At 62.8% G+C, this 54,775-nt stretch carries 57 protein-coding genes and 1 tRNA gene (1 of these 58 only partly in view); 30 read left to right on the top strand and 28 right to left on the bottom strand.

All coding sequences use genetic code 11. The features are described from left to right. The first annotated feature begins 47 nt into the window (after positions 1-47). Positions 48-1,316 carry a GNAT family N-acetyltransferase gene (locus BMX61_RS17525; protein ID WP_075625910.1) on the top strand — a complete coding sequence of 423 codons (1,269 nt, stop codon included), beginning with the start codon at positions 48-50 and terminating at the stop codon, positions 1,314-1,316. A gap of 51 nt (positions 1,317-1,367) precedes the next feature. Here BMX61_RS17525 and BMX61_RS17520 read toward each other — a convergent pair whose 3' ends face one another. From BMX61_RS17520 to BMX61_RS17510, 3 genes are all read right to left on the bottom strand, one after another. Beyond that, positions 1,368-2,987: an AMP-binding protein gene (locus BMX61_RS17520; RefSeq protein WP_075625942.1), complete on the bottom strand. Its 1,620-nt coding sequence runs from the start codon at positions 2,985-2,987 to the stop codon at positions 1,368-1,370. 294 nt (positions 2,988-3,281) lie between these two features. Beyond that, positions 3,282-3,506, bottom strand: a complete 225-nt coding sequence (locus BMX61_RS17515) for a hypothetical protein (protein ID WP_075625909.1) — start codon at positions 3,504-3,506, stop codon at positions 3,282-3,284. Positions 3,507-3,827: 321 nt separating this feature from the next. Further along, positions 3,828-4,019 carry a hypothetical protein gene (locus BMX61_RS17510; protein WP_075625908.1) on the bottom strand — a complete coding sequence of 64 codons (192 nt, stop codon included), beginning with the start codon at positions 4,017-4,019 and terminating at the stop codon, positions 3,828-3,830. A 314-nt stretch (positions 4,020-4,333) separates the two neighbouring features. On the opposite strand from BMX61_RS17510, the gene BMX61_RS24775 reads away from it, so the two are divergent. Then, positions 4,334-4,471, top strand: a complete 138-nt coding sequence (locus BMX61_RS24775; protein ID WP_170854969.1) for a hypothetical protein — start codon at positions 4,334-4,336, stop codon at positions 4,469-4,471. Between the two features lie 172 nt (positions 4,472-4,643). Here BMX61_RS24775 and BMX61_RS17505 read toward each other — a convergent pair. Next, positions 4,644-4,728: transfer RNA gene (locus BMX61_RS17505), tRNA-Leu, on the bottom strand. Positions 4,729-5,075: 347 nt separating this feature from the next. Between BMX61_RS17505 and BMX61_RS17500 the strand changes: the two genes are divergently transcribed. Beyond that, positions 5,076-5,663 carry a YqaA family protein gene (locus BMX61_RS17500; RefSeq protein WP_075625907.1) on the top strand — a complete coding sequence of 196 codons (588 nt, stop codon included), beginning with the start codon at positions 5,076-5,078 and terminating at the stop codon, positions 5,661-5,663. Positions 5,664-5,835: 172 nt separating this feature from the next. Then, positions 5,836-6,366, top strand: coding sequence for a disulfide bond formation protein B (locus BMX61_RS17495; RefSeq protein WP_075625906.1), 531 nt, complete (start codon positions 5,836-5,838; stop codon positions 6,364-6,366). A gap of 187 nt (positions 6,367-6,553) precedes the next feature. Here the strand turns inward: BMX61_RS17495 and BMX61_RS17490 are convergent, their stop codons facing one another. The 3 genes from BMX61_RS17490 to BMX61_RS17480 form a co-directional block, all read right to left on the bottom strand. Further along, a complete protein-coding gene (locus BMX61_RS17490; RefSeq protein ID WP_075625905.1) occupies positions 6,554-7,111 on the bottom strand; it encodes an HNH endonuclease in 558 nt (185 codons plus the stop codon). A 365-nt stretch (positions 7,112-7,476) separates the two neighbouring features. After that, positions 7,477-8,685 carry a GGDEF domain-containing protein gene (locus BMX61_RS17485; RefSeq protein ID WP_075625904.1) on the bottom strand — a complete coding sequence of 403 codons (1,209 nt, stop codon included), beginning with the start codon at positions 8,683-8,685 and terminating at the stop codon, positions 7,477-7,479. A gap of 118 nt (positions 8,686-8,803) precedes the next feature. Then, on the bottom strand, positions 8,804-9,466 hold the full coding sequence (locus BMX61_RS17480) for a DNA-3-methyladenine glycosylase family protein (RefSeq protein WP_075625903.1): 663 nt from the start codon (positions 9,464-9,466) through the stop codon (positions 8,804-8,806). Between the two features lie 210 nt (positions 9,467-9,676). On the opposite strand from BMX61_RS17480, the gene gluQRS reads away from it, so the two are divergent. Further along, entirely contained in the window at positions 9,677-10,561 is an 885-nt protein-coding gene (gene gluQRS, locus BMX61_RS17475) for a tRNA glutamyl-Q(34) synthetase GluQRS (RefSeq protein ID WP_075625902.1), read from the top strand. Here the strand turns inward: gluQRS and BMX61_RS17470 are convergent. After that, entirely contained in the window at positions 10,529-11,506 is a 978-nt protein-coding gene (locus BMX61_RS17470) for a YihY/virulence factor BrkB family protein (RefSeq protein WP_075625901.1), read from the bottom strand. The genes gluQRS and BMX61_RS17470 overlap by 33 nt on opposite strands. Before the next feature lie 117 nt (positions 11,507-11,623). Between BMX61_RS17470 and BMX61_RS17465 the strand changes: the two genes are divergently transcribed. The 7 genes from BMX61_RS17465 (at position 11,624) to BMX61_RS17435 (ending at position 18,619) form a co-directional block, all read left to right on the top strand. Beyond that, a complete protein-coding gene (locus tag BMX61_RS17465) occupies positions 11,624-12,457 on the top strand; it encodes an SDR family oxidoreductase (protein ID WP_075625900.1) in 834 nt (277 codons plus the stop codon). A 75-nt stretch (positions 12,458-12,532) separates the two neighbouring features. Further along, positions 12,533-12,730, top strand: coding sequence for a twin transmembrane helix small protein (locus BMX61_RS17460; RefSeq protein WP_075625899.1), 198 nt, complete (start codon positions 12,533-12,535; stop codon positions 12,728-12,730). 101 nt (positions 12,731-12,831) lie between these two features. Next, positions 12,832-13,410, top strand: a complete 579-nt coding sequence (locus BMX61_RS17455) for a cob(I)yrinic acid a,c-diamide adenosyltransferase (RefSeq protein ID WP_075625898.1) — start codon at positions 12,832-12,834, stop codon at positions 13,408-13,410. Between the two features lie 198 nt (positions 13,411-13,608). Beyond that, positions 13,609-15,327 (top strand): B12-binding domain-containing radical SAM protein, encoded by a 1,719-nt coding sequence (locus BMX61_RS17450; RefSeq protein ID WP_075625897.1) that lies wholly within the window; start codon positions 13,609-13,611, stop codon positions 15,325-15,327. Positions 15,328-15,748: 421 nt separating this feature from the next. Then, entirely contained in the window at positions 15,749-16,498 is a 750-nt protein-coding gene (locus BMX61_RS17445) for an electron transfer flavoprotein subunit beta/FixA family protein (protein WP_075625896.1), read from the top strand. 28 nt (positions 16,499-16,526) lie between these two features. Continuing rightward, the gene (locus BMX61_RS17440; RefSeq protein ID WP_075625895.1) at positions 16,527-17,456 is read left to right on the top strand and encodes an electron transfer flavoprotein subunit alpha/FixB family protein; all 930 of its coding nucleotides are present in this window, start codon (positions 16,527-16,529) and stop codon (positions 17,454-17,456) included. A 290-nt stretch (positions 17,457-17,746) separates the two neighbouring features. Beyond that, positions 17,747-18,619 carry a 3-hydroxybutyryl-CoA dehydrogenase gene (locus tag BMX61_RS17435; protein ID WP_075625941.1) on the top strand — a complete coding sequence of 291 codons (873 nt, stop codon included), beginning with the start codon at positions 17,747-17,749 and terminating at the stop codon, positions 18,617-18,619. Here the strand turns inward: BMX61_RS17435 and BMX61_RS17430 are convergent. The 3 genes from BMX61_RS17430 to tlpA all read right to left on the bottom strand — a co-directional run bounded on the left by BMX61_RS17430 (position 18,586) and on the right by tlpA (position 19,990). Further along, on the bottom strand, positions 18,586-19,026 hold the full coding sequence (locus BMX61_RS17430; protein ID WP_234794722.1) for a type II toxin-antitoxin system VapC family toxin: 441 nt from the start codon (positions 19,024-19,026) through the stop codon (positions 18,586-18,588). The two genes, BMX61_RS17435 and BMX61_RS17430, sit on opposite strands and share 34 nt — an antisense overlap. Beyond that, positions 19,026-19,268: a type II toxin-antitoxin system VapB family antitoxin gene (locus BMX61_RS17425; RefSeq protein WP_075625894.1), complete on the bottom strand. Its 243-nt coding sequence runs from the start codon at positions 19,266-19,268 to the stop codon at positions 19,026-19,028. The genes BMX61_RS17430 and BMX61_RS17425 overlap by 1 nt, the downstream gene beginning before the upstream one ends. Before the next feature lie 62 nt (positions 19,269-19,330). Continuing rightward, positions 19,331-19,990: a thiol:disulfide interchange protein TlpA gene (gene tlpA, locus BMX61_RS17420; protein WP_075625893.1), complete on the bottom strand. Its 660-nt coding sequence runs from the start codon at positions 19,988-19,990 to the stop codon at positions 19,331-19,333. A gap of 43 nt (positions 19,991-20,033) precedes the next feature. Here tlpA and argH point away from each other — a divergent pair, with 43 nt between their 5' ends. From argH to BMX61_RS17400, 4 genes are all read left to right on the top strand, one after another. Further along, positions 20,034-21,467: an argininosuccinate lyase gene (argH, locus tag BMX61_RS17415; RefSeq protein ID WP_075625892.1), complete on the top strand. Its 1,434-nt coding sequence runs from the start codon at positions 20,034-20,036 to the stop codon at positions 21,465-21,467. A 100-nt stretch (positions 21,468-21,567) separates the two neighbouring features. After that, positions 21,568-21,768: an LPS translocon maturation chaperone LptM gene (gene lptM / locus BMX61_RS17410; protein ID WP_234794721.1), complete on the top strand. Its 201-nt coding sequence runs from the start codon at positions 21,568-21,570 to the stop codon at positions 21,766-21,768. A 192-nt stretch (positions 21,769-21,960) separates the two neighbouring features. Beyond that, positions 21,961-23,226 carry a diaminopimelate decarboxylase gene (gene lysA / locus BMX61_RS17405; protein WP_075625890.1) on the top strand — a complete coding sequence of 422 codons (1,266 nt, stop codon included), beginning with the start codon at positions 21,961-21,963 and terminating at the stop codon, positions 23,224-23,226. A 271-nt stretch (positions 23,227-23,497) separates the two neighbouring features. Further along, positions 23,498-26,137, top strand: a complete 2,640-nt coding sequence (locus BMX61_RS17400; RefSeq protein ID WP_234794725.1) for a TIGR02302 family protein — start codon at positions 23,498-23,500, stop codon at positions 26,135-26,137. A 113-nt stretch (positions 26,138-26,250) separates the two neighbouring features. Here the strand turns inward: BMX61_RS17400 and BMX61_RS17395 are convergent, their stop codons facing one another. Together BMX61_RS17395 and hpt are read right to left on the bottom strand one after the other, a co-directional pair. After that, complete coding sequence (locus tag BMX61_RS17395) at positions 26,251-26,610, bottom strand: response regulator (protein ID WP_075625939.1); 360 nt, start codon at positions 26,608-26,610, stop codon at positions 26,251-26,253. A gap of 239 nt (positions 26,611-26,849) precedes the next feature. After that, entirely contained in the window at positions 26,850-27,392 is a 543-nt protein-coding gene (gene hpt / locus BMX61_RS17390; RefSeq protein WP_075625889.1) for a hypoxanthine phosphoribosyltransferase, read from the bottom strand. 490 nt (positions 27,393-27,882) lie between these two features. Here hpt and ftsE point away from each other — a divergent pair, with 490 nt between their 5' ends. The 5 genes from ftsE (at position 27,883) to BMX61_RS24770 (ending at position 31,865) form a co-directional block, all read left to right on the top strand. Continuing rightward, entirely contained in the window at positions 27,883-28,542 is a 660-nt protein-coding gene (gene ftsE / locus BMX61_RS17385; protein ID WP_075625888.1) for a cell division ATP-binding protein FtsE, read from the top strand. Next, on the top strand, positions 28,535-29,560 hold the full coding sequence (locus BMX61_RS17380) for a cell division protein FtsX (protein WP_075625887.1): 1,026 nt from the start codon (positions 28,535-28,537) through the stop codon (positions 29,558-29,560). The genes ftsE and BMX61_RS17380 overlap by 8 nt, the downstream gene beginning before the upstream one ends. Before the next feature lie 37 nt (positions 29,561-29,597). Continuing rightward, entirely contained in the window at positions 29,598-30,299 is a 702-nt protein-coding gene (locus BMX61_RS17375; RefSeq protein WP_075625938.1) for a YdcF family protein, read from the top strand. A 351-nt stretch (positions 30,300-30,650) separates the two neighbouring features. Further along, positions 30,651-31,475 (top strand): lysophospholipid acyltransferase family protein, encoded by an 825-nt coding sequence (locus BMX61_RS17370; protein WP_075625886.1) that lies wholly within the window; start codon positions 30,651-30,653, stop codon positions 31,473-31,475. A gap of 213 nt (positions 31,476-31,688) precedes the next feature. Further along, positions 31,689-31,865, top strand: a complete 177-nt coding sequence (locus tag BMX61_RS24770; RefSeq protein ID WP_170854968.1) for a hypothetical protein — start codon at positions 31,689-31,691, stop codon at positions 31,863-31,865. Between the two features lie 173 nt (positions 31,866-32,038). Here BMX61_RS24770 and BMX61_RS17365 read toward each other — a convergent pair whose 3' ends face one another. Then, entirely contained in the window at positions 32,039-32,620 is a 582-nt protein-coding gene (locus tag BMX61_RS17365) for a gamma-glutamylcyclotransferase (protein WP_075625885.1), read from the bottom strand. A 187-nt stretch (positions 32,621-32,807) separates the two neighbouring features. Between BMX61_RS17365 and BMX61_RS17360 the strand changes: the two genes are divergently transcribed. After that, positions 32,808-33,809 carry a DUF2125 domain-containing protein gene (locus BMX61_RS17360; protein ID WP_075625884.1) on the top strand — a complete coding sequence of 334 codons (1,002 nt, stop codon included), beginning with the start codon at positions 32,808-32,810 and terminating at the stop codon, positions 33,807-33,809. A 124-nt stretch (positions 33,810-33,933) separates the two neighbouring features. Here the strand turns inward: BMX61_RS17360 and BMX61_RS17355 are convergent, their stop codons facing one another. From BMX61_RS17355 to BMX61_RS17345, 3 genes are all read right to left on the bottom strand, one after another. Then, positions 33,934-34,863: a prephenate/arogenate dehydrogenase family protein gene (locus tag BMX61_RS17355; RefSeq protein ID WP_075625883.1), complete on the bottom strand. Its 930-nt coding sequence runs from the start codon at positions 34,861-34,863 to the stop codon at positions 33,934-33,936. Between the two features lie 4 nt (positions 34,864-34,867). Beyond that, complete coding sequence (hisC, locus tag BMX61_RS17350) at positions 34,868-35,977, bottom strand: histidinol-phosphate transaminase (RefSeq protein ID WP_075625882.1); 1,110 nt, start codon at positions 35,975-35,977, stop codon at positions 34,868-34,870. A 217-nt stretch (positions 35,978-36,194) separates the two neighbouring features. Next, positions 36,195-36,956 (bottom strand): class I SAM-dependent methyltransferase, encoded by a 762-nt coding sequence (locus BMX61_RS17345; protein WP_075625881.1) that lies wholly within the window; start codon positions 36,954-36,956, stop codon positions 36,195-36,197. Between the two features lie 82 nt (positions 36,957-37,038). Between BMX61_RS17345 and gloB the strand changes: the two genes are divergently transcribed. Both gloB and BMX61_RS17335 read left to right on the top strand, forming a co-directional pair. Continuing rightward, positions 37,039-37,809, top strand: coding sequence for a hydroxyacylglutathione hydrolase (gene gloB, locus BMX61_RS17340; RefSeq protein ID WP_075625880.1), 771 nt, complete (start codon positions 37,039-37,041; stop codon positions 37,807-37,809). 2 nt (positions 37,810-37,811) lie between these two features. Further along, entirely contained in the window at positions 37,812-38,240 is a 429-nt protein-coding gene (locus BMX61_RS17335) for a cupin domain-containing protein (protein WP_075625879.1), read from the top strand. Positions 38,241-38,671: 431 nt separating this feature from the next. On the opposite strand, the gene yddG is transcribed toward BMX61_RS17335, so the two are convergent. The 3 genes from yddG to BMX61_RS17320 all read right to left on the bottom strand — a co-directional run bounded on the left by yddG (position 38,672) and on the right by BMX61_RS17320 (position 41,754). Beyond that, the gene (gene yddG, locus BMX61_RS17330; RefSeq protein ID WP_075625878.1) at positions 38,672-39,562 is read right to left on the bottom strand and encodes an aromatic amino acid exporter YddG; all 891 of its coding nucleotides are present in this window, start codon (positions 39,560-39,562) and stop codon (positions 38,672-38,674) included. 141 nt (positions 39,563-39,703) lie between these two features. Further along, positions 39,704-40,798: a polysaccharide pyruvyl transferase family protein gene (locus BMX61_RS17325; protein ID WP_075625877.1), complete on the bottom strand. Its 1,095-nt coding sequence runs from the start codon at positions 40,796-40,798 to the stop codon at positions 39,704-39,706. A 182-nt stretch (positions 40,799-40,980) separates the two neighbouring features. Beyond that, positions 40,981-41,754 carry a DUF3108 domain-containing protein gene (locus tag BMX61_RS17320; RefSeq protein WP_075625876.1) on the bottom strand — a complete coding sequence of 258 codons (774 nt, stop codon included), beginning with the start codon at positions 41,752-41,754 and terminating at the stop codon, positions 40,981-40,983. Positions 41,755-42,057: 303 nt separating this feature from the next. Here BMX61_RS17320 and rpmB point away from each other — a divergent pair, with 303 nt between their 5' ends. Together rpmB and BMX61_RS17310 are read left to right on the top strand one after the other, a co-directional pair. Then, positions 42,058-42,354 carry a 50S ribosomal protein L28 gene (gene rpmB, locus BMX61_RS17315; protein WP_075625875.1) on the top strand — a complete coding sequence of 99 codons (297 nt, stop codon included), beginning with the start codon at positions 42,058-42,060 and terminating at the stop codon, positions 42,352-42,354. Between the two features lie 119 nt (positions 42,355-42,473). Then, a complete protein-coding gene (locus BMX61_RS17310; RefSeq protein ID WP_075625874.1) occupies positions 42,474-43,118 on the top strand; it encodes a VUT family protein in 645 nt (214 codons plus the stop codon). A 72-nt stretch (positions 43,119-43,190) separates the two neighbouring features. Here the strand turns inward: BMX61_RS17310 and BMX61_RS17305 are convergent, their stop codons facing one another. From BMX61_RS17305 to BMX61_RS17290, 4 genes are all read right to left on the bottom strand, one after another. Beyond that, the gene (locus BMX61_RS17305) at positions 43,191-44,210 is read right to left on the bottom strand and encodes an esterase-like activity of phytase family protein (RefSeq protein WP_083639233.1); all 1,020 of its coding nucleotides are present in this window, start codon (positions 44,208-44,210) and stop codon (positions 43,191-43,193) included. A 336-nt stretch (positions 44,211-44,546) separates the two neighbouring features. After that, complete coding sequence (cobT, locus tag BMX61_RS17300; RefSeq protein ID WP_075625873.1) at positions 44,547-46,451, bottom strand: cobaltochelatase subunit CobT; 1,905 nt, start codon at positions 46,449-46,451, stop codon at positions 44,547-44,549. A gap of 2 nt (positions 46,452-46,453) precedes the next feature. Then, positions 46,454-47,449: a cobaltochelatase subunit CobS gene (gene cobS, locus BMX61_RS17295; RefSeq protein WP_075625872.1), complete on the bottom strand. Its 996-nt coding sequence runs from the start codon at positions 47,447-47,449 to the stop codon at positions 46,454-46,456. A gap of 216 nt (positions 47,450-47,665) precedes the next feature. Next, the gene (locus BMX61_RS17290; RefSeq protein ID WP_075625871.1) at positions 47,666-48,286 is read right to left on the bottom strand and encodes a J domain-containing protein; all 621 of its coding nucleotides are present in this window, start codon (positions 48,284-48,286) and stop codon (positions 47,666-47,668) included. Positions 48,287-48,427: 141 nt separating this feature from the next. On the opposite strand from BMX61_RS17290, the gene BMX61_RS17285 reads away from it, so the two are divergent. Then, positions 48,428-48,709, top strand: a complete 282-nt coding sequence (locus tag BMX61_RS17285; RefSeq protein ID WP_075625870.1) for a BolA family protein — start codon at positions 48,428-48,430, stop codon at positions 48,707-48,709. Between the two features lie 64 nt (positions 48,710-48,773). On the opposite strand, the gene BMX61_RS17280 is transcribed toward BMX61_RS17285, so the two are convergent. The 4 genes from BMX61_RS17280 to BMX61_RS17265 form a co-directional block, all read right to left on the bottom strand. After that, entirely contained in the window at positions 48,774-49,253 is a 480-nt protein-coding gene (locus BMX61_RS17280; RefSeq protein WP_075625936.1) for a DUF2938 domain-containing protein, read from the bottom strand. Between the two features lie 65 nt (positions 49,254-49,318). Then, entirely contained in the window at positions 49,319-50,704 is a 1,386-nt protein-coding gene (locus BMX61_RS17275) for an HlyC/CorC family transporter (protein WP_075625869.1), read from the bottom strand. Further along, the gene (gene aroB, locus BMX61_RS17270; protein WP_075625868.1) at positions 50,701-51,855 is read right to left on the bottom strand and encodes a 3-dehydroquinate synthase; all 1,155 of its coding nucleotides are present in this window, start codon (positions 51,853-51,855) and stop codon (positions 50,701-50,703) included. Before aroB ends, BMX61_RS17275 begins: the two co-directional genes overlap by 4 nt. A gap of 5 nt (positions 51,856-51,860) precedes the next feature. Then, complete coding sequence (locus tag BMX61_RS17265) at positions 51,861-52,436, bottom strand: shikimate kinase (RefSeq protein ID WP_075625867.1); 576 nt, start codon at positions 52,434-52,436, stop codon at positions 51,861-51,863. Between the two features lie 301 nt (positions 52,437-52,737). Between BMX61_RS17265 and BMX61_RS24765 the strand changes: the two genes are divergently transcribed. The 3 genes in view from BMX61_RS24765 to BMX61_RS17250 are tightly spaced (at most 41 nt apart) and all read left to right on the top strand, a layout consistent with a single transcriptional unit that may run on beyond the window. Beyond that, positions 52,738-52,887, top strand: a complete 150-nt coding sequence (locus BMX61_RS24765; protein ID WP_092742875.1) for a hypothetical protein — start codon at positions 52,738-52,740, stop codon at positions 52,885-52,887. Beyond that, positions 52,884-53,876 carry a site-specific tyrosine recombinase XerD gene (locus tag BMX61_RS17255; protein ID WP_075625866.1) on the top strand — a complete coding sequence of 331 codons (993 nt, stop codon included), beginning with the start codon at positions 52,884-52,886 and terminating at the stop codon, positions 53,874-53,876. Before BMX61_RS24765 ends, BMX61_RS17255 begins: the two co-directional genes overlap by 4 nt. Positions 53,877-53,917: 41 nt before the next feature. Continuing rightward, positions 53,918-54,775: the 5' portion of an acetyl-CoA carboxylase carboxyltransferase subunit alpha gene (locus BMX61_RS17250; RefSeq protein ID WP_075625865.1), read on the top strand. Its footprint extends 96 nt past the window's final position; only the first 858 of its 954 coding nucleotides appear in the window; the start codon lies at positions 53,918-53,920; the stop codon falls past the right edge of the window.

Here is a 54,775-nt window from a genome sequence, read left to right as displayed (position 1 = left end):
CGCATATCCGGCGAAGCCCCAACCCTTCCGTTCGAGGTGACGCGATCATGAATGCCTCTCATGTTCCCAGCGATGCCGACAGGCGGGCGCTTGGCGCGCTCGATCCGGCCGCGACATCGAGAGGCGTGGCACCCCGGACACTGCATCGCCCAGTCGGGCGGCCCGGCCGGGCGTTCAGTGTTTATACGGCGCAGGCAGGCTATGCGCTTCAGACCGAGCTCGATTTTCTCTCCAATCGGGCAATCGAGTCCAACATCTTCTTCAGCGCCCGGTTTCTCGCACCGGCCATGCCAAGGCTGGACGACCGGGACGTGCGGCTGGCCATTCTGCGCGACGAATCCGAGGGGCGCAGCCGCCTGCGATTCCTCATGCCGTTTCGTGTGGAAAGACCGGGCTTCGGCATCGGCCCGTCGATCCTGCGCTCCTGGGCCAATCCCTATGCGCCGCTTGGCGTGCCGCTGCTCGACCGGGAGGATGCCGGCGAAACCATCGACAATCTGCTGGAGGCACTGGCCGATCCGGCGACGGGCCTGCCCGGCATCCTGGTTATGCCCGAGATCCGGCTGACGGGTGCCTTCGGCCAGACGGCGCGCGCGGTCGCCCTGGCCCGTAACCTGCCCTTGACCGTTGCGGACGAAGCTATGCGGCCGATGCTGAACAGCCGGGAGGATGGCCAAACCTATCTTCGGCGCGTCGTCAGCGCTGGCCATCTGCGCGAACTCAAACGGCAGGGCGCGCGGCTGAAGGAAAAGGGACGGCTTGCCCATCACGTTGCGCGGCAGCCGGCCGAGGTGCGCCAGCGCATGGAGGAATTCCTCACGCTGGAAGCCTCCGGCTGGAAAGGCCAGTCCCGCTCCGCCTTGCTCAGCGACCGGCTTCGCGCAGCATTCGCACGCGAGGCGGTCAGCAATCTGGCCGAAGCCGATGCCGTGCGCATCCACACGCTGGATCTAAACGGCACGGCCATCGCTTCGATGATCGTCTTCCTGATGGGCGGCGACGCCTATACTTGGAAGACCGCTTATAACGAGGCCTATGCCCGCTTTTCCCCCGGCAAGCTCCTGGTTGCCGCGCTCACCGGCTGGCATCTCGACGATCCGAACATCGAGCGCACTGACAGCTGCGCCGTGCCCGATCATCCGATCATGAGCCGCTTCTGGGCCGAGCGGGAGCCGATGGGCACGCTGATCATCGGCCTTTCGCCCAACCGCGACCGCGACGTGCGCCAGGTCGCGACCCAGCTCCACCTTTACCGAAACACGCGCAACATCGCTAAGCTGCTGCGCGAGCGCATCCGCGCGCTTGCACGGTCCTGAAACGCCTTCATCGCTTGTAGGCCTGGCTGATGCATCCAAAGATCGGCTATCTCAACTCTGCGCACGGAGCGCACGGCGAATGACTTTGCCGGAGGTCGTCAGCGGCAGGCTGTCGACGAAGGCGATCTCACGCGGATATTCATGCATGGAAAGCCGCGTTTTCACCCAGGTGGCAAGCTCTGTCTTCAATCGTTCGCTCGGCTGGGCGCCCTGCTTTAGCACGATGAAGGCCTTGACGATCTCCGTGCGCAGCGGGTCCGGCTTGCCGACCACGGCGACGAGTGCGACGGCAGGATGACCACTCAGGCAATCCTCGATTTCGGTCGGGCCGATGCGGTAACCCGAAGACGTGATGACGTCGTCGTCGCGCCCGAAGAAGGTGACATAGCCCTCCTCGTCCATCACACCTTCGTCGCCCGTCGTCATATAGTCGCCGATGAATTTGGCGGTGGTTGCGGCATCGTTGCGCCAATAGCCGAGAAACATCACCGGGTCCGGCTGGGCAACAGCCACTTGGCCAGGACTGCCCTGCGGCAACGGCCTACCCTGCCCATCGATGATCGCCACCCGATGGCCAGGCACGGCCTTGCCCATGCTCCCGGCCTTCAGGACACCATGATGGGCGCTAGAGGAGAGCACCATATTGCACTCCGTCTGGCCGTAGAACTCGGCCACCGGCACGCCAAGCGCGGCGCTCGCGTGCTCATAGGTGTCGCGCCCCAGGCTTTCCCCGGCGGAGGAGACAGTTCGCAGGTCGAAAGCATAAAGCTTGCGCGGGTCCTCAACGGCCCGCATCAGCCGCAGCGCCGTCGGCGGTATGAAGGCATTGCGCACCTTCATTTCCGCCAGAATGCGAAACGCCATATGCGGATCGAACTTCTGCGCCGGCGAGGACACGACGGGAATGCCGAAGAGCAGGGACGGCATCAGCGCGTTCAGCAGGCCGCCGGCCCAAGCCCAGTCAGCCGGCGTCCAGAGCTTGTCATCGGGCTGCGGCAGCGGCGCATGGTGGAAAGCAAAGCCGGGAAGATGGCCGAGCAGAACCCGATGGCCATGCAGGGCACCCTTGGGCGGCCCCGTCGTGCCGGAGGTGTAGATCATCAGCGCCGGATCGTCGGGACCGGTGTCGAGCGGCACGAAGCCCTGATCGTCCTGCGTCAGGGCCGCAAAGGCGATGGTGCCATCCGGCGCTGCGCCCTCGCAGGCAACGAGCACGAGATCGAGGGTCGACAGACCTGAACGGATTTCCTGAAGCCGGCTCAGGCCGAACAGGTCGGTGACAACTACCCGCGCCTCGGCATCCTTAAGACGAAAGGCCATGGCTTCCGCGCCGAAGAGAAGCGCAAGCGGCAAGGCAATGGCGCCAAGCTTATAGACCGCAGCATGGGTAATCGCCGTTTCGAAACCCTGTGGGAGGAGAATGGCGACCCGGTCGCCCGGCACCACACCCCTGGCTTTAAGCGCCTTGGCGAGGGCGGACGATTTTTGCGAAAAACCCGCATAATCCATCTGCCGGGGCGGCCTCCCGGGATCGAAGTGCTCCAGGCAGACCCGTTTGGGCGCCTCTTTCGCCCAGGCGTCGCTCACGGCCACGCCCATGTTGAAACGCGACGGCAACGCCCAGCGAAAGCCGTCGTAGAGGCTCTGATAATCCGTGTGCGGTGCAAACATGGCCTTGGTGTACGCCATAATGCAGCGCAGCGAAACGGTGGATTTCAGGCGCGATCCGAGCAACCGCGAAGCCAGGATTTTTCGGTTCCCGCGCCTCTTCGGCTCGGAAAAAATTTCGACGAATAGCGCTTGAGGCTCTGCTTGTTTACCGAGCTTTCAGAGTTGCTGTGGCAAAGAAGGGGCAAGCGCGGTTTGTAGTGCGTCCGCGCTGTTTTCATGGCCTCAGATGGCCTGGAAGATCTCCTGCCAAATGTCTTTATCCAGCACGCCGCCTGCGATGTTTCGCGCAACGGGTCAGGCGATCACGTCGAGATCGAGCACATCGGCCGGACGGATCTGCTGGACGATCACCTCGTAATCGCCCATCGCCACGCCATCCACCACGACATTCTTCAAGAGAATCGAGAGCACACCGAACTCGCCCGTTTCCTGGTGAACCGACGCTATATGCTCGGCAAGCCGGGCAGCGCAGCGCTGAACGGGCGGCATCTCGTCTTCGATCAGGTGCTGCGCCGCCATTCCGCTCCTCGCTGCATCAAAATTCGTGCACTATTCCTGGCCCATACACGCAAGTCGTGAGTCCACGCCTTGCGATCTTCGTCCGGCGTACCTCCACGCATGGGCGCAGGTGCACGGGCCCTGTCCATCAAGGAGATGCGGGCGTGCCGCCTTTCCGTCAAGCGGATTGTCACAAGGCTGTCTCATGCTTGAGCCGCATCAGCCGGTTGCCAGACCATCGTCGAACGTGTCACCTTTCTTGCAGCCGCAACCTCCCCGCCTTGATCGCAAGCCAGTCATCGAGGCAAAGAAGGTCCCGGTGCAACGCTGCTCAGCGCGCCCTCACAGAAGCGGACTGCGGCCGCGCTCGTCGGTCGATCTGTTCAAGACGTCGGCGATGTCGCGTGCATCCTCGGCGCTCAAACCGACAAGATCCCGTCCGTCCGTGGCTGCGGGAAGACGTGTCAGTCTATCCATCACCATCCATTTACCGTCCTCGGCCTGCCGCGCCTCGTACCGTGCCTCGCCCACCATCTTCCGCCTCCAGAACTGGCGCGCGTGACCCAGCGCAGCGCATTGCGATCATCCATTCGCATCGCAGACTTAAAGCGAACATGTCGCTCTGAAGGAGCGCGACATGGCCTGAAACCGGCTCAGGACGTCAATTCTTATCATATAGCCTTGAGCCGGAGCCTGCCATGCCAGCGCACGAAAGGGAATTGGAGCAAGAATCCGTGTGAAAAAGATGCTCGAGGCGCAGTCGCAAAAGACGGATCAAGCGATCCGTTTTCCACAGAGACGCCAGCGACTGCGGGGAACCGCAGGCCTTCCTGCGCCGTTAGGCGAGCATGAAAGACACCGGAAAAAAGGCTGGCCGCGGCATGTTGCGGTTCGTGATCACGATCTTCACCGTGGCGATCGTGCTGGCGGCGATTTATTTCTTCTTTTTCATGCCAGCTGATCCAGGCGCCAGCACCGCTTTCTGATCAGGCTGATGCTTGCCTTCAGTGGTGACCGCCAGCTCATGCAAGGGGTCAGGACGACCTGATCTGGCTAACGGCAGGACCGTGTTTTTCAACAGAGCTATTCATACCGTCGAGCGATCTAAAATCGCTCGATTTTTTCAAAACTCAACAATTTCAATGATTTAAAACGATCTGGTGCCCCATGCCGGGGTCGAACCAGCACTCCTTTCGGAACTCGATTTTGAGTCGAGCGCGTCTACCAATTCCGCCAATGGGGCCTTAGATCGGTGAGCGCTGTCTACCACGGTGCTTTGCGGGCTGACAAGCACCTTGTCATAGTCAAAACGAGGCTTTTTCCATCAAGCCGGAGAGTCGGGTGGGGGCGATCATGCCGCACCGTAGGCTCGTCCAATGGTCGGTCATGCAAAGGGATGGCGCACCTGTTGGCCAGGCGTCATGCAGGCCGACAAGCCCTTGCCCTTTTGCCAAGGCAATTTACAGACGCGTGTAAGCCGCCTAAAAGGAGGCCCAGGAAATTGCTGCACTGCGGCAGACCTCGCTTTGCAAAGCGAAGGCATGTCGTGCGGCCCTGATCATCCTCTCGCTTCCGGGGAAAGCTGGCTTCATGCTTCGACGCCTTTATGACTGGACCATGTCGCTTGCCGCGCGCCGCTCGGCGGAAGTCTGGCTTGCCATCATCGCTTTCGTGGAAAGCTCGATCTTCCTCGTGCCGGCCGATGTTCTGTTCGTGCCGATGGCGATTGCCCGTCCCCAGCGCGCCTGGCGCTATGCTCTGGTGGCAACGATCTTCTCGGTGCTCGGCGGCATTGCGGGCTGGTATCTCGGCCATTACGCCTATGAGAGCGTGGCAAAGCCAATCCTGGAATTCTATGGCAAGCTCGAGGCCTTCGAAAGGCTGAAGACCTCCGTCGGCTATGAGACGCTGGTGCTGCTGCTGGTCACGTCCGGCCTTGCGCATCTGCCGCCCATCAAGGTGGTCACCATTCTTGCGGGCGCGGTCAATATCGACCTCGCTTTGTTCATCGTCTCGGCGATTATTGCGCGCGGCGCCCGCTTCTTCCTGCTGGCTTGGCTGCTGCGCCGCTATGGCGAGAGCATCCGCCACTTCATCGAAAAGCGCCTTGGCCTGCTTGCCGGCGTTGTTGCCGGGGTGCTGATCGTGCTCTTCGTCGGTTATCGCCTGGTGATGTGAAGGGCCGTCGCCTCTTCACATTTAGGTCAAGTCGCGCTTTGATCCTACGCGCTTGCCAAGGATCGGCTAAGACAGGCGCCTGAACCCTCAGCTGCCGCTCCTTTGCTTTCCGAAGTCGCCCGGCACGTCTAATGAGGGTTCGACCCCGCCTGTTTGTCTTCGAGGAGACACCATGTCCACCCCCCTTTCCCTCGCGCCCTCAGCTGGCTCGACGCGCATGCTGGCACCGGCCGTCCTTGTTACGCTCGGCATGGCGGCAACCGTCGGCGGCGCGCTCGCTTTCGAACATCTCGGCGGCTATATCCCTTGCGCGCTCTGCCTGATGCAGCGCCAGCCCTATTATTATGGCCTTCCGATCGGCCTTGCCGCCATCGCCGCAACCGGCCTGAAGCTGCCGCCGGCCGTGCCGCGCCTGCTTCTGGCGATCGTCGCCATCCTGATGCTCGTGGGCGCGGGAATGGGCGTCTATCATGCCGGCGTGGAATGGCACTTCTGGCCCGGGCCGGAAAGCTGCGGCGGAGCGCAAGGCGTTTCCGCCAATGTCGGCGACCTTCTCTCGGACCTGAACAGCAAGCACGGCCCCTCCTGCACGGATGCTGCCTTGCGGATCCTTGGCCTGTCCTTTGCCGGATGGAATGTGATCGCCAGCCTGATTCTAGCAGCCATTGCGCTCAAGGGCGCACTGGCGGGCCTTCGCCGTTGAGCGACGCTGCCAAAGCAAGCTCCTATCGACAGGACGAGGCGTCGCGTGGCCGTTGATGCCGACCGCCCTGCGCGCCGCCCATGTCAAAAATGCTTGGAAAGAAAAGTCCAGCCTTGATCTGAAAACAGTCGGCCGCCAATCAGGCGGCCGACCGCAGCGAAGGCGAATCGTGATATACTGCAAGAGCTTAAGGCTGGAGTTCGGTATCCCAGTAGAGATAGTCCATCCAGCTTTCATGCAGGTAGTTCGGCGGGAAGAGCCGTCCATTGTTGTGAAGGTCCTGCACCGTCGGGTGATAGGGCTTCTGCGAAGGAAACATGCTGGCCTGGCGGGGCATCTTGCCGCCCTTGCGCAGATTGCAGGGCGAGCAGGCCGCCACCACGTTTTCCCAAGTCGTCTGCCCGCCGCAGCATCTGGGAATGACATGGTCGAACGTCAGGTCCTCGCTCGACCCGCAATATTGGCATTCGAACTTATCCCGCAGAAAGACGTTGAAGCGGGTGAAGGCCGGGTGGCGCGAGGGCTGCACATAGCTCTTCAGGCAGACCACGCTAGGCAGCCGCATGGAGAAACTCGGCGATGAGACCTGCTGGTCATATTCCGCAAGAATCACGACCCGATCCAGGAACACGGCTTTGATCGCATCCTGCCAGGACCATAGGGACAACGGATAATAACTCAAAGGTCTATAGTCGGCATTCAACACGAGCGCCGGCAAGGCTTGAGGTGAGACTGCAATCGTCAAGCCAGGGTCTCCTGATCGATTCGGCATCTGCACCATCTATATTAGGCCCGATGCGTCAGGATTGTGAAGCTCAAAGCAGAGCTCAGGCCAAGATTCGCCCCAAAACCGGCAAATCCGCAGGAATTATACCATGCGACATAGTGTCGCAGAACACCGCTTCACGTTCACTGGAGCATTGGGCATGCCATCCGGCAGCAAAACGTCACTCAAAAGGCCTTGATCAGGTGACATCCTGCTTAAACGCCTACCTTCCTCAAGTGCGGAGGCGTGCATGCGAAGAACGGCTGCACTCAAGCGCGTGAAGAGCGCATGCTGTTTGTGAGAGAGGCGTTGTCTTCGTTCGCGCTTTATCGAACGATCCTGCCTCACATGGCTTTTGCCGTGCGACTGGTAGCATCCAACGATACCACGAGGCCTTGCTCCTCATGCTCCACGCGGTTTCGTCCACCGTCCTTGGCGCGATAAAGCGCCCTGTCGGCAGATAAAAGCAGCTCGTCAACGTCGCAGGCGCCGGCAAAGGAGGCTGCAACGCCGATGCTGACGGTCATGCCAAAGCCGTCGTTAGCGTAGCCGCCGCGCTCGACCATGGCGCGAATCCGCTCTCCGACTTTTTCTGCTTTGCGCGCGTCCGGACCAACGAGCATACAAACGAATTCTTCCCCACCCAGCCGCGCAATCAACGGGCGCTGCTCTCCGTCACCGGCGACTTCCTGATCAGTCGCTTGGCTCAGTGCTGTCGCGAAACGCGTCAGGGCCCGGTCCCCGGCCGCATGGCCCCAGCGGTCGTTGATCCGTTTGAAGTGATCGATGTCGAGCAGAAGCAGCGCGATGTCGCATTGAGCCGCCGCATGTCCTTGCGCCGTCTCCATGAAGGCACGGCGATTCATCAGGCCCGTCAGCCCATCGGTCGCGGCGACTTGGCGCTGACGCTCCGCCTCGTTGCTCAGTTCGAGTGTTGTCACTGCCACGATCAGAACGATGTAGATCACCAGAAAGAGCAGCAGCCAAAGGGCAGCCAGAGGCTGGCTGCGTTGCACAGGCGAAAACGCTTCTTGATTGAAGGCGGTGTAGATCGTCAGCGCGAGCGAGGACGCAGCCAGGATAAAGAGCAAGCCCGCCGTCAGCGCGCGACTCAACCTTTGTCGCCTCATGCCACCACGGAGCATTTCGCCGCACATCGTCAGGCAGTAGGCGGCGTAGATCACCGTCACGCAGGTGCTGCGCAAGTTTTCAGATTGGAAAATCGGTGGAAACAGGCACAGCAAAGTCCAGATGGCGGCTCCCGCCCAGAGCATGACCCCGGGCCTTTGGCGCCCGTGCACGAGACGTACCGCGACCCAAAGAAAGACAAAGACATTGATGAAGCAAAGCTGCCCGGCCCAGATTGTCACAATGTTCGGCGCGATGTCGCGCAATGTCACGCACAGACTGCCAAGCGTCGCGCTGCTTGTCGAGGCGGCAATCCATAAAGCAATCGGCTGCCGGCGATCACCAATCCACAGAGACCAAAAATAGACCGCAAGGCCAAAATCGACGGCGATGCTCGCGATGAACAAAGTGGCGGAATCGAGCATTGCGCTGGCTGGTCCTTTAACGATGCAAACAGTATCAGTTGCGAAGGTTGAAAAGCCGCTAATTGAGAGTCTTAACTTACAGACGCCCGAAATTTGTGACGACCTCCAGTTGCCCGCTTCAAGGCGTGGGAATGGCATTCAAGGGCGTTTTTACAATTCTCGCATAGTGTGCCCATAGCAGCCGCGCGGCAACTGAACGCCGCGGCGCCCAGGCCTTGGCGAGTTCGACGAAGTCGGCGCCTTTGGGCCGACTTTCGAGCCCCAACGCGTGCTGTGCGGCGGCCTGAAGCGCGACATCGCCGGCGGGAAAGATATCGGCATGGCCGAGCCCCAGCAGAAGATAGACCTCTGCCGTCCAGGGGCCGATGCCGCGAAGAGCGGTCAGGGCGGCGAAGGCCTCCTCCGCAGGCGCCGCAGCGAGCGCCTCCAGATCGAGACATCCGTCAAGGCAGGCCGTGGCCGCTGTGGTCAGGCTGGCAGCCTTGGCGCGGCTCAGGCCCCAGGCGCGGTGATCCTCCGTGCTGCTTTGTGCCAGCCGGTCGGCGTCCGTCGCGTCGTCGGCCTCCATCCGCCGCCAGATCGCCGTCGCCGCCGCGCGCGAAACCATCTGCGAAACGATCACGAAGGCAAGTCCGGCGAAACCTGCTGGCAGATGGCGAAGCGGCAACGGGCCCGCCGTCGCACGTACGGGCACGAGGCGCGGATCAAGCGCGACAAGCGCATCGAGCGCTTCTTCGATATCGTCATGATTGAGCAGGCGGCCGGCGGACAGGGAAGACATGGAGAGGGTGTAGCCGCGATCGTTCCGACAGGGCAAGCTTGCCGCCGGCCGTGCCGGCACGTCGGATCGCGCTCAGGCGAAGCGCCTCGCAAGGGTGCAGCCCGGCTTTCCCCTGCGTCGACCATCGCTCGCCGGATCACGAAGCGTCTCCCTCGCCATCCATCGCCGCGCCCGCTTTGGCCTGAGCGCATTTCATGGCAGAAACACCCCATGCCGTCCAAGTCCCCTCGCCCCGTCTTTCGCTTCGCGCCCAGCCCGAACGGGCTGTTGCATCTGGGACATGCGCTGTCCGCCATCACCAATGCCGACATGGCCGCTGCCTGCGGCGGCCGCTTTCTGCTGCGGATCGAAGATATTGACGCGACGCGTTGCCGGCCGGAATTCGAGGCTTCGATCTTTGAAGACCTCGCCTGGCTCGGACTATCCTGGCAGGGGTCGGTGCGGCGTCAGTCGGAGCATCTGCCGCTCTATGCGCGCGGCTTGGAGCGGCTCAAGGACCTTGGGCTCGTCTATCCCGCGTTCATGACCCGCGGCGAAATCCGCGCGGCCGTGGCATCCGCCGAAGGCGCGGGCCAGCCGTGGCCGCGCGACCCGGATGGCGCGCCGCATTATCCCGGCCCCGAACGTGGCTGGAGCGCGGCGGAGCGGGCGGCGGCTCTTGCCAGCGGCCGCCCGCATGTCTGGCGGCTGGACATGGCGTTGGCGCTTCAGGCGGTGGGCGCGCAGCTTTTCTGGGAGGAGACAGGAGTGGGACCGCAGGGCGAGACGGGCGTCGTTCCCGCCGATCCCGCGGCCTGGGGGGACGTCGTGCTGTCACGCTCGGATGCACCGTCGAGCTATCATCTCTGCGTCGTTCTCGACGATGCCGCGCAGGACGTCACCCATGTCGTGCGCGGCCGCGATCTCTTCCACGCCACAGCGGTTCACAGGCTCCTGCAAAGCCTCTTGTCGCTGCCGGCCCCGTTCTATCATCACCATCGCCTGGTGCTGGGTCCTGATGGGCGGAAACTGTCGAAGAGCCTGGGCGACACAGGTCTTTCGGCCTTGAGGGCCGCGGGCCTGTCACCTGAGGACGTGCGCGCTCTGCTTTTGTGAGGCATCGAGCTGCGCTTCTGCCGCCGCCTCCTCGGCAGGCGTGGCTGGCTCGGCCGCCGCCACTTCCGCCGTCTTTGCATCTGTGCCGCGAAAACGGCGGATCACCATGCGCTTGACCTTGTACTTCATGATCGCGGCGTTGATCTCGGCCCCGACGATGAAGATTGCCCCGGTCATGTACAAGAAGACCAGCACGATCATGATCGACGCCAGCCCGGCATAGGTCGAGACATAATTGGCGAAGGTCTTGAGATAGAGCGCGAAGCCATAGGCCGCGATCGACCAGCACAACAGCGTCAGCAGAATGCCGGGCAGGACATCGGCGATCTTGCGCCGGCCGTCCGGCAGCCAGAGATGCGCGACCGCGAGCCCTGTTGTGAGCATGAACAGCGCGACGACAAGGCCCCAATTGTTGACCAGTGCCAGAAGCTGGTCGAGCCAGGGCAGCCAGCGGTCGGCATAGCGCAGGGCCAGCGGCACGACGACCAGCAGGATGCTGAGCATGGCCAGCACGACGACACCGGCGAGGACGAAGCCGAGCGAAGCCAGCCGCGTCATGTACCAGGGCCGCGTCTCCGAGACGCGATAGGCCCGGTTGAGCGAGACCCGCAGCGCCTCCACGCCGTTCGAGGCGAAATAAGCGGCGGCCAGAACCGAAACCGTCAGAAGCCCACCGCGCGGGGTCGTCAGAACCTGCACGATTTCGTCGGCAAGCGGCTTGGCAATCGAGGGCGGCCAGGTGTCGAAGATCAGATGCACAGCCGTCTGCGCGAATTGATCGGCCCCGAGAAAGGAGCCGAGCGCCGTGCCGAAGATCAGGAATGGAAAGATCGCCAGCAGAGTCGAGAGCGCGACATGGCTGGCCATGGCCCAGCCGTCATCCTCGCTGAAATGCCACAGCGCATCGAAGACCACTTTCCACGCGATCGTCAGATAGGACGGCATGTCCTGGGCTCAGCCTCGTCAGGGGCCGCGGAAAGCGGCGTTTCGCGCAATTGTCACCTGCCTGCGAATATGGGAGAGGATGGAGGAATGTCCAGTTGGCGGAAGGCAGGCAGTGCGATGGATGAACGCCCCACGATCATCATCACCGGCTGCTCCTCCGGCATCGGCGCCTTCTGTGCTCGCGCGCTGGTGGCCGATGGCTGGCGGGTCTTCTCCACGGTGCGCAAGGAAGAAGACCGGACGGCCCTCGCCAAGCAGGGCATCGAGACCTTCCTCATGGACTACCGCGATATCGCCTCGATCGAGCGGCTAGTGTCGGATGTCTTCGCACTGACGGGCGGCAAGCTCGATGCGCTGTTCAACAATGGCGCCTATGGCCAGGCCGGCGCGGTGGAGGATCTGCCGACCGAAGCCTTGCGCGAACAGTTCGAAACCAATGTGATCGGCTGGCACGACCTGACCCGGCGCGTCATCCCGGCCATGCGCGCGCAGGGCCATGGCCGCATCGTGCAATGCTCATCCATTCTCGGCATCGTGCCGTATCGGTGGCGTGGCGCTTATAATGCATCGAAATTCGCGCTGGAGGGTTTGAGCCTGACCTTGCGCATGGAACTGGCCGGCAGCGGCATCGAGGTGAGCCTGATCGAGCCCGGTCCGATCGAGTCGCGCTTCACCGCCAACGCGCTTTTCCACATTCACCGGGTGATCGATCTCGAGGGATCGGTGCACAAAGAGGAATATCGCCGGCAATTGCAGCGCTTGACCGGAGACGGACGACCGGCTCCCGGCAAGCTGAAGCCGGATGCCGTCTATGCCGTGCTGAAACACGCGCTGACGGCGCCAAGGCCGAAACCGCATTATCTGGTGACGAAGCCCGCTCGCCGGGGTGCGCTTCTCAAGAAGCTTCTGCCAGCACGGCTGTTCTACAAGGTCATCGGCCGGCTCGGCTGAGCGCAACGGGTGAAGTTGCAGAGACCAAAGCTTGAAATCGGCCTGAGGAGAGGCCGGGGAAGGATATCGAAGGACATGAACAGTTTTCTGACCGGGCTGACCCTGCTCGTCATGGGGCTCGTGGTGATCGTGCTCATCCGCGGCCTCGTCAACATGGCCAAGGGCGGCAATGGCAACCGCTCCAACAAGCTGATGCAGATGCGCGTGCTCCTGCAGGCCGTCGCCGTCGCGCTGATCATGCTGGTTCTGTGGATAACCGGCGGCGGACGGTGACGCCGGCAGAACGGGCACTATGTGCCTGTGTCCACGACACAACAGGCGAAGAGACAGAGCGTCGGCTCTGACAGACTTCAAAGCACGCATCACAGGGCATCATGGTCAAGCTCAACAAGATCTACACCCGCACCGGCGACGACGGCACCACGGGGCTCGCCGCCGGGCCGCGACGGGCCAAATTCGACCGGAGGGTCATGGCCTTCGGTACGATCGACGAAACCAATGCCTTGATCGGCATGGCGCGTCTGCATCTGGCCGGAGATGTTGAGCTGGATGCCATGCTCCAGCGGATCCAGAACGATCTCTTCGATCTCGGCGCCGATCTCGCCACGCCGGAGAGCGACGAACCGCTCGGCTATGAGCCCCTGCGGATCGTCGACCATCAGGTCGAACGGCTGGAAGCGGAGATCGACCAGCTGAATGCCGCACTCGAACCTCTGCGCTCCTTCGTGCTGCCGGGCGGCACGCCAGCGGCGGCCAGCCTGCATGTCGCCCGCACCGTCGCCCGCCGGGCCGAACGGGAAATGGTGGAGCTCGCCGCCGACCTGGAGGAGCGTGTGAGCCAGGCCGCATTGCGCTACGTCAACCGCCTGTCCGACCTCCTCTTCGTTGCCGCCCGCTATACCAATGACAAGGGAAAGGCCGATGTTCTTTGGGTGCCAGGCCTAACGCGGTAAATACAGAATAGATAAGACGCCGCAAACCAAGCTTTTTTGACTTGATTTATAATTAAGGCAGGACTTAAATTACTTATCATCGACAATAATTTGCTGTGGACACTTTGACGACGGGCTTGATATTTTTTTTGCGATATCAACCAACCATCTCGGTGCTCAATGACAAGTTCTTCGGCAGCACGCGTTTACCGGAATGACATGCAACATTCGTCGAACGGTGCAGCCGAAGCTGCCCGTCGCAAGGTTTTGTTCGTCGTCGTCACCCATCTGCGCAGTGAAGGCAATGCGGGCAACATCCAGGATTATCCCTATGGCGTGCTGTCGATCATCAAGCACTGTAACGGCATGGCGGACTTCGATGTCATCGATGTTGCCGTCAACAATGACAGCCTGCCTGCCCTTGAGGATCGGCTGCGCGAAAAGCTGAAAGCGTTCCAGCCGGAGATCCTCGGGATCTCGGTCATGTTCGACAATGCCTATTTTGCGATCTCTCCGATCGTCAAGCTGACAAAGGAAATCCTGCCGGGTTGCCTCGTCGTCTGCGGAGGCCCGGCCGTCTCGCCGATTGCGAAGAAAATCCTGCAGAACCAGCCCGAGCTCGATGCGGTCTGCTTTTCGGAAGGCGAGCTCCCCTTCCATGATCTCCTGATGTCGCAAGATCTGTTCAAGGCCGTCGAAGACCATCCTTCATGGGTCTCTCGCAAGGACATGGAGAGCAGCAAGGGCCCGCAGAAGAAACTCCTGACCAATCTCGATGAGGTCATCGACATCGATTACTCCCTGATCGATGTGCTGGATTATGAACGACGGGTCTCCTTCAATCCGCTCGACGACCGCTATCTCGACAATCTCCGCGCTTTCCCGATCGTGACCTCGCGCGGCTGTCCGTTCAAGTGTTCCTTCTGCTGGCACTCCGGCGAAAACGATAAGTCCATGCGCTATGCCGGCGTGGATCAGCTGATCGCCCATGTCGAAAACATCATTCGGCTCTACGGCGCGAACTGTCTGATCTTCTATGACGACATGCTTCTGCTCGCGCGCGATCGCGCGAAGGAAATCTTCCGCCGGCTGGCGCCCTACAATCTCAGGATAGAACTGCCGAACGGCCTTTCGCCCACCTATATGGACGAAGAACTGGTCGAACTGATGTACAAGGCAGGCGTGCGCTCGGTGCGTATCGCCGTCGAGTCCGGAGACGAGTGGGTCATCCGCAATCTCGTCAACAAGCCGATGAAGATCGCCCATGTGCAGCCTGTGGTGGACGCCTTGCGCAAGCACAATATTTGGGTTGTTGCCTTCATCGTCGTCGGCCTTCCCGGCGAAACCGATACACACCGCAAGACGACCCGCGAGAAGATCATCGAATGGGGCATCGATCTGTGCAGCATCTCCGTCGCCAGCCCGATCAAGGGTTCCCTGCTCTATGAGCAGTGCCTGGAGGAAGGCTATATCGATCCCAATGCCGAATTCTTGGTCTCGGGCTTTCTCTTCGGCGAAAACGTGATCAACACGAAGGATTTCACGGCGGAATATATTTCGGACGTCGCCTATCTGATGAATCTGGATGTCAATTTCATCAATGCATATCGTCTGCAAAAGGGCGACTACGCAGCTGCCGACGCCTATTTCCAATATATCACCCGGACCTACCAGAACCACGCCTTCGGCCACTATTGCCTTGCAGTTGCCAAAACGCATCTTGGACAACGCGAACAGGCCGAGCATCATTGGCGCGAAGCGCGCCGCATCGGTCAGATCGATGCACTCTGGGGCAAATATTTCGCCCATTTCGACATTGTCTTCGATGACCGCTTCGAGGATTTCGTCAGCAAGGTGAGCGCCGGAAAACTCTATGCGAAGCTGCAGGATCTGCGTGTCGACCAAGACGCTTCGGTGGTTCCATTGCATGTCGCTTGACATGTGGCGCAGGTAATGAGCTTGAGCAGGCCTTCTGTTCTGCCGGATCTCGCATATTGTTGGCTTGGGAGCCTGCGTCCCACAACATGATCATGTCTGAAAGACGTTTTTTGAAAAGCCGCCGAGCCAGCCTCGGCGGCTTTTCTCGTATGATATTGGTCATGGGGCCATACGCAGATGATATCAGCGCTTCTGAGCCAATACCGGAACCTTTCAGAGGATTGCTCATGGCTTGCGAGGCGCGACCACCGCTTGACTTACCTGAACGTAAACGTCAAACAATCAGCTCTGGAGGAACCGCGCGTTCCCGGTGGCAAAGATTGAACTTGGAGCAAAATCGCGTATCCATGTCGCCAATCGACCATCGGGGCGCGGTCAGGCCGCGCATTGTCCTGGACAGCATCGCGAAGGGAAGCTTGCCATGAAAATCTTGGTCACGGTGAAACGTGTCGTCGACTACAATGTCAAGATCCGGGTGAAGCCGGATGGGTCCGGTGTGGACCTGGCCAATGTGAAGATGTCGATGAACCCGTTCGACGAGATCTCGGTGGAAGAAGCGCTTCGCCTGAAGGAAGCCGGAAAGGCCTCCGAGGTGGTGGTCGTGTCCATCGGCCCGGCCAAGGCCGAGGAAACGCTGCGCACGGCGCTGGCCATGGGCGCGGATCGGGCGATCCTGGTGGAGACCGAGGCGGCGGTCGAGCCGCTGGCGGTGGCCAAGATCGTGAAAGCCGTGGCGGAAGCCGAACAGCCAGGCCTTCTGATCGTCGGCAAACAGGCGATCGATGACGACTCGAACCAGACCGGCCAGATGCTGTCTGCGCTTTTGAACTGGCCGCAGGCGACCTTTGCCTCCAGGATCGAGATCGGTGAGGACAAGGCCTCCGTCACCCGCGAGGTCGATGGCGGCCTGCAGACCATCGAGGTCAAGCTTCCGGCCGTGGTCACCACGGACCTGCGCCTGAACGAGCCGCGCTATGCCTCGCTGCCCAACATCATGAAGGCCAAGAAGAAGCCCTTGGACAAGAAGACGCCGGCCGATTACGGCGTCGACATCGCCCCGCGCCTGACGGTGCTGAAGACCGAGGAGCCCGGTGGCCGCAAGGCCGGCATCAAGGTCGGTTCGGTGGCCGAGCTGGTCGAGAAGCTGAAGACCGAAGCCGGCGTTCTCTAAAGCATCGGGCCAACCTTAGGAGATTTCCATGACTGTTCTTCTTCTGGCGGACCATGACAAGGGCGCGCTGTCGGACCAGACGGCCCGCGCGCTGACCGCCGCCACCCAGATCGGCGGCGAGATCCATGTGCTCGTAGCCGGCCCCGAGGCTCGTGCGGCCGCTGAAACCGCCGCAAAGCTTGCAGGTGTCGCCAAGGTGCTCCTGGCCGAAGATGCCAGCCTTGCCGGCAATCTGGCCGAGCCGCTCGCAGCCTTGATCCTGTCGATCGCAGGCGGCTATGACACCATTCTTTCGGCCGCAAGCTCGGTCGGCAAGAGCGTGCTGCCGCGTGTGGCCGCACTCCTCGACGTCGCGCAGATCTCGGAGATCACCGAGGTGGTGTCGGCCGATACCTTCAAGCGGCCGATCTATGCCGGCAATGCCATCCAGACTGTCAAGACGGCTGACGCCAAGAGGGTGATCACCGTGCGCACCGCAGGCTTTGCGCCGGCGGTCGACGGCGGCGCGGCGGCCATCGAGCCCGTGGCGGCGGCAGCCGATCCCGGCCTGTCGCGTTTCGTCTCCGACGCGCTGTCGACCTCTGACCGGCCGGAACTGACGTCTGCCAAGATCATCGTCTCGGGCGGGCGGGCCCTCGGCTCCTCGGAGAAGTTCACCGAGGTCATCCTGCCGCTGGCCGACAAGCTGGGAGCGGCGGTCGGCGCAAGCCGTGCGGCCGTCGATGCCGGCTATGCGCCCAATGACTGGCAGGTCGGCCAGACCGGCAAGGTCGTCGCCCCCGATCTCTACATCGCCTGCGGCATCTCCGGCGCCATCCAGCATCTGGCCGGCATGAAGGACTCCAAGGTGATCGTCGCCATCAACAAGGACGAGGAAGCGCCGATCTTCCAGGTGGCCGATTACGGCCTCGTCGGCGATCTCTTCGATATCCTCCCCGAACTCGAAAAGGCGCTGTAGCGCGCTCTTTCCTGGCTTGTAGGACGAAGCGGCGGGTCGACAGGGTCCGCCGCTTCGCTGTTTTTAGCAAAGCCTGCCGCACTGCACCGAAAGGGCTGGCATCTTCCGCCATTCGTCTTTATCACTGAGGGGGAGGATAAACCTCCGGCTCTGCAGCCAGGGCGGCATGAGACGAGGCGAGCGGCTGCGGGGCTGCAAGCGTCACGTTGACAGGCCTCAGCTGTTCGATAGGCGAGCCAGACCGTTGCGTCTCCAGCGGAAATTGCGTCAAGCGGGTGGAAATCGACCAGATGATCAAGAATGTCGGCGTCGTCGGTGCGGGGCAGATGGGATGTGGGATCGCGCAGGTCTCCGCAATCGCAGGCTACAAGGTCCAGCTCTACGACGTCGCAGCCGAGCGCATCGAAACGGCACTCGCCACGATCAATGGAAATCTTGCCCGTCAGGTCGCCTCGGCCAAGTTGACGGAGGACCAGCGCAAGCAGGCCATGTCGCTGATCCAAGGCTCCGCCGACATGCACGACCTCTCCTCCTCCGATCTCGTGATCGAGGCGGTGACCGAGGACGAAAGCGTCAAGCGCAAGATCTTCGGCCAGCTTTGTCCGATCCTCAAGCCAGAGGCGATGCTGGCGACCAACACGTCTTCCCTCTCGATCACGCGCCTTGCCTCGGCCACCGATCGTCCCGAGCGGTTCATGGGCATCCACTTCATGAATCCCGTGCCGGTGATGAAGCTCGTGGAACTCGTGCGTGGCATAGCCACGGAAGATGAGACATTCTCCGCCGCCAAGGAGTATGTCAGCAAGCTCGACAAAGCGATCACGGTGGCGGAGGATTTTCCGGCCTTCATCGTCAACCGCATTCTGCTGCCGATGATCAACGAGGCGATCTACACGCTGTATGAGGGCGTCGGGTCGGTCGATGCCATCGATACGGCCATGCGGCTCGGCGCCAATCATCCGATGGGCCCCTTGCAACTGGCCGACTTCATTGGTCTCGACACCTGTCTGTCGATCATGCAGGTGCTGCATGACGGGCTGGCCGATTCCAAATACCGCCCCTGCCCGCTTCTGGTGAAATATGTCGAGGCCGGCTGGTTGGGCCGAAAATCCGGCCGAGGCTTTTATGATTATCGCGGCGAAACGCCGGTGCCGACGCGATAAACTCTCGGCTCAGGCAATGACGATATCTCTCTTTGAGAAATCAGCACCTTTGAAAGCAACGGCAAAGCGAGCTGCTTAGCGCAAGCATAAACCATGCAATCGGCCAGGTTGAGCTGCGCGGGGTGACCTCGCCCTTTGCCATAAATCGCAAACGCTTCAATGGCGATTGACGCCGCCTCAGCTGGAATCGAGAGGACGGTGACGTCCGCTGCTTTCAAAAATGCGTCAATGCGTGTCTCGGCAAGTCTTGGATCAACATCCATCAGGCTGGACAGACGCATGGCGGCCTCAAGCACAACCAGAGCGCATGTGTAACGAACCGCACTGTTCTCAATTCTTGCAATCAGATCTTCCCAGTCCGGCTCTCGGACCAGAAGGGCAACGATAACGGATGTGTCGATAAACATCAGGATTGGCCCCAGAGGGCATCAATCTCATCCTTCGATGGAACCCGTTTGTTCGGCCCTGCTTGGCTAGCCAAGTCTTCCGCGATCACAGAAATACGCGATGCCAGTGAGGGCGACTTCTCTACCCTCTTCAACTCGTTTTCCAAGGCCTGGCGAACCGCCTCTGCAAGCGGAAGGTGCCGCCGATCAGCAAGCTTGCGAGCCAGGGCAAGAGAACGGGCATCAAGCAATTCGGTGGCCATTGGGACCGTCCTTTTGAAGAGGTGGGCCAGCGCTTGCAACTGACCATGCGCAACAATTCTATTTAGATCCCCTTCACTGCTGCGATCAAGGCCTTGGCATCCGGGCTGTCCCAGGCCGCCGGGCCGTTCATGGCGGAGAGCAGGCAGCCCTTGGGGTCGACCAGGAAGGTAGCCGGCAGGCCGAAGGCCAGGCCCTCTTTCTTCAGCGTGTTGAAGACGCCCATCGAGGCATCCCGATTTAGCGCAAGCGCCTTGACGCCGATCTCATCGAGAAAGGCTTTCGGCTTCTCGTCGCCGCCCATGTCGATATTGACGGCGAGAACCTGGAATCGATCGTCGCCCATGTCGCGTTGCAAAGCGTCGAGCGCCGGCATTTCCTCCCGGCAGGGCACGCACCACGTCGCCCAGAGATTGACAAGCAGGGTCTTGCCCGCAAAGGCGGAAAGGTCTTGTGGTTTGCCCTCGGCATTAGTGAAGGAAAGCGGCGGCAAAGGCCTCGGCATCTGCGGCGCCATGGCCGCGACCTGGCCTTTCAGAAGCGGCGTGATCCGGCCGACCGTCGCCTGGGCTGCGGCGCAATCGGCCGCGGCAGTTTCGCCGCCCGCGCCATTGCCAGAGCGGGTTTCCCTAACGTATACCGCTGCCGCACCGGCGAGAAGGCCCAGCAAGGCCGCGACCGCCACCAGGGGGCGCGCGAAACGGCGTGTCGTCTGATCTGTCATTCACATGCCACTTTCAATCTGACATCAACGAGCGGACCTTGCCATGGCGGACGGCGCCTCTAACACCCCCTCCTCCAACGCCCAATCCAGTGGCCAGTCCAACGCGATGTGGGGCGGCCGCTTCGCCAAGGGCCCTGCGGCGATCATGGAGGAGATAAATGCCTCCATCGGCTTCGACAAGAAGCTTTATGCCCAGGATATTGCCGGTTCCAAGGCACATGCCACCATGCTGGCGGCCAAAGGCATCATCACCGAGGCCGACCGCGACCAGATCCTCAAGGGCCTGGACACGGTGCTGGAGGAGATCGAAAGCGGCCGCTTCGAATTCTCGCGCAAGCTCGAAGACATCCATATGAATGTCGAGGCGCGGCTGGCGGCTTTGATCGGCCCGGCCGCCGGACGGCTGCATACGGCCCGCTCACGCAACGACCAGGTGGCGCTCGATTTCCGCCTCTGGGTCAAAGCCGAGATGGAAAAGACGGCACAAGCGATCGATGCGCTGATCCTCGCCTTCCTCGACCGCGCCGAGGAACATGCCGACACCGTCATGCCCGGCTTTACCCATCTGCAGACAGCCCAGCCGGTGACCTTCGGCCATCATTGCATGGCCTATGTCGAGATGTTCGCCCGCGACAAGGCCCGCGTCCTGCATGCGATCGAGCATCTTGACGAAAGCCCGATCGGCGCGGCGGCGCTGGCCGGCACCGGCTTCCCGATCGACCGCCACATGACGGCCGCCGCGCTCGGCTTTGCCGGCCCGACGCGCAATTCGATCGATACGGTATCCGACCGCGATTTCGCGCTGGAGTTCCTGTCGATCGCCGCGATCTCTGCCACACACCTGTCGCGGTTGGCAGAGGAAATCGTCATCTGGTCGACGCCGCAATTCGGTTTCATCCGCCTGTCGGACGCTTTTTCCACCGGCTCCTCGATCATGCCGCAGAAGAAGAATCCGGATGCAGCCGAACTGGTGCGCGCCAAGACCGGCCGCATCAACGGCTCGCTGATCGCACTTCTCACTGTTATGAAGGGCCTGCCGCTCGCCTATTCCAAGGATATGCAGGAAGACAAGGAACAGGTCTTCGACGCCGCCGAGAGCCTGGAACTGGCGCTCGCCGCCATGACCGGCATGGTGCGAGACCTCACCGTCAATGCCGACCGCATGCGGGCTGCCGCCGGCTCCGGCTTTTCCACCGCCACGGATCTGGCTGACTGGCTGGTGCGCGAAGCCGGCCTGCCTTTCCGCGATGCCCATCATGTCACCGGCCGGGCCGTGGCGGCGGCCGAGGCCAAGGGCGTAGCGCTCGAAGCCCTGTCGCTCGACGAGCTCAAGGCCATCCACCCCGATATTACCGATGCCGTCTTCTCCGTGCTCTCGGTCGATGCCTCGGTCGCCAGCCGCACGAGCTTCGGCGGCACCGCGCCGGCACAGGTGCGCCAGCAGATCGCCTGGTGGCGGACGCGTCTGGCTGGCTGAGCAACAAAGCGGATGCGCAGCCTGGCAAAACCGGCTAAGCCAAAGCCGGCTGGTGCAATATGATGGACAGCTTGCCGCAGGCGCGGGATTGATGAGGCGGATGATGGTAAAGACGAAGAGCGTGATTGCGGCCATCGGCCTTGTCCTGGCCGTGACAAGCCTCGCCGGCTGCGGGCGCAAGGGCGATCTTGAGCGCCCAAGCGTCAGCGCGGCCCAGGCGAACGTCAAGACGCAACCAGGCCAGAAGCCACAACCGGACCCGACGCCGGAGCGTCCTTTCCTGCTCGACCCGCTGCTCTAAGGACACGAGCGCGAAAAGGAAAAGCGTGTCGGCAGCTATCGCCGCTTCGCTCCGCCTATTGATTGGATCATGGCGATCCAGTCGTCGCCATCGGCAGAACGCAGCTGTCAGCAGCGCGAATCCGCCAGGCCATCCACATTGCCGCAGGGCCATCAGGCCAGGCGCCCCTTCGATCCTCTAGGACCTTGAACCGTGAACCACTTCGACTATCGCGACGGCGTTCTCCATGCTGAAAATGTATCGGTGGCCGATATCGCCCGCGCGGTCGGCACACCCTTCTATTGCTATTCGACGGCCACGCTGGAGCGCCACTTCCGCGTGTTTTCCGAAGCATTCATCGGCGTCGATGCGCTGGTCTGCTATGCCATGAAGGCCAATTCCAATCAGGCGGTGCTGAAGACGCTGGCCGCGCTCGGCGCGGGCGCCGATGTCGTCTCCGGCGGCGAGCTTCGCCGGGCGCTCGCAGCCGGCATTCCCGCCTCGAAGATCATGTTCTCCGGCGTCGGCAAGACGGCGGATGAGATGGACCTGGCGCTGGAAGCCGGCATCTATTGCTTCAATGTCGAATCCGAGCCTGAACTCGAAATCTTGAACCAGCGGGCCCAACGGCTCGGCAAGCGGGCGCATGTCTCCTTCCGCATCAATCCGGATGTGGATGCCCGCACCCATGCCAAGATTTCCACGGGCAAGAAGGAAAACAAGTTCGGCATCGCCTATGAGCGTGCCCGCGCGATCTATGCCCATGCCGCCACCCTGCCGGGCATCGAAGTGACCGGGATCGACATGCATATCGGCAGCCAGATCACCGATCTCCAGCCCTTTGCCGATGCCTTCCGCCTGCTGCGCGAGCTGGTGGAAACCCTGCGCGCCGATGGCCATGTCCTTTCGCATGTCGATGTCGGCGGCGGTCTCGGCATTCCTTATAAGGAAGACAACAATCCGCCGCCGGCGCCGGAAGTCTATGCACAGGTCGTCAAGGATGCTCTGTCCGGCCTCGGCTGCCGTATCGTGACCGAGCCCGGCCGGCTGATCGTCGGCAATGCGGGCATTCTGGTCACCGAAGTTCTCTATGTGAAGGATGGCGGCTCAAAGACCTTCGTCGTCGTTGACGGAGCGATGAACGACCTCATCCGCCCGACGCTCTACGACGCTTTCCACGAAGTGCGCCCGGTCCGGATTTCGGCCGCCAATGCGCCGCGAATCACGGCCGATATCGTCGGACCTGTCTGCGAGACAGGGGACTATCTGGCGCTCGACCGGGAAATGGCCATGCCGAGGCCGGGCGACTTGATTGCCGTGGGCACGGCGGGCGCCTATGGCGCAGTTCAGGCCGGCACCTACAACACCCGTCTCCTAGTGCCCGAAGTGCTCGTCAAGGGCGACCGCTTCCACGTCATTCGGCCGCGCCGCACCTATGAAGAGTTGATCGCTCTCGACTCGGTGCCGGACTGGATCTGACGCCGCAGCCCGAGGGACTTGAGCGGGCGCATGCTCGGCCGAGCGCCTGTCTGCTCATGATTTGTTCACGATTGCGTTCTCGCTCTCGCCTTCGCCACAAAGGATGGTATCCTCCATCTTTATGTTTCGGTGAGCTGCGCGCCGTGCCGTTTTGCGCCTTCGCCCGCCGCCTTCCCGCACCGGCAAAGGACCTTTGATGGCGACCCACCGGCCCGAACGCCCGTTGACGACCCCTCGCTCCGCATCCACGCTTCAGAGCCCGCTTGCGCGCATGCTTGGCCGCAAGCGGCGCTTCGCCCTGATGGTGCTGACGCTGGAGCGGGTGGCACCGCATCTGCTGGCGCCGTTCTCGATCGTCCTTCTGTTTCTTTCCGCCTCTTGGTTCGGCCTATTCCGGATCATGCCGGCGCTGATGCATTTTGTTGTCGGCATCGGCTTCGCCGTTGCCTTCGTCGGTGCACTCATCCCGCTCCTGCGCCTTCGCCTGCCGGATCTTGGCGATGCGGACCGCATGCTGGAGGCGCGCAACCATCTGCCGCACCAGGCCATCGGCGTGCAGGACGACAGCCTGGCGACATCAGGCCCCTTCGGACAGGCGCTCTGGGCCGAGCATCAGGCGCGCATGGCCCGGCGCATCCACGATCTGGAGACGGGACTTCCCCGGCCCGATATCGCGCGCTTCGATGTCTACGGCCTTCGGGCGCTGCCGGTGCTGCTCGCCTGTGTCGCCTTTGCCTTTTCCTTTTCGAACCGCGCGGGGACGCTGACCGACGTCGCCCACGCGCCTCAGGCAGCCTCGACCGTGCCCGATGTGCGCATCGATGCTTGGGTCACGCCGCCGGCCTATACGGGGCGTGCACCGATCTTCCTGACGGGACGGGAAGCGAGCGACAGGGCGGAAACCGTCACGGTGCCCCAGGCAAGCGAGCTGATCGTGCGCATCGCGAGCGCATCGGGCAGCGTGCCGGTGACCTATCGTATCGGCAGCGCGGAGCCTCAGCCTGTGCCGCTGAAGGCGGACGAGGCAGCGGCTGGCAAGGAGATCGATCAGGGCGCAGCATCATCCGGACCTGCTTCGCAGCCGGCACCCGCCAGCGCGGCCAATTCCGCATCGGCCGGTGTGACCCATCAGATGCGGCTGACACAGGACGGACGTCTCGAAGTGGCCGGCTCGGCCTGGAGCTTCAAGATCACGCCGGACAAGGCGCCCGAGATCGTCTTCGAGGGCAAGCCACGTCCGACGGCCAATGCCGCACTGGAAATCGGCTTTTCAGCCAAGGACGATTACGGCATCGAGGCCGCCTGGGCCGAAATCAAGCCGGTGGAGACACCAGCGCCGGATGCGCGGCCGCTTTACCCCGCGCCGGATTACCGCCTGGACCTGCCGCGCCGCAATGCCAAGGAGGCCAAGGGCACCACCAGCCGGAATCTGAGCGAGCATCCGCTGGCCGGCAAGCGCGTGACGATCACGCTGGTCGCGCGCGACGCCGCCGGTCAGGAAGGTCGCAGCAAGCCGGAAACCATGATCCTGCCCGCCCGCCGCTTCACCGAGCCGCTGGCGGGCGCCGTGGCCGAGGAGCGTCAGGTCTTTGCGCTGGATGCCAACGCCCTGCCGCGCGCGCTCGACCTCAATGATGCCATTACCAGCAGGCCGGACGAGACCATTCCCAACCTCACCCACTACCTGCTGATCACCTCGGCCAAGGGGCGGATGAAGACCGCGCAGAATGACGACATGCTGCGCGACACGGCCGCCTATCTCTGGGACATCGCGCTCGGGATCGAGGACGGCAATCTGTCGCTTGCGGAAAAGCGGCTGCGCGATGCCCAGCAGAACCTCTCCGACGCGCTGGAGCGTGGGGCCTCCGACGAGGAGATCGCCAAATTGATGCAGGAACTGCGCGATGCGATGAAGCAGTTCATGCAGGCCATGGCCGAGCAGGCGATGAAGAACCCGCAAATGGCGCGACCCAACCCGCAAAACACCATCAACCAGCAGGACCTCGACCGGATGATGAACCAGATCGAGAATCTGGCCCGCTCCGGCTCGAAGGATCAAGCTCGACAGCTGCTTTCCGAAATGCAGCGGATGATGAACAATCTGCAGGCCGGACGGCCGCAGCAGGGCCAGCAGCAGAGCGGCGAGAACAGCCAGATGCGCCAACAGATGGACAAGCTCGGCCGGCTGCTGCAGGACCAGCAGAAGCTGATGGAGCAGACTTTCCAATATGACCAGGCGCTGCGCGACCGCATGCAGCGCGGCGATCCGCTCGAAGGGGGCGACGAACTCTTCGACCAGCCGATGCCGGGCATGCCGCAGCAAGGCCAGCAGGGCGAGCGGGGACAAGAGGGCCAGCAGGGTCAGGCCGGGCAGGATCCGAAGGGCGGCAACCCGACGGACCAGATGAGCGAAGAGCAGCTTCGCCAGGCGCTGAAAGATCTCAAGGCGCAGCAGGATGCCCTAAAAAAGCAGCTCGGCGAGTTGCAGAAGGGCCTGCAGGGTCTCGGCATGCAGCCCGGCAAGGGCTTTGGCGAGGCCGGACGCGAAATGCAAGGGGCGGCCGGCGCATTGGGACAGGGTCGCAGCGACGAGGCGCTGGGTGGCCAGGGCCGCGCATTGCAGGCGCTGCGCCAAGGCGCGCAGGAGATGATGAGCCAGATGCAGAGCCAGCAGGGTCAAGGGCAAGGACCCGGCCAGGGCATTCCGCAATACGGCCAGAACGGACGCGACCCGCTCGGCCGCCGCCAGCAGAATATCGGCCCGGAATTCGGCGATCAGGTCAAGGTGCCCGACGAGATCGACACCCAGCGTGCGCGCCAGATCCTGGAGGAAATCCGCCGCCGCCTGGGCAACAATCTCTCGCCCGAGGTCGAGCGCCGCTATCTGGAACGCCTGCTCGACATTCAGTAAGCGCAGGCCACGGATGGGGCGAAGCGCGGTTCGGGATCTTCAGGGGTCGACGGTGTCGATCGGCAGGCCACTGCTGCGAAAGTGCATAGCGAAGCGACCGATCGGAAATCCTGTCAGGCCGCAAGCGCTTCGGCCACGGCACGCCGGATATCCGGCAGCGTGAAGGGCTTTGGCACGACATCGATGACCTTGGCGGCAAGGTCATTGGCGCGTTCGCGCTGTTCGGCATAGCCGGTCATCAGCAGGATCTTCATCTGCGGATAGGCGGCAGAGGCCTCATGCACCAGCGCGATCCCGTCCATCACAGGCATGCGGATATCGGACAGAAGGAGATCGAAAGGCTCCTCGCTCAGACGTGCCAGGCCTTCGGCGCCATCGCCGGCTTCCGCCGTCTCATGGCCATCCAGCTGCAAGGCGCGCGCCACGAAGCGGCGCAGGGAATCTTCGTCTTCCGTAATCAGGATCTTCGCCATCATGGCCTCCGTCCGACAATTGGCTGATCCGCTATCGAACGCTCCATGATTCGACGGCGGGACATGCGGGGGAAATGACCAAAGTTTTCTTGTCGATCCGTAAAGATCGCAGGAGGACGCCGCGCTGCCACGACAGGCAAATGTGCGCGGACGGCACAAGTCCGGCGCTGAACCCCTTGGCCAGGCTGGGAATTGAGAAGACCTTAACCTTGACGCGAAGAGCTGGCTTCCACTCGGACTTACGCGTCGCCGGTCACGACGCCGACGAAAGGCAGCTCGCGAAAAGCATAGGCTGCGTCCATGCCATAGCCGACCACGAAATAGTCGGGACACTCGAAACCGATGAAATCGGCCTCGAAATCGACCTCGCGCTTGATCCGCTTGTCCAGCAACACGGCGATCTGCACCGAGGCGGCGCCGCGTTCGAACATGAGGTCACGGGCAAAACGCAGGGTGCGGCCGGATTCGAGAATATCGTCTATCAGGAGCACATGGCGTCCGGCGACATCGCTGTCGATATCCTTGAGCACGGTCACACCGCGCGAAACCGTGCCGGTGCCGTAACTGGACAGCGTGATGAACTCCATTTCAGGCGCGACGCCTGCGTCATGCATGGCGCGAATCAGGTCGGCCGCGAAGATGAAGGAGCCCTTAAGCACAGAAATCACCAGGAGATCCTCGCTGTTGCCCTGGGCGATCTCGGCCGCAATGGCCCGGTTGCGCTCGGCAATGGTTTCCGCGGAATAGAGGATATCGATGGTCTTGCCGCGAACGACTGGCATGGCGGATCCTGGGTTGGGCATGCCGCGCTGACGGCCGGCATGCCGGAAAGAAGAAATGCGCGGACACGTCCTTGCGCGACACGACGACCAAGGCTCTCGGCCAAAGACGGACTGCCCACCGTGCGGCTCAAGGGCAAAGCGAGCGATCAGCCGCGAAATGGCCTATACTGCGAGGATAGCGCTTATTCTCCCTGCAGCGCGCCCAAGCCCAAGGGCATGAACCAAGGCTTCGGGCCCGTCAAGGCCGATCAAACAGTGCCTTCGCCTGTGCAAGCCTGACGGATGCACGCCCGTCCAAAGACGGACCGGCGATCCTCATGCTTTCCGAACAATGAAAGCGAATGGTTAATTTTTTACGCCCGGCGTCGTGAAACCGGCTCTTTTTCATGAAAAATTAACCGCTGTTTAACCATGCTCACCCGGATGACGGCCTGATCCGGTCTGTCGTCGAGCCCTGCCGTCCCATGACCACCCGCACCTGGACAGAACCTTGATCCATTTCGAAAATGTCGGACTGCGCTACGGCATGGGGCCGGAGATCCTTCGCGACCTCACCTTCGACATTCCGCAGAAATCCTTCCAGTTTCTGACCGGCCCATCCGGCGCAGGCAAGACGACGCTGCTGAGGCTGCTCTTCCTCTCGCTGCAGCCGACGCGCGGCTTGATTCGCATGTTCGACCGCAACATCGCCACGATCCCGCGCGAGGAACTGCCGCTCTTACGCCGGCGCGTCGGCATCGTCTTCCAGGATTTTCGGCTGCTCGATCATCTGACCACCTATGAGAATGTCGCTTTGCCCCTGCGCGTGCGCGGTAAGGACGAGACGAGTTATCGCGCCGATGTTCTGGAGCTTCTGCGCTGGGTCGGCCTCGGCGAGCGCGTCAATGTGCTGCCGCCGGTGCTCTCCGGCGGAGAGAAGCAGCGCGCGGCCATCGCACGCGCGTTGATCGACCGGCCGGAAGTGCTGCTGGCGGACGAACCGACAGGCAATGTCGATCCGCCGATGGCGCGCCGTCTGCTCAATCTCTTCATGGAGCTGAACCGGCTGGGAACAGCCGTGGTGATCGCCACGCATGACCTGACCCTGATGGACCAGGTGGAGGCGCGGCGCATGATCCTGTCTCACGGGCAGCTGGAAATCTATGAGTAAGCAGGGCCAGGCTCCCGCGCGCAAGCCAGCGCCGAAAAGCGCCGCGTCAGCAACGGCGAAGCGGCCGGCCATCCGTCTGCGGCCCACGGGCCCGATCGTGCCGGCCAGCAATGTGTCCGGCCGGGCGCTGATGCTGGTCATCGCCATCATGGCCTTTCTCGCCTGCATCACGCTTGGCGCGGTGATGATGGTGCGCGCGACTGCCGAAAGCTGGCAGAGCCAGATCTCGCGCGAGATCACCATCCAGATCAAGCCGGCCGAAGGGCTCGACATGGACAAGGCGCTGAGCGATGCGCGCAACATCGCCCTGAGCTTCCCCGGCACGCGGGACGCCACGGTGGTCGATCGTGAGGCCACCGCGCGCCTGCTGGAACCCTGGCTCGGCCCCGGTCTGGATCTGGACGAGCTGCCGGTGCCGCGCCTGGTCGTCGTCACCATCGACGAGCGCGCGCCGCCGGATTTCGCCGCTCTCCGGGCGCGGCTGGCGCAGGTCATCCCCCAGGCCATGCTGGACGATCATCGAACCTGGGTCGACCGGCTGGTGGCCATGGCTCATACGACGGCGCTGATCGGCACCGGCGTGCTGGTGCTGGTCTTTTCGGCCATGGTGCTCACTGTGGTTTTCGCCACGCGCGGCACGCTCTCGGGCAACCGGCACATTGTCGAGGTTCTGCATTTCGTCGGCGCTGAGGCCTCCTTCGTGGCATCGGAGTTTCAGAAGCATTTCCTGAAGATCAGCCTCAAGGGCTCGGGCGCCGGCGGTCTTCTGGCGGCGCTCTGCTTCCTTCTGGCCGGCTGGTGGCAAAGCCGCTCGCTGGCCACCCCGCAGAGCGACCAGGCCACGGCCCTCTTCGGCACTTTCACCATTGGATACACCGGGTATCTCGGCATTGTCGCGACGATGATCGTCATCGCCCTGCTGACGACGTTGACGGCACGATACACGGTGATGCGCACGATCTACGAAATCGACCTCATCCGTTCGGACCCCACCCGAACGGATGCCGTTCCGGAATGAGGCAGGCTAACAGCCTGCAACGATGATGATCAGGACGATGACCGAAAGCGATCGAGACGAGGCCGGAGGGGGAGCGAGCCTGCGCCGACGGCATGTCAGCCGCCGGCGACGGCTGATCCGCGTCCTCTTCTTCCTGCTGCTCATCATGGCCGGCGGCGTGCTCGCCAGCATGCTTTACTTCGCCGATCAGGTGGCCTCGCTCACCCCGCCCGACGACCCCAAGGCGGATGCGATCGTCGTGCTGACAGGCGGCTTCCAGCGCATCGACCAGGCGGTCGAACTGCTGCAGGAGGGTGCGGGCGCCCGGCTTCTGATTTCCGGCGTCCACCCGACGACGACGGGCACGCAGATCCGCCGCAACACCCAGAGTTCGGCCGATCTGTTTCGCTGCTGCGTCGATATCGGCCATGACGCCATCGACACGATCGGCAATGCTAATGAAACAGCCGGATGGATCCGCGCCCATGGCTATCGCTCGATCCTCGTGGTCACTAACAATTACCACATGCCCCGCAGCCTACTGGAACTGCAACGCGCCAGCCCCGATATCCGCTTTATGCCATATCCAGTGGTCAATTCGGACCTGAAGACATCGAATTGGATGACCAATCCGATGGTGGTGAAGACCATCCTGACGGAATATGTGAAATATTCCGTCGTCCGTCTGCGGGATCTCACGGGCGCCAGCACGCCCTCGGGGCTGCGCACCGATCCGCGCAATGTCCGGCTCGACCGATAGAATAGAGCGCGGCGAACACCAGACCGAGAGCCATTGGCTTCGATGCGAGGCAGTGCAGGCGCGCAATTCGGTGCACCTGCATCGTGCCTGCCAAGGGCCCTTTACGCTCTTCTCAAGCCCTTGTCCGTCGTGGCAAGGCAAGGCATTTCGCGCTGGCGGATAATCGTGTAGTCACGGCCCGCGAGGCCTGCTTTGCCGTGCCCTTGCCCGACTGACTGCGCCTGTCTCCAGAGCACTTTTCGACCTGATGGTCTTCGATCGGCGCCCTGGCCTCTTTTGTTCGAAGCATGGTTTGCCGATCTGTGCTGGCATCGACAAACCTGCTTCAGGTTCGATCTCGAAAGCCACCCGATGCTTGCCTTGCGCTCCGCCCTGTTCAACACGCTTTTCTATCTCAATCTCATCCTGCAGATGATCGTGCTGACACCGGTCTACTTCCTGCTGCCGCGCAAGAAGGCCTGGATCGTGCCAAAGACCTGGGCGCGCACCAATCATTGGCTGATGCGCGTGATCGTGGGAACGAACTTCACGGTCGAGGGGATCGAGAACCTGCCAGCCGACGGGGTCTACATCCTGGCACCGAAGCATCAATCCTTCTGGGACGTCTATGCCCTTCTGCCGCATCTGCCGGACCCCTTCTTCATCCTGAAGCGGGAACTGATGCGCATCCCGCTTTTCGGCTGGTATGTCGCCAAGCAGCGCATGGTGCCGGTGGACCGCAGCGCGCGCGGCCGCGCCATGGCCGCCGTGCTGGAGCGGGCCAAGGCGGAAATGGCGACGGGACGTCAACTGATCATCTATCCCGAGGGCACCCGACGCCCGCCGGGCGCGCCGCCGGAATATAAGTTCGGCGTGGCGCGGCTTTATCGCGACCTGAAAGTGCCGGTCGTTCCGGTCGCCATGCACCCCGGCCTGTTCTGGCCGCGCCGCAGCCTGATGCGCTATCCCGGCCACTTCACCGTGCGCATCCTGCCGCCGATCCAGCCGGGCCTCAGCGCCAGCGACTTCCTGGCCCGATTGATCGAGGAAACGGAAGCCGCATCCGATGCGCTGCTGATTCGCACCGTGCATGACAACCCCGCTTTGCCGCTGCCGCCCGAAGCCCGTGCGCGGCTAGACATCTTGGCACATCAGGAAGTATTGCCGGCAGCACAGCCTGTGGGTGAGCCGCAATAATAAGCACAGGTTGTGGTGTGGAGCAGGCATTGCTGCAGTGCAAAAATAGCTATGCATTGCAAAAATAATCGGATTTAGCGACAAGACTTTCAACTTTAAGCCGTCGAATTGATGAATTGGGGATGGTGATCAAGAATTAATTTATTACATTGGTCCTCAATAGGAAGGCTTCTGGTAAGGCTTGGCTGCCAGATTGCCTTTGGAGGAACATCCATGCGTATCTTGCTCGACCAGTTTATCAAGATCGATCTGCCCTTCGCGGGTCCGCGCGACATGGAGAAAGCCACAGGCTTTCACCCGACGACGCGGGTCATCTATCTCAGCCTGGCCGTCGTGATCTCTCTCTGCCTTTGGGCAGGTCTGGTCGCTTTCGCCATTTCGCTGTTTTAACGCGTCTTCGGGTCTGGATCATCTAGCGCCTTTGTGGCTGCCTGCTTCAGCTCCATGGGGGCTGCCCAACGACAATCACGCTGCATTATGCTGCGCTACATGGCGCTTGCCGCCTTCGATGTGAAATCCAGCAACGTGAAAGAGCCTGGGCCGACGATCTCACGCGTCTGGCGTCACGCCGTCGTGGAGTCGGCAGCCCTCAGTCGCGCAACGCTGCGGCCGACATCTTCCAGCCAATGATCGCGGATGCCCATGCTTCGCAGATGTTCAAGCGTATTCATGACATAGTCGATGTTCTCGCCAGAGCGTCCGCGGGCATGGGCCACGATCAGCGCTGCCTCTTCGGACGAAAGCGCGCCTGCATATTGGATATGCGCGCGGTCAATCACATAGCAGAGCGCAACCAGCACGCGGCCATCCGCCAGGCGGATCGGCAAACGCCGCTCCTTGTAGACATGGGTCACCAGTTCCCGCGCGCGCAGGGCCTCCACCGCAGCCGAACGGGCGGCTTCCGGCACGCGAAACGCCATGCCGGTGCAGGAGCCGCCGCGATCGAGCCCCAGCACGAGTCCCGGCGATTCCTCAGTGCCGCGATGAACGTAGGAGCGCACGCACAGCGCCCGGCGATAGCCATGAATGCGGGCGCGGACCATCTCCACCGTGGGAACGCCCGGATTCCACATCAGTGAGCCATAGCCGAACACCCAGAGATCGCCGGCTCCGTCGGCCACCTCGTCCACTGCCGCGCCTGTCATCGCTTCCTCGTCGCTGCATTGCAAATCATCACAGGCCTGTCATACCAAGTCTTGCTGAAGGGAATCCACAGGATGGTGCGCCAGCGCAGCTGTCATGGAATGCGGCCGCTCGGCTTGCAAGCATGCACGCAAAGACCATCTTCGGCACCGCCCTTGCCAAAGCCTGCCCTGACAGTAGATTGCCGGCATGACCGAACCGCACTCGACGCCCCCCACGGGCCGCTCCGGACGCCTCCTGCGCAGGATCGTCCTAACCCTCATCCTTATTGCGCTTGTCTATTCCGGCCTTTGGTATGTGGCTGCGCATCAGATGGAGACACGGCTCAGCGCCTTGCTGGCCAGCGACCGCTTTGGCGTCGGCTGCCAAGACATGGCCGTCGGCGGCTATCCGGTCAGGCTGACGGTCGGCTGCAGCAAGCTGACCGTCGACAACCGCGCCCGCGGCACGTCGGGCACGTTCGGCGCCATCGAGGCACGTGCGCCCGTCTACAGCCCCGGCCGGATCGACGCCGACCTGTCCGGTCCAGGCGAATTTCGGGTTGCACCCGATCTCGTTGTCTCCGCCCAGTGGACGACCGCGCTCTTGAGCTTGCGAACCGGCTTTTCCGGCATGCAGAGCGCCAGCCTGTCGAGCCAGGATCTGACCGGCAGCCTGACGGGTGCCGCCGGACTGATGCCGCCGCTCCATTTCGCGCTCAAGGCCGGCCAGGGCACGGTCACGCGCAATGGCGAGGACCTGAAAACAGACGCAACCGTGCAGGCACTGGCGCTTTCCACTCCCGAAGGCACGGCCCTGCTGCCGCCTTTCGATGCGCGCCTCAATGCCGATCTGACGGCCCAGGCACCGGTGCTTCAGGGTCACCCCCTGCCGCTGCGCGGCAGCCAGGGGCGGTTGGACACGCTGTCGGTCGATTTCGGAAACGGGCTGATCGGCTCGGCCAGCGGCCCCTTTGCGATTGACGATGAAGGTCTTGTCTCGGGCGAGTTCGATCTGGTCATCGACAATATCGATGGCTGGCGCGATGCCGTCATCGCTGCCGTGCCGGAAAGCCGCTCCATGGCCCGCAATGTCGCGACCATGCTGCGCGCGCTCTCCGGCAACAGCGAGCGGGCGAAGGTGAAGCTCAATGTGCGTAAGGGCACGGCCTTCCTGGCCTTCATCCCGATCGGCGTGCTTCCGCGCTTCTAGCGCCACCTTGAAGCGGGCTGCGATCTTTCAGCTTCGCTCTCGACGCTTCATACCCATTCTCGCTGATAGGAACCCGTAGGACCGTCTTGCCGGTGTCGTTCAGGATGCGCCGGTTGAACGCACCCTATTCAACGGGATCGTTGGCATGGCGGCCGAAATCGGGCGCCGCGGTATCCTGGCCGGCCTCGACGATCGAACGGCGAATGGCACGGGTGCGGGTGAAGAGGTCGAACAGCTTTTCGCCATCGCCCCAGCGGATCGCCCGCTGCAGATAGGCAAGATCCTCGGAAAAACGGGACAGCATTTCCAGGATCGCCGTCTTGTTATGAAGGCAGATATCGCGCCACATGGTAGGATCGGAGGCCGCCAAGCGGGTGAAGTCGCGAAAGCCGGACGCGGAATATTTGATCACGTCGGATTCCGTCACCGTTTCCAGATCGTCGGCCGTGCCGACGATGTTGTAGGCAATGATGTGCGGCAGATGCGAAACGATCGCCAGCACCTTGTCATGGTGTCCGGGATCCATCTCGTCCACATTCGAACCCACCGCCTCCCAGAACAGCCGCAGGCGCGTCTTGGCCGTGTCGTCCGTGCCGGCCAACGGTGTCAGGATGCACCAGCGCCCCCGGAAAAGGCCGATGAACCCGGCATCCGGGCCCGAATATTCCGTGCCGGCAATCGGATGGCCCGGGATGAAATGCACATGATCGGGCATATGCGGCTGCATCTGCGCAATCACGGACTCCTTGGTAGACCCGACATCCGTGACGATCGCGCCCGGCTTCAACGCGCCGGCGATGACCGCTGCGACCGCGCCGGAGGCACCGACGGGAACGGAGACGATCACCAGATCGGCCTCGCGCACCGCATCGGCCGCCGAAAGCGTGTACATATCGCCAAGACCCAGTTCCTCCGCCCGCTTCAGCGTTTCGGCGCTACGGGTCGAGATGACGATCCGATGCGCCAGATGCTTGTGACGGATTTCGCGGGCCAGCGAGGAGCCGATCAGGCCGATGCCGATCAAGGCGACGGTATCGAATTGCACAGGGGTCATCGTTTCAACCTTCCATAAAGGCGGTAAGGGCCTCGATCACCGCCAGATTGGCCTCCTCTGTGCCGATCGTCAGGCGCAGCGCATTGGGCAAGCCATAGCCGGCGACACCGCGCAGGATCAGTCCGCGCGCGGTGAGGAAGGCGTCCGCATCGGGCGCACGTTTGCCGTCGACATCGGGAAAGTGGATCAGCAGGAAGTTGGTGACCGAAGGCGTGACCTTCAGACCAAGCGCCGTCAATGCCGCGCTCAGGCGACCAAGCCACAGCATGTTGAAATCGGCGGCAGCCTCTGCGAAAGCCCGGTCGCGCATGGCGGCCGCGCCTGCGGCAATGGCAAGCGCATTGAGATTGAAGGGCCCGCGCACCCGGTTCAAGACGTCGATCACGGCCTTGGGACCGTACATCCAACCGACGCGTAGCGCCGCCAGTCCGTGGATCTTGGAGAAGGTGCGGGTCATCACGACGTTTTCCGCACCGGACACGAGTTCGATCCCGGCGGCGTAATCATTGCGTCGCACATATTCGGCATAGGCCGCATCGAGCACCAGGAGAACCGACTTCGGCAAGGCCGCATGCAGACGGCGTACATCCTCCATCGGCACGTAGGTGCCAGTCGGATTGCCGGGATTGGCCAGAAAGACCACCCGCGTCCTCTCGCTCACGGCCGCCAGGATGGCATCGACATCCACCGTCAGGTCACGCTCCCTGACGGTCACCGGCGTGGCGCCGGCGGCGCGGATCTGGATCGGATAGACGAGGAAGCCGTGCTCGGTGACGATCGCCTCGTCACCCGGACCGAGATAGGCATGGGCGATCAGCCCCAGAAGTTCGTCCGAGCCATTGCCGCAAAGAATGTGATCGCGGTTGAGCCCATGTACTTCGGCAATCGCCTGGCGCAAGGCCAGGGCCTGCCCATCGGGATAGCGCTCGAGCGCGCCTGCCACATCTCGGACGGCCTCCAGCGCGGCCGGGCTCGCGCCCAGCGGCGTCTCGTTGGACGAAAGCTTGAAGACTTTCGCCACACCTGGCGCATGCTCCTTGCCCGGCACATAGGGCGCGATGTCGAGAAGGCCGGGACGGGGGCTGGGAGCGACGGGGACGAAAGGCGCGGTCATGGCGGCAGCGGTTCCAAAGGCTTAGAGCATCGGCCCGAAACGGACGATCCGGCGCAGGAATGGCCGATGCCAGAACGACGAGAAGCACCCGAGACAGAAGGTTTCCGGGCGCGGATATGCGCGACCCGGCAGCGCAATCCTCGATCGCGCGCTGCCTGGCCAAGGCGCTTGCCATACCTGTGGATGCAGCACTTGTCGAGACGTGCCCGCCGCCACCTCAGCGCTCGCCGAGACCTTCCGGCTGACTATAGGTGGTGGGCACGCCTTGCGGTGCCAGCACCGGCACGAAGACCCGGCGAGAAGCCCGCGCCACCACCGGCAGCCCCTGATAAAGCCGTTTCTGCGCCTCGACGATGATGACCCCGGCAAAGACCGGCCAAAGCGTGCGGCCGATGCGTTCAAAGCCGCGTCGGAGCTTCAGCATGGTTTTCAGCCGTGAGGGTGGGAAGAACAGCGCGTCGGCGGTGGCGCCGGGTGTGAAGTTGGTCTCACGCAGCAGCGCGGTCAGCTGGCTGCGCGAATAGGGCCGGCCGGAGCCGAACGGTGTATGCTCCATGCGCGCCCAGACCCCGCGCCGGTTGGGCACGGCAATCACCAGCCGCCCCCCCGGCGCCAGCACGCGCCAGATCTCCTTCAAGGTCTCGCGCGGATTTTCAGCGAATTCCAGCGAATGCACCATCAGCACCCGATCGATCGAGGAGTCCGGCAACGGCAACTCTTCCTCGAAGACCAAAGCGGTGGAGGACATTTCCGCCGGCGGCCAGTTCACCGCCCCCTGCCCTGCCGGCATGAAGGCGAAAGTGCGTTCCGTGTCGGCCCGGAACCGGTCGAGATAGGGGATTGTATAGCCAAGACCGACGAGACGCTCCTCCGGCAGGCGCGGCCAGAGCGAGGACAAGGCCATGGCAATTGCCTGCTCGGCCGCACGTCCCAGACGGGAATGGTAGAACTGTCTCAAATCGACGATATCGGTGTGCATGGCATGATCGTAAGCGCCCGACGCTGGACTTCAAGGTGGCGCCGATTAGATTTCCCTTATCGCCCGCCAACAGGATCAAGCCATGGCCGCCTTCGAGCTCGACCTCTTTCCCTGCCGCACGGACAATTTCGGCGTGCTGCTGCACGATCCCGAGGGCGGCGAGACCGCATCGATCGACGCGCCGGAAGAAGCCGCGATCCTCTCGGCTTTGGAGCGGCGCGGCTGGACGCTGACGCACATCCTCACCACCCATCACCATGGCGACCATGTCGAGGCAAATCTGGCGCTGAAGACCCGTTTCGATGCCAAGATCATCGGTCCTGCCGAAGAGGCAAGCCGCATCCCAGGCCTGGACATGACGGTACCCGGGGGCGGCAGCTTTAGCTTTGCGGGCCATCCGGTGAAAGCGATCGAGACGCCTGGGCACACGGCCGGCCATATCTCCTATCATTTCCCGGAGGATCACCTGCTCTTTGCCGGCGACACGCTGTTCGCGCTCGGCTGCGGCCGGCTGTTCGAAGGCACGCCGGCCGACATGTGGGCCTCGCTTTCCCGGCTTGCGGCCTTGCCGGACGAGACCATGGTCTATTTCGGCCATGAATATACCTTGTCCAACGCCCGCTTCGCGCTCACCATCGATCCCGACAATGCCGAGCTACGCGCCCGCGCGGCCGAAATCGAGAGGACCAGGGCCGAGGGCGGCTTTACCGCGCCGACGACCATCGGCCTGGAAAAGCGCACCAATCCCTTTCTGCGGGCCAATGATCCGGCGATCCGCAAGCATCTGGGGCTCGAGGATGCCGAGGCTGGCGCCGTCTTTGCCGAAATCCGCAAACGCAAGGACAATTTCTGATCATGACCAACGCTGCCGAGATCATCGACATTCTGGGCCTGGAGCGCCATCCAGAAGGCGGCTGGTATCGCCAGACCTTCCGCGACGAGGCGGGCGGCTCGCGCGGCTATTCCACCGCCATCTATTACCTCCTGGAAGCGGGCGACCGCTCCCATTGGCACAGGGTCACGGATGCGGCCGAGGTCTGGCACCATTATGCCGGTGCGCCGCTGAGGCTTTCCATGGCCAGGCAGACGGGCCCGGCGGAGGATATGACGCTCGGGCCCGACCTGGCAAAGGGCGAGCGTCCCCAGGCTGTCGTCCCGGCCATGGTTTGGCAATCTGCCCAGTCGCTGGGAGACTGGTCGCTGGTCGGCTGCACGGTCGCGCCCGGCTTCGACTTCGCCAGCTTCGAAATGGCGCCGCCGGACTGGACGCCGGAGCAGGGATGAACGGCGCCTTGACCCGGAGTATGCGGGTCAAGGCGCCGTCGACAGACGAGGATATCTTGATCTCGGCGGCGGCGGCCTGTATCGTCCGGAGTGACGGATGGAGTTGGAGCTCCACCCGTCCTTTACTGCTTATCCGAGGAACTGAAGCCGGACAGTCATTAGCCAGCCTGTCCGGTTTTTCCTCAGCGTCAGCGTGATGCTAAATGGCAGCAGCCACATAGATCACCTCCGTCTTCGAGGGCGAGGCTCTCGCCAGAGCCGATGGAGCCCATCTTCATCGGTGCGCCGCTGGCACGGCGCGCCCTGCTTTCCCCCTCGAATTTCAAGACCGCCGCCGTCCGATCATTGTCCTACGCTGAACCAAACCAGGCAGCGGGGCAGTGGAATCTTTTGAGTCTTGGATTGTCGTCAGCGTAGCATAAGGCTTGAGATCAGACCGGCTCAGCCGCCTCGTTGGTCTGGCGCTTGAAGATCGCATCCTTGGAGGCCAGGACGGCACCGCCGGTGACGAGCACGCAGGCGGCCAGGATCGTCAGCGATGGCTCTCCGAAGCCGAAGGCGAGCAGGATCAGCGTCGAAAGCACCGGTGCGGAATAGCTGGCGACGCCGAGCATCTGGATATTGCCGTTCTTGACGCCGTGATCCCAAGCATAAAAGGCCGCGCCGAGCGGCAGCAGGCCAAGGCCGGCCACCGCCAGCCATTGCCAGGCGGTTTGCGGCCAGACAGTCGTTTCCAGCGCAAGATGACAGAACAGCGAGAGAATGGAGGTCGCCAGGCAGAAACCTGTGACCGTATCGGTCGGCACGGCCTCGAAACGGCGCGTCATCAAGGAATAGGCGGACCAGGTGAAGGCGCAGGCGAGCGCGGCACCATAGCCCAAGGCATAGGCGCCATCGAAATTGATGCCATTGCGCGCCACGATCAGCAGCGTCCCGGTCAACCCGGCCAGCGCACCGACCACGTGATGCCAGCGCAGGCGCTCACCCGGCAGCAACGCCGAACCGACGACGATGAACAGCGGCCAGAGATAGGCGATCAACCCGGCTTCCACCGCCGGCGCATTGCGCAGGGCGGTGAAGTAGAGAAAATGATAGCCGAACAGCCCGCCGATGCCGAGCGCCCAGGCGGCTACCGGCTGTCGCAAGAGCTTCAGCCGCTCCGGCTTCAGCGCAAAGACCAGAAGGCCTGGCAGACTGCCAATGGCAAAGCAGATGGCCGAAAGCTGGAAGGGCGGCATCGTTCCGGAGGCCGTGGTGAACAGCGCCAGCACCGCCCACATCAAGATTGCCGAAAAGCCGATCAGCGTCGCCCGCACATTCATCTACCGTCACCAAACTTTCCGCTTTTCGAGACACCGGCGCATAGAGGCATGCCGACCCCCTCGAAACTCGTTGAACCTTATTTCAGCTAAAGGACAAACGACAGGACGGGAAGGACGAAGTCAAGCACCTCCGGGCGGGCATCAACGCCGCCACGGCAGCCAGCCGAAACGCTTCTTCGCGGCAGCCGGCCGTGGCACGGCTGCCTGTCGGTTCAGCGCGCTGACATCATGCTGCAGGATGAGACTCTGAAGCAGCGGATGCTCCCAGATCGTTTCGCCAGGACGCGCCTCGATCATGTTCAGATCGAGCGGGAAGGCCTCGACCAGAGCATCGGCGTCAAAGGGCTTCTCACGCCACGTTGCGTCGATTGCGGAGATCAGCGCTTGCCAGTCGGTCGGCTCCGTCAGCGGTTGACCATAGAGATCGAGGTGACGCTGGCCGAGGCCGCGATAGAGATCGACGATCCGCAGATTAAGGCCGCCGAAATCATGGAGATCCACCGACTGAAGGCCGCCGTCCAGATGGGAAGGGAATGGCAGGCAGGGAATGCCATAGCTTTCCGCGAAGACAAGGCCATGCAGGCTGGTGGAGACGATCCGCTCGCAGGAAAGAATCTCCTCCATCTTCGCCTTCATGCCGTCCAGGCCGATGGAGGTGACGGTGTTGATGATGTGAATGTCATCCGACAGTTCGGCAGGAATATCGTAGCGATCATGTCCTTCGCGCAGATGCGCTTCCACCTCCCGGTCGGCGAGTTCGGACAGGTGGACGATGACGCCGAGCTTCCAGCGCTTTTCCACCTTCGGGCGATAGAAATGCGGCAATAGCCAGACGGGATCGCCATACACACCGACCGTGCCGGCCGGCTTGCCGGTCAGCAATGCTTCGGAAACGGGGCCGCGCGTTGCCATGACACGAAACTTCGCATCCGGCGCAACCTGGAAGGGCGCGTCGGTTGCATGTTTCTTGGGATCGAGACGATCCGAGCAGCCTGTGCCCCAGAACCAGACTTCGCCACCGGAAAAACCGTGGCCGATCGTCCCGACGCAGGCCATGCGTAGCGCCTCTGATCTCGACGGCACTCGCACGATATCGCGTCCCGACATCAGCGCCACCATTACAGGGCTCAGGGCATCGCCGAGATTGAGATAGTTCATCGCCAGTGTCGAGCCAGCCCAGGCCAAGGGCACCGTGCCGTGAGCACGAACATGCTCCGCCAGGCTATTCGTCTTCATCTGGAAAGCTCCCGATCCGCAAAAATAATTGTAGCACCTCGGCCCGGGGCCCCTGAGGGCAGCCGAGCCAGCCTGCGCCGTGCTTAAGCATAGAAGTCGGACGGGTCTACTCCAGAAACCGACAGGGAACCAAGAAGCTGAAATTTATAAAGCAAAACCTCACGGAAGCGCGTGGATGCGGGTCATGACCCCTCAAACCGCGTGGCCCAGACCGTGACCGGGCCGACGGTGGTGGGAATGCGGGCATAGACGGGGGCGTAGACCTTTACGGCATCGGACTTGGCGAACCAGATCTCCATGGTTTCCAGCTTGCGCAGATATTCGACGTCACGCCGACCCTTGCGATAGCCCGATTTCGGCACGAAACGCAGGCCGCAGACAATGACATCGCCCTTGAAGCCCTGGGTCGAGAAAGGCTTGGTTCCTTTGTCCACCAAACGGATATCGAGCCGCGATTCGCCATCGAAGATCGGCAGCGTGCTGGGGCAAACGCGGGTGCCTTCGGGAATGACCAGCCCGGACAGCGGATCGAGAACGCTGCGCAGATCGGCAGGGCTAACGGGAATCCAGTTCTTCGGCGTCGGCTTTTTCGGGGTCAGCGTCGTGGAGACGACATTGCCGTTGCGAAAGCTCATATCGATGGCGCGCGTCTTCGAGCCGCTTTGATAGCGCATCGAATAATCCTGTGCCCGCAGCCGATCCGACTCGACCACGCCGGAGACTGTCGTGCGCCCGTTGGTGCGGGAGAAGATGTCCGCCAATCCCGCCGATTCCAGCGTACCGGAGATCGTGTAATGACGGCCATTGAGCTCCGTGTGGAAGCGGGCGCGGGCAATGGGCAGGCCGGTCAGAGAAATGCTGTATTCCGTATCATGGGCGGCTTCGGCCGCCTGCGCCGGTACCTGAGCGCCCAGAAGGCCGCACAGCACGCCCAGTGCCGCTGCCCTGCTGCTCATTCTACCCCCTGTCCTCGCTGCGCGCTGCTTGATCATTCCGCCTCTTTGCGATTCCCGCATCTGTGAGTCATACTCCTATCTGCATGACCTAGACCGGGTTTACGGCGATTCTGCGCCGTGAAAAGCAAGCACATGCGGGCTTTTCCAGGCCTAAACCAGCACCGCACCTAAGGTTTGGCTTGACGTGCGACATCTGCATGACTATAGAACCGCAACTTTCCAATCATGGTCGGTGGACATGCTGCCTGAGCTTGAAGGCTCGATCCTGCAGTGTCCGCGGGCTCAAAGATAAGGTGCTTACCCATGTCCCGTAGTTGCGAATTGACCGGCAAGGGCGTCCAGTCGGGCAACAATGTCAGCCACGCCAACAACAAGACCCGGCGCAAGTTCCTGCCGAACCTGTGCAACGTCACGCTGATCTCCGATGCGCTTGGCCAGCGTTTCCGCCTGCGCGTCTCCGCGCATGCCCTGCGTTCGGTCGAACACCGCGGCGGCCTCGATGCCTTCCTGCTGAAGGCCGACGAGCGCGAACTGTCGATGCGCGCCCGCCTGCTGCGTCGCCAGATCGTCAAGAAGACGGCTGAAGCCGTCGCTGCCTGATCTTAGAAAGCCGGAGGCTTGCCTCCGGATCGAATTGTATTCGCAAGACGCCGTGCGTGAAAGCGCGCGGCGTCTTTTATCGTCAACAGCCAGCTGGTGGCATACCCCAGGATAAAAAAATGCAGCGCTCCGCTCTGTTCTTTACCTATGTCGGCCTCATGACCCTCGTGGTCGTCGCGTCCAATGTCCTCGTCCAATATCCGCTTCCCGGCGTGATCGCGGGCATCAATCTCAGCGACCTTTTGACCTACGGCGCCTTTACCTATCCCGTCGCCTTCCTCGTTACCGACCTGACCAACCGCCAGTTCGGCCCGCGCGTCGCGCGGCGTGTCGTCGTCTGCGGCTTTGCCGTGGCGGTGCTTCTGTCGATCATCGCCGCCACGCCGCGCATCGCCATTGCCTCCGGCTCCGCCTTCCTGATGGGCCAGCTTCTGGATATCTCGCTGTTCAACAAGCTCAGGGCCCAGAGCTGGTGGCGCGCGCCGCTGGTCGGCTCGCTGATCGGCTCGGCACTGGATACGACGATCTTCTTCTCGCTCGCCTTCGCCCCGATCTTCTCGATGATCGGCCCGAATGACGATTTCGCCCTGCAGGTCAGCCCCTTCCTCGGCGCCTTCTCGGCCGAGATGCCGCGCTGGATTTCCTGGGCGGCTGGCGATCTCTTCGTCAAGATGGCGGTCGGCCTCGTGATGCTGCTGCCCTATGGCGCGCTGATGAGCCGGCTGAAGCCGATGCCCGGCATTGTCGCCTCGGCGCAGGGCTGATCAAAAGATAGGTCTCATCATGCTGGAAGGCCGCTTCCCGAGAGGGTGGCGGCCTTTTGTGTGCGCTGTGTCTTAATGCCTGAGCCGAAACTCCAGCATCAGGCTGCGCTGCAGGATGGAGCGGTTGTCGTCGGAGATCAGGATCAGCCGGGTCTCGCCGTCGCGCGTGATGACATCGAGCCCTTCCATATTGTCGATCTGATAGGAGAGATCCGCCTCGATCATCGTCTCGCCATCGACGACGGCACCGGGATGCAGGCTTGTGGCTGCAATCTTGCGGATGCGCATGCCAAGCCCATCATGCATGTTAAAGCGGCGCTCCAGAAGCAGGAGATCGCCACCCGGAAGGAAGGCGCCGTCGGTCACGGCATAGCGGTCCGTCTGCCTCACCGCGAAGCGGCCTTTGAGCGGACCTTCAAGGATCGCCGCCGGCAGGTTCCCATCCTTGTCGAGGCTGTCTTCAGCCACGATCAGCGGCGCGCCCTTCAATGCGCTCTTCTCGGGCGCGACCACGACTGTTTCCAGGCTTCTGTTGTTGTGCAGCAGGCCGCGCGGAATGAGGATCGGTAATGTTCGCAGAAGGCGCCCAGGCGCCGTTGCGGGATCGGGATAGAGATCGACGCGATGCACGCCCTCGAAGCTCACCAGCACGCCGCCAAGGCCAAAGGCCAGCCCCTCGGAATCCATCGAGCCCTTGCCCCGGTCGGTGCGGCCGCTGCGATCCGTCATCGGCGTTACCTTGAGGGGAGAGACGCCGGAGAGCCGCCCCTTGTCGTCCCGCTCGATCCGCCCCTCGACGAAATGGCCGCTGTCCATCACCGCCAGGAACGTCTCGCCGTCAGAGCGGAACCGGATCGAGGACAGCGCGCCGAACAGGGGATGGCTCGAATGCATGACGATGCCGCCGATAAATTCGAGCTGGCCGAAGCGCGTCATGTCGGCGCCGAAACGGAAGCTGTCGATTGGTCGGCTGGTAACGGCAATGGTCTCGACCCCGGACGCGTAAGCAACCTGCTCCTTGCCGTCGATGAGAGAGATGCCAGTCGCAATCAAGGCACATAGCAGGGCAATGATCTTTTTCTTCAAAAGCATGGGTCCGGTCGAGGAGGAAAAGGCGGCTGGATGTGGAGAGAGAGGCGCGACACGCAGCGCCTGTTACAAGCTGGTTCCGATGACAAGTCCTGCCGTCAGGATGGGCTCATCCGGCGAGGTCACCAGATCACCAGAGACTGATCTATCGATCACTGGAGGCTGTTGGGGTGCCACAATCCCGGCCTGCAGAGCATGGCCACTTTGGGCTTGCCGTCACATTCTCGGATCAAGTCTGGGATCACAACGCGATCGCGCATGACTATGACCAAGGCAGCGGTGGAGATAGACTGGCAGAAGGCCGGCGACATCGCCATCCGGCCTTTCTGCCTGCTACCGTTAGCCTGCGCGCCGACGTGGTGCGCCGCTGCGCCGGCGGTTCGATTCGTCGCCGAAGAGCGAGGCGAGCTGCTCGGTCATCGCACCGGCCAGTTCGTCGGCGTCGACGATGGTCACGGCGCGGCGATAATAGCGCGTCACGTCATGGCCGATGCCGATGGCCAGCAGTTCGACCGGCGAACGCGTCTCGATCTGCTCGATCACGGCACGGAGATGGCGTTCCAGATAATTGCCGGGGTTGACCGAAAGCGTGGAATCGTCGACCGGCGCGCCATCGGAGATCATCATCAGGATCCGACGCTGCTCGGTGCGCGCCAAAAGGCGATTATGTGCCCAGATCAGCGCTTCACCATCGATGTTTTCCTTCAGCAGCCCTTCGCGCATCATCAAACCAAGATTGCGCCGCGCGCGCCGCCAGGGCGCGTCTGCCGCCTTGTAGACGATGTGGCGCAGGTCGTTGAGCCGGCCGGGCGCCTGCGGCTTGCCGCTGGCCAGCCAGCTTTCGCGGCTCTGCCCGCCCTTCCAGGCCTTGGTGGTAAAGCCGAGGATTTCGACCTTTACGCCGCAGCGTTCCAGCGTGCGCGCCAGAATATCGGCGCAGGTCGCCGCCACCGTGATCGGCCGGCCGCGCATGGAGCCGGAATTGTCGATCAACAGGGTCACCACAGTATCGCGGAACCGGGTGTCCTTCTCCTTCTTGAAGGAGAGCGGCTGCATCGGATCGATGATCAGCCGGGTCAGCCTGGCCGGGTCGAGATAGCCCTCTTCGAGATCGAACTCCCAGGAGCGGTTCTGCTGCGCCATCAGCCGGCGCTGCAGCCGGTTGGCAAGCCGGCCGACCGCGCCCTGGAGATGGGCGAGCTGCTTGTCGAGAAAGGCGCGCAACCGGTCGAGCTCGGCCTCGTCGCAGAGTTCCTCGGAGGTGACGATCTCGTCGAACGCCTCGGTGAAGACGGTGTAATCGACCTTCTCGTTGAAATCGTCGAAAGGATGGTTGGGCCGTTTGACCTCGCCGGGCGTCTCGCTGTCCTCGTCGCCCTCGTCCGACATCTCCTCGTCGGAGATTTCGGCGCCGTCCATTTCGCCGTCTTCCATCTCGTCATCGGCCGTCTCGCTCTCCTCGGCGGGCGCGGCGTCCTGTCCGGCTTCGTCTTCGGCAGCCTCTTCGTTTTCCTGTTCGCTGCGCGGCTGGTCCTCGTCCGACGGCGTCTCGGTATCGTCGGGGTCGGCTTCGTCATCGCCATATTTCTCGGCCATGTTCATGGCCGTGAGCATGTCGCGTATGACGCGGGCGAAAGCCTGCTGGTCTTCGATGACCGAAGCCAGATTGTCGACGCCGCCGGCCGCATTGTCGGTGATGAAGGAGCGCCAGAGATCGAGAACCTTGCCGGCGGCGGCCGGTGGTTTCTGGCCCGTCAGTGTCTCGCGCACGAGCAGCGCCATGGCCTCTTCGATCGGGGCGTCCTGCTGGCGTTCGATCGCGCCGTAATTGGCGCGCGCGTATTTTTCCTCGAGCATCGAGGTGATGTTTTGCGCTACGCCGTCCATGGCTTTTGCGCCGATCGCCTCGACACGCGCCTGCTCGACCGCGTCGAAGATCTGGCGCGCCTCGGTGCCCTGCGGCGCCATGGTCGCGTGGATGCGCGCGTCGTGGCAGGCCTTGCGCAGCGCCATGCTGTCGCCGAGCCCGCGGGTAACGGAAAGCTCATGCAGGGTCGGCCGCTTGGAAATGTCCGGCAGGCGGATGCGTTCGCCGGTCATCCCAGGGCGTTCATTGGCGAAGACGACCTCGACCTCACCGTCGCCGGCAATCGAGCGAACGCAGCCCGTCAGCGCCCGGCGAAAAGGCTCGGCATCGACAGGGCCACCGCTCTTCGGCTTGGAATTGTCGCCACGTCCCGCCACGTTTACGCCGTCGCCTCCAGAACGATATTGGCCGCGCTCTCCTTCAACTCGACGCCAAAGGCGCGCTGGTAATGCTCGGCCACCAGCGAGCGTTCCAGTTCGTCACACTTGTTGAGGAAGGTTACGCGGAAGGCAAAGGCGACATCGCCGAAAATATGCGCGTTTTCGGCCCAGGTGATCACCGTGCGCGGGCTCATGACCGTCGACAGATCGCCATTCACGAAAGCGGCACGGGTCAGATCCGCCACGCGCACCATCTTGGAGACCGTGTCGCGACCGCGCTTCTCGGTGAAGCCCTTCACCTTGGCGGCGACGATGTCGACTTCCTTCTCATGCGGCAGATAGTTCAGCGTCGTGACGATCGACCAGCGGTCCATCTGCGCCTGGTTGATCTGCTGCGTGCCGTGATAGAGGCCCGTGGTATCGCCGAGGCCGACCGTGTTGGCGGTGGCGAACAGGCGGAAAGCGGGATGCGGGCGGATGACGCGGCTCTGGTCGAGCAGCGTCAGGCGGCCGGACGATTCCAGCACGCGCTGAATGACGAACATCACATCCGGACGGCCGGCATCATATTCGTCGAAAACCAGCGCGACATTGTGCTGGTAAGCCCAAGGCAGGATGCCGTCCTTGAATTCGGTGACCTGCAGACCGTCCTTGACGACGATCGCATCCTTGCCGACGAGATCGATACGGCTGACATGGCTGTCGAGGTTGACGCGTACGCAAGGCCAGTTCAGCCGCGCGGCAACCTGCTCGATATGGGTCGACTTGCCGGTGCCGTGATAGCCGGACACCATCACGCGGCGGTTATGGGCAAAGCCGGCGAGAATGGCAAGAGTCGTCTCGCGGTCGAACAGATAGTCAGGGTCGGCGTCCGGCACATAGGCGTCGCCCTTCGAATAGGCCGGCACGGTCAGGTCGGTGTCGATGCCGAAGACCTCGCGGACGGACACCGTCGTATCGGGAAGATTGGAAATATCGAGGTCTATCTTGCTCATACTGTCTCCACCGGGCACGGGGAGGCCGCGCCCTTATCGCCTACAAGTGTCGCCTCCTGTCATAAGCCGCGTCGCAAGGCGCTTTCAAGGACAAAGGGCAGAAAAATGGGCGCTGCGGCATGATGGCTTCGCAACACCGCAGCCGGCCGAGAGCAAGGCCGGCGCTCGGCCGCTGGAAGGCAGCGTCCGTCCGGCCGGCCAGAACTTTTGAAACTTTCAGCAGAAGCCGGCCGACTTCAGCAGCTGATAGGCCTGGATGACCTCGCGAAAGCGGTCTTCCGAGCCACGATCGCCGCCATTGGCATCGGGATGATGCTTCTTCACCAGATCCTTATAGGCCTGCTTGATGTCGTTGGCCGACGCGCTGGCAGTCAGGCCCAACGTTTCATAAGCCTTGGCTTCGAGGGTTTTCAGCTTGCGCTGGCGCGGCTCTGGGCGGCTCTGATCGACGAACCCAAAGGGGTCCTTCAACCGGTTAAAGGAGCCGGCGGTGCCGGAGCGGACCTTGGCCTGTTCGGGCGCATCCTTGGCGCTTTTATTCACGCCGATGGTCCAGGTCGGGCGATGACCGGTCAGTGCTTCCTTCTGGAAGCGGGCAATCTCACCATCCGACAGGCCGGAGAAATAATTATAGCCCTTATTATATTCCTTCACATGCTCGAAGCAGAACAGGAAATAGGCGTTTTCGGCGTTGCGGCCAACAGGAGCGCGATGGACGCCGGGATTGGTGCAGCCGTCCCATTGGCACGACTGCGCGACCGGCTCCGGCTTCGGCTCTTTGCGACGCCGCGTCCGCACGGAGTCGAAGTATTTTGAATCGAGTTTCATGAGGCTCATTATGGGGTTCGCACCCCACCACAACAAGAATTGACAAATCGGAATGTTACAGGCTCTGTCGCGAGTTTGCCGCACCGGCCGACGGCGTCGTGCCGCACTGTCCGCAGGGCGGTCCAGCAGCCAGAAAAACAGGGCCAAAACATGTCTGCCAAAGACCGTATCACCGCCAGGCTGACCGAAGCTTTCCATCCGGAACGCCTGGCCGTTCTCGATGAGAGCCACCTGCATGCGGGCCATCAGGAAAGCTTCGACGGCAAGGGCGAAACGCATTTGCGCATCCGCATCGTTGCAGCCGCCTTTGCCGGCCTGAACCGGCTGGCACGGCACCGCGCCGTCAACGAACTGGTCCAGCCGGAATTCGAAGCTGGCCTGCATGCCCTGGCTGTGGAAGCTGCGGCTCCCGGTGAGCCGACGCGCTGGTAAGCTTTAACGCCTGTTTCGGCGCATGAGGGCGTAGAAGACTTGCCGCGCAGGCGCGGCTTCCCGATCAGGCAAGTGCGAGCGCCGTCAGCCACAGCCCAAGGCCGAAGACGACGTGGGCGGCGAGATTGCTGAGCCGCACCTTGCCCGGCTGGGGCGTCTTGGACGCCGCCATGCCGAGCCCAAGGCCCGGCTGCAGCAGGAACCAGCCGGCCGCGACCGTCACGATTCCCCAGACGAGCGCCGGCATTAGCGTTGGCGCAGCCAGCCAGTCCCGCCCGGCAAAGACGGGCAGCATCAGGCCATAGATCAGGCCGATGGCATAATGGCCGATCCAGCCCAGCGCATTTTCTCCGGCGAAGGGCGCGGCGGCGGCGATGTCGTCGTGGAAGACGCGGCCAGTCTTCAAGTGCCAGAACCAGCGGCCGACTGGGGCCCAATTGGCCGCGCCGGCAAGGCCCAGGCGGGCAAGCAACAGGCCCCAGAGATCCATCAGCGCCGTGGCGCCGATGCCGATCAGAGCGCCACGCAGCAGGGCCTCGCTCAGGCTGATGTCCATTACCGTCTCCCCTCTTCCTCAACGTCAGTCACGCTTTCGGAGACATTCCTCTGTCAGCGAGCGCTTATCCCCTGGGTCTTGACGACCGCATCCTGGCTTGCCGCATTTTCGCCGCGTGCCGGAGACACGTCCTCGGCTCCCGGACCTTCCGCCTGCACCGGGCGAATCCGCAGACGGGTGATCCGGTTCTTGACGCGCTTCATCACGATGAAGCGCTTGCCATAGAAAGTGAAGGCCTGGCGCTCCTGCGGGATGATGCGCGATTCGTGGATCACCAGGCCGGCGATGGTCGTCGCCTCCTCGTCCGGCAGGTTCCAGTCCAGCGCCCGGTTCAGGTCGCGGATCGGGACGCTGCCATCGACGACGATCGAACCGTCGGCCTCCTGGCGCACGCCCTGAATGGCGATGTCGTGCTCGTCGGCGATATCGCCGACGATCTCCTCCAGAATATCCTCCAGCGTCACCAATCCGCGTAGTTCGCCATATTCATCGACCACCAGGGCGAAATGGGTGCGCCGGCGCAGGAAGGCGCTGAGCTGGTCCTTGAGCCCTGTCGTGTCCGGCACGAACCCGGGCTTCTGGGTAATGCGCGTGATGTCGATATTCTCGGCATCGATCGCAGGATCGGCGAGCGCGCGCAGGAGATCCTTGGCATGGATCACGCCGATGATGTTATCGGCCGTGCCACGCCAGACCGGCATGCGCGTGAAGGGGCTGTCGAGGATCTGGCGGACGATGACGCCGGGTGGATCGTCGGCATTGACCATGCGCATGGTCAGGCGATGCACCATGATGTCGGAAACTTCGAGCGCGTCCAGATCGAGCACGCCGCCCAGCCGGTCCCGGTCTGCCTTGACCACGCCCCCTTCGCGATGAAGCTGCGCTACGGCGCTACGCAGCTCTTCATGCGCGGAGAGAATCGGTGCTTCTGCTGGCGGCGCATGGCCGAACAGCGCCAACAGCCCGCGCACCAGGCCATTGACAGCGGAGGAAACCGGTTCGAGCAGGAAGACGAGCGGCTGCAGCGGACGGGAGATCCCTCCGGCAAAGCGCTCCGGCGCGGCAATCGCCAGGGCACGCGGCAAGACATCGCAGAACACCACGAGAAGACAGGCGAGCAGCCCGATCGCCGGCCAGATCGCGGCCGGACCGTAGGTCTCCACGAAGAGCGAGGCACCCACGGCAACCGCAACGATGCCGGCCAGCCGACTGCCGATCACAAGCGCGCCGATGACCCGGTCACGCCGAGCGACCAGGCGCTCGACCAGCAAAGGGCTATGGTCGCCGCCGCGATCGCCGTCCTGCGCGCGGCGGCGGGCGGCAAGCGTCAACGCGGTTTCGGCACCGTTAAACAGTGCCACCAGCAGAAGGCAGAGGGCGATCACGCCGATCGCCAGCCCGTAAAGGCTCAGAAACTCCGCCAGCGCCGTGAGGCTCATGCGCGTGTCGCACCCTTTGCGTCGAGCTGCTCGGTCAGAAAGGCCAGCACTTCGGAGGCCGGGACGTCATCGGCGATGAAGGATTGGCCGATGCCATGGGTGAGGATGAAGGTCAGCTGCCCACCCTTGACCTTCTTGTCCTGGGCGATGGCATCCATCAGCCGCTCCGGCTGGAGCGCCGGGCCGGGAATTTCACCGATGCGCGTGGGCAGCCCGACGTCGCGCAAATGCCGCTCGACGCGTTCGGCATCCTCGATGCCGGCAAGGTTCATCCGCGCGGAAAAGCGGTGCGCCAGCACCATGCCGATCGAAACGCCTTCGCCATGGACGAGGCGGGCGCTGTCATAGGCGGTCGCCGCCTCCAGCGCATGGCCGAAGGTGTGGCCGAGATTGAGCAGCGCGCGGCGGCCATTTTCCCGCTCGTCGGCCACCACCACCTCGGCCTTGGCGGCGCAGCTCGCCGCAATCGCCTCGATCCGCGCTTCGCCGCCGGCAAAGACCTCGCGCCAATGCGCCTCCAGCCAGGTGAAGAACTCGGGACGGTCGATCAGCCCATATTTGGCGACCTCTGCATAGCCGGCGCGGAACTCACGCGGGCTCAGGCTGTCGAGCGCGGAGGTATCGGCCAGAACCAGATCCGGTTGATGAAAGACGCCAACCAGGTTTTTGCCCTGGGGCGAATTGATTCCGGTCTTGCCGCCGACGGAACTGTCGACCTGGGCCAGCAACGAGGTCGGGATCTGAATGAAGCGCGACCCGCGGCGCACGATGCCGGCCGCAAAGCCGGTGAGGTCGCCGATGACGCCACCGCCCAGCGCGATCACCGCATCGTTGCGCTCGATCCGGGCACCGATGATCGATTCGACCACGGGCACGAGATGATCGAAACTCTTGGTCTTCTCGCCCGGCGGCAGGATGATCGGCGTCGCCTCGATTCCCTGGGCCGAAAGGCTCTCAAGCAGGGACGGGAGATAGAGCGGCGCGACATTCTCGTCGGTGACGACGGCCATGCGCCGGCCCTTGAGCCGCAGCGCGATTTCAAGCCCCGCCGAGGCGATCAGGCCGGGGCCAATCAGAATGTCATAGGCACGGGCGCCGAGTTCGACGCGGATGGTGCGGGCGGGGGGAGCGTCTGTGTTTTCCAGATCCATTGTCCTCACCCCTTCGTCGCGGCCAGGGCGGCCAGCACTTCGTCCGCGATAACGTCTTTCCGCACATCGCGCGTCTTCACGCGCAGATCGGCCTCGGCATAGATCGGGTAGCGGATATGCATCAGGTTTTCCAAGGTCTGCTTCGGGTTCTCGGTCTTGAGAAGCGGGCGGCCGTCGCGCTTGCTTACCCGCTCCCACAGCACGTCAAGATCGGCATCGAGCCAGACCGACACGCCGTTCTTCTTGATCAGCCGGCGGCTGTCCTCATTGATATAGGCGCCGCCGCCGGTGGAAACCACACGGGGACCGGGGCGCATCAGGCGACGGATGACCCGCGTTTCCAAGGCGCGAAACTCCGTTTCGCCATAGGCGGCAAACAGCTCGCTGATCGTCATGCGCGAGACGCGCTCGATCTCGTGGTCGGAATCGATGAAGGGAATATTGAGCGTCGAGGCGACCATGCGGCCGACGGCCGACTTTCCGGCGCCCATAAGGCCAACGAAAACGAGATTGCGCCGCCCCAGCGCCGCCTTCGCCCGCTCGGCCAGCGTCGCAGCCTTGGGCTCGACCAGATCGCTCATTATCATGTCCGTTCCCTCTGTCGCTTCCCGTATCGGCCAATTCACCGGGAAGCGTCAAGAGACGCGCGGCCCGCAGATGCTGGATGCACAGCTGAGGAAAGCAACCGTTGCGCCGGAACCAGGGCTTGCATGCCGCATGGGCTGCGGGCCATACTGTAGCCTGCAAGGGGCGCGTCCCGCATCCTGCCATGGCTGGAACGCCGGCGCGATGCCATCGCACTGTGAATCTGCTGCTGATTTGGACTTGGATCGACCCGCATCCAAGACAAATAGGCAGCGGGCGCCCATCTGGAGTGCCTGCATGCCCACGCTTTTCCGGTTTCTCATCATCATGGCCACGCTTGCGGGCATGATCTATGCCGGCATGGTGGCGCTTGCCGTCTTCGTCCAGCCGGTGGAGCGGGACGTGACGATCCGCCTGCCGGCCGAGCGCGTAAACCCTGCACCATGAACAGCCCCCTACCCGCTTCTGGCGAAGACAGGCCCGCACGGGATCTTTCCGGCGCGCAGATCGAGTCCTTCCTGGAGATGATGAGCGCGGAGCGTGGGGCGAGCGCCAACACCATGGCCGCCTATCAGCGCGATCTCGACGACGCCAGGGCCTTTTTCAAAGGGCGCGGCGTCGCGATGACGGCAGCGACCACGGACGATATCAGGGCCTATCTCGCGCATCTCACCGAGAGCGGATTCAAAGCCTCGTCCCAGGCACGCCGTCTTTCGGCCCTGCGGCAATTCTTCCGCTTTCTCTATGCCGAAGGGCTGCGCGGCGATGATCCGACGGGGATTATCGACGGGCCGAAGCGGCTGCGGCCCCTGCCGAAGACGATCACCGTCGAGGACGTGACGCGGCTGATGGAGATGGCGGCGCAGGAGGCCAGCAGCGCGCCGCCCGAAGACAGGCTCGCCCGGCTGCGCATGCATGCCCTGGTCGAGATGCTCTACGCCACAGGCATGCGCGTGAGCGAACTGGTGACGCTTCCCGCCTCGGTGCTTGCGCGCAGTGGCCGGATGCTGGTGATCAAGGGCAAGGGCAACAAGGAGCGGCTGGTGCCGCTATCGCGCACGGCAGCAGAAGCGATGTCGGCCTATGGCGAAGCGCTCGGCCGAGAGGCGGCGCAGCGCGATGGCGCGGAGAGCCCCTGGCTCTTTCCCGCCGAGTCCAAGGCCGGGCATCTGCCGCGCCAGGTCTTTGCCCGCGACCTGAAGCACCTGGCCGGCAAGGCGGGCCTGAAGGCCTCGACACTCTCGCCGCACGTGATGCGCCACGCTTTTGCCAGCCATCTCCTGGCCAATGGCGCCGATCTGCGCGTGGTGCAGGAACTGCTTGGCCATGCGGACATTTCAACGACACAAATCTATACGCATGTGCTGGAAGAACGCCTGCATCAGCTGGTGCAGACCCATCACCCCCTTGCCAAACAGGGCAAAAAGCCTGAATAGGCTCGCTCGACCGCGCCGAAAGAGACCCGGAAACGCCGCTGATGCATCATTATCTCGATTTCGAAAAGCCGATCTCAGACCTCGAGGGCAAGATCCACGAGCTGAAGAAGATCGCCAGCGAAGACGAAAGCATCGATACCAGCGAAGAGGTGGAACGGCTGGAGGCTCGCGCCCGCGAGGCCATGGCCGAAATCTACGCCAAGCTGACACCCTGGCAGAAGACCCAGGTGGCCCGCCACCCGCAGCGGCCGCATTTCGTCGATTACGCCTCCCGGCTTTTTTCCGAATGGACGCCCCTGGCCGGCGACAGGAAATTCGCCGAGGATGCCGCCATCCAGGCCGGCCTTGCCCGCTTCAACGGCCAGCCGGTGGCGCTGATCGGCCAGGAAAAGGGCAACGACACCAAGTCGCGCATCCAGCACAATTTCGGCAGCGCCCGGCCGGAAGGCTATCGCAAGGCGATCCGCGTGATGGAAATGGCCGAGCGCTTCGGCCTGCCGATCGTGACGCTGATCGACACCGCCGGCGCCTATCCCGGCATCGGCGCGGAAGAACGCGGCCAGGCCGAAGCCATCGCTCGCTCGACCGAAATGTGCCTTAACGTCACTGTCCCGATCGTCTCGGTGATCATCGGCGAAGGCGGCTCCGGCGGCGCGATCGCGATCGCCACCGGCGACCGCGTCTACATGCTGCAGCACTCGATCTATTCGGTGATTTCGCCCGAGGGCGCCGCCTCGATCCTCTGGCGCGATTCGGCCCGTGCCAAGGAAGCGGCGACGACGATGAAGATCACCGCCGAGGATCTCAAAGGTTTCGGCATTGTCGACGGCATCATCGAGGAGCCGGTCGGCGGCGCGCATCGTGACCATGAAGCCGTGATCAATCGCACCGGCGAGACG

It is taken from the genome of Xaviernesmea oryzae, assembly GCF_900109605.1.
Classification (GTDB): domain Bacteria; phylum Pseudomonadota; class Alphaproteobacteria; order Rhizobiales; family Rhizobiaceae; genus Xaviernesmea; species Xaviernesmea oryzae.
This window is presented reverse-complemented; position numbering and strand designations above follow the sequence as displayed.

Bases quoted from the DNA above. Each gene is read 5' to 3' on its own strand.
- BMX61_RS17525 (WP_075625910.1), top strand. From the start codon at position 48: ATGAATGCCTCTCATGTTCCCAGCGATGCCGACAGGCGGGCGCTTGGC.
- BMX61_RS17520 (WP_075625942.1), bottom strand. From the start codon at position 2,987: ATGTTTGCACCGCACACGGATTATCAGAGCCTCTACGACGGCTTTCGC.
- BMX61_RS17515 (WP_075625909.1), bottom strand. From the start codon at position 3,506: ATGGCGGCGCAGCACCTGATCGAAGACGAGATGCCGCCCGTTCAGCGC.
- BMX61_RS17510 (WP_075625908.1), bottom strand. From the start codon at position 4,019: ATGGTGGGCGAGGCACGGTACGAGGCGCGGCAGGCCGAGGACGGTAAA.
- BMX61_RS24775 (WP_170854969.1), top strand. From the start codon at position 4,334: ATGAAAGACACCGGAAAAAAGGCTGGCCGCGGCATGTTGCGGTTCGTG.
- BMX61_RS17500 (WP_075625907.1), top strand. From the start codon at position 5,076: ATGCTTCGACGCCTTTATGACTGGACCATGTCGCTTGCCGCGCGCCGC.
- BMX61_RS17495 (WP_075625906.1), top strand. From the start codon at position 5,836: ATGTCCACCCCCCTTTCCCTCGCGCCCTCAGCTGGCTCGACGCGCATG.
- BMX61_RS17485 (WP_075625904.1), bottom strand. From the start codon at position 8,685: ATGCTCGATTCCGCCACTTTGTTCATCGCGAGCATCGCCGTCGATTTT.
- BMX61_RS17480 (WP_075625903.1), bottom strand. From the start codon at position 9,466: ATGTCTTCCCTGTCCGCCGGCCGCCTGCTCAATCATGACGATATCGAA.
- gluQRS (WP_075625902.1), top strand. From the start codon at position 9,677: ATGCCGTCCAAGTCCCCTCGCCCCGTCTTTCGCTTCGCGCCCAGCCCG.
- BMX61_RS17470 (WP_075625901.1), bottom strand. From the start codon at position 11,506: ATGCCGTCCTATCTGACGATCGCGTGGAAAGTGGTCTTCGATGCGCTG.
- BMX61_RS17465 (WP_075625900.1), top strand. From the start codon at position 11,624: ATGGATGAACGCCCCACGATCATCATCACCGGCTGCTCCTCCGGCATC.
- BMX61_RS17460 (WP_075625899.1), top strand. From the start codon at position 12,533: ATGAACAGTTTTCTGACCGGGCTGACCCTGCTCGTCATGGGGCTCGTG.
- BMX61_RS17455 (WP_075625898.1), top strand. From the start codon at position 12,832: ATGGTCAAGCTCAACAAGATCTACACCCGCACCGGCGACGACGGCACC.
- BMX61_RS17450 (WP_075625897.1), top strand. From the start codon at position 13,609: ATGCAACATTCGTCGAACGGTGCAGCCGAAGCTGCCCGTCGCAAGGTT.
- BMX61_RS17445 (WP_075625896.1), top strand. From the start codon at position 15,749: ATGAAAATCTTGGTCACGGTGAAACGTGTCGTCGACTACAATGTCAAG.
- BMX61_RS17440 (WP_075625895.1), top strand. From the start codon at position 16,527: ATGACTGTTCTTCTTCTGGCGGACCATGACAAGGGCGCGCTGTCGGAC.
- BMX61_RS17435 (WP_075625941.1), top strand. From the start codon at position 17,747: ATGATCAAGAATGTCGGCGTCGTCGGTGCGGGGCAGATGGGATGTGGG.
- BMX61_RS17430 (WP_234794722.1), bottom strand. From the start codon at position 19,026: ATGTTTATCGACACATCCGTTATCGTTGCCCTTCTGGTCCGAGAGCCG.
- BMX61_RS17425 (WP_075625894.1), bottom strand. From the start codon at position 19,268: ATGGCCACCGAATTGCTTGATGCCCGTTCTCTTGCCCTGGCTCGCAAG.
- tlpA (WP_075625893.1), bottom strand. From the start codon at position 19,990: ATGACAGATCAGACGACACGCCGTTTCGCGCGCCCCCTGGTGGCGGTC.
- argH (WP_075625892.1), top strand. From the start codon at position 20,034: ATGGCGGACGGCGCCTCTAACACCCCCTCCTCCAACGCCCAATCCAGT.
- lptM (WP_234794721.1), top strand. From the start codon at position 21,568: ATGATGGTAAAGACGAAGAGCGTGATTGCGGCCATCGGCCTTGTCCTG.
- BMX61_RS17400 (WP_234794725.1), top strand. From the start codon at position 23,498: ATGCTTGGCCGCAAGCGGCGCTTCGCCCTGATGGTGCTGACGCTGGAG.
- BMX61_RS17395 (WP_075625939.1), bottom strand. From the start codon at position 26,610: ATGGCGAAGATCCTGATTACGGAAGACGAAGATTCCCTGCGCCGCTTC.
- hpt (WP_075625889.1), bottom strand. From the start codon at position 27,392: ATGCCAGTCGTTCGCGGCAAGACCATCGATATCCTCTATTCCGCGGAA.
- BMX61_RS17380 (WP_075625887.1), top strand. From the start codon at position 28,535: ATGAGTAAGCAGGGCCAGGCTCCCGCGCGCAAGCCAGCGCCGAAAAGC.
- BMX61_RS17375 (WP_075625938.1), top strand. From the start codon at position 29,598: ATGACCGAAAGCGATCGAGACGAGGCCGGAGGGGGAGCGAGCCTGCGC.
- BMX61_RS17370 (WP_075625886.1), top strand. From the start codon at position 30,651: ATGCTTGCCTTGCGCTCCGCCCTGTTCAACACGCTTTTCTATCTCAAT.
- BMX61_RS24770 (WP_170854968.1), top strand. From the start codon at position 31,689: ATGCGTATCTTGCTCGACCAGTTTATCAAGATCGATCTGCCCTTCGCG.
- BMX61_RS17365 (WP_075625885.1), bottom strand. From the start codon at position 32,620: ATGACAGGCGCGGCAGTGGACGAGGTGGCCGACGGAGCCGGCGATCTC.
- BMX61_RS17360 (WP_075625884.1), top strand. From the start codon at position 32,808: ATGACCGAACCGCACTCGACGCCCCCCACGGGCCGCTCCGGACGCCTC.
- BMX61_RS17355 (WP_075625883.1), bottom strand. From the start codon at position 34,863: ATGACCCCTGTGCAATTCGATACCGTCGCCTTGATCGGCATCGGCCTG.
- hisC (WP_075625882.1), bottom strand. From the start codon at position 35,977: ATGACCGCGCCTTTCGTCCCCGTCGCTCCCAGCCCCCGTCCCGGCCTT.
- BMX61_RS17345 (WP_075625881.1), bottom strand. From the start codon at position 36,956: ATGCACACCGATATCGTCGATTTGAGACAGTTCTACCATTCCCGTCTG.
- gloB (WP_075625880.1), top strand. From the start codon at position 37,039: ATGGCCGCCTTCGAGCTCGACCTCTTTCCCTGCCGCACGGACAATTTC.
- BMX61_RS17335 (WP_075625879.1), top strand. From the start codon at position 37,812: ATGACCAACGCTGCCGAGATCATCGACATTCTGGGCCTGGAGCGCCAT.
- yddG (WP_075625878.1), bottom strand. From the start codon at position 39,562: ATGAATGTGCGGGCGACGCTGATCGGCTTTTCGGCAATCTTGATGTGG.
- BMX61_RS17325 (WP_075625877.1), bottom strand. From the start codon at position 40,798: ATGAAGACGAATAGCCTGGCGGAGCATGTTCGTGCTCACGGCACGGTG.
- BMX61_RS17320 (WP_075625876.1), bottom strand. From the start codon at position 41,754: ATGAGCAGCAGGGCAGCGGCACTGGGCGTGCTGTGCGGCCTTCTGGGC.
- rpmB (WP_075625875.1), top strand. From the start codon at position 42,058: ATGTCCCGTAGTTGCGAATTGACCGGCAAGGGCGTCCAGTCGGGCAAC.
- BMX61_RS17310 (WP_075625874.1), top strand. From the start codon at position 42,474: ATGCAGCGCTCCGCTCTGTTCTTTACCTATGTCGGCCTCATGACCCTC.
- BMX61_RS17305 (WP_083639233.1), bottom strand. From the start codon at position 44,210: ATGCTTTTGAAGAAAAAGATCATTGCCCTGCTATGTGCCTTGATTGCG.
- cobS (WP_075625872.1), bottom strand. From the start codon at position 47,449: ATGAGCAAGATAGACCTCGATATTTCCAATCTTCCCGATACGACGGTG.
- BMX61_RS17290 (WP_075625871.1), bottom strand. From the start codon at position 48,286: ATGAGCCTCATGAAACTCGATTCAAAATACTTCGACTCCGTGCGGACG.
- BMX61_RS17285 (WP_075625870.1), top strand. From the start codon at position 48,428: ATGTCTGCCAAAGACCGTATCACCGCCAGGCTGACCGAAGCTTTCCAT.
- BMX61_RS17275 (WP_075625869.1), bottom strand. From the start codon at position 50,704: ATGAGCCTCACGGCGCTGGCGGAGTTTCTGAGCCTTTACGGGCTGGCG.
- aroB (WP_075625868.1), bottom strand. From the start codon at position 51,855: ATGGATCTGGAAAACACAGACGCTCCCCCCGCCCGCACCATCCGCGTC.
- BMX61_RS17265 (WP_075625867.1), bottom strand. From the start codon at position 52,436: ATGAGCGATCTGGTCGAGCCCAAGGCTGCGACGCTGGCCGAGCGGGCG.
- BMX61_RS24765 (WP_092742875.1), top strand. From the start codon at position 52,738: ATGCCCACGCTTTTCCGGTTTCTCATCATCATGGCCACGCTTGCGGGC.
- BMX61_RS17255 (WP_075625866.1), top strand. From the start codon at position 52,884: ATGAACAGCCCCCTACCCGCTTCTGGCGAAGACAGGCCCGCACGGGAT.